The sequence below is a fragment of the Haloferula rosea genome, from assembly GCF_016595525.1.
GTDB lineage: Bacteria > Verrucomicrobiota > Verrucomicrobiia > Verrucomicrobiales > Akkermansiaceae > Haloferula > Haloferula rosea.
Genome location: NZ_JAENII010000006.1, coordinates 57,672 through 114,753 on the forward strand (window position 1 = coordinate 57,672; position 57,082 = coordinate 114,753).

Here is a 57,082-nt window from a genome sequence, read left to right on the forward strand (position 1 = left end):
AAGCTGAGGCCATGGTCGATGAGATCGATCGCCGGATGACCGGAGGGCTGCTGAAGCTGAAGTATCCCTACGATGAGTCGGATGACGAGGATCCGTTCAAGGACGGTATTACCGACCGTGCTCCCAATGCAGGTGATGGAGATCTTGAGAATGATCAGAATGACGGACGGAACCCGCGTGAGTGGATCATTCATGCAGTCGCCGACAGTTATGGCGACGGCGATACCGAGGCCGAGCGGCGGGATAAATTCCGGCTCGCACTTTACCTGATCTCCCAATCCCCTGAATTCCTGGTCAAGAAGTAAGCTGTTGATCGCACTTGCCGAGTTTCGAGTTTCAACCCAGCCATCGTATGAGAAAGAAGATTCAGTCGTTCAATATCCACAGCCCTACGGTGATGGGTCGCCGGCAGTTCATGATCCGGACCGGCGGCGCAGGCCTGGGACTCAGTGGACTTGCCTCAACCATCGCGAACATGACGATGATGGGAGAGGCCACCGCAGCGCCCGGAGGTGCAGGCATGTCCGACTACAAGGCGCTGATCTGCCTGTTCCTCAATGGGGGCTGCGATTCGAACAACCTGCTGATTCCGATCAATGATCACCCCGGACGCGCGAACTACGACGTGGATCGGCAGTTTGTAGCGGTGCCTGAGGCCGATATCAGCGCGGCAGGTACGGTTCTGAACGTCAAGGAGGTCAACGGCGACACCTACACGACGAACGTGTATGGCTTGCATCCGGAGTGCCAGTTCATGGCAAATCGGTTCAATGCGGGCCAATTGGCGATGATTGCCAACTGCGGAACTCTGGCCGTGCCGATCGCGCCCGGAGTTTCCCAGGACGAATACAAGAGTCTGACGAAACCGATCCAGTTGTTCTCTCACTCTGATCAGGTGAACGAGTGGTTCTCGTCGATTCCGCAGAATCCCTTCATCTCGGGATGGGCGGGCCGCATTGCCAACCTGTTTGAAAATGCACCGTATCCCGGGCAGGGAATCAATCAGGACGGGGTGAGTTCGATGCTGATGAGTGCAGCGGGGAATTCCGACCTGCTTGTGTCTCCCGGTGGTGGTGTGCCCCAGTATGCGGTGTCAACTTCGGGAGCGGTGTCGCTGGAGAGCTATGGGACGAATTACAGCTCCGCTCTGAGTGGAGGAGTCTACAGGACCAATGATACGGGACGACGCCTGAATGCGATCGAAGGGATCACGAATTTCGAACACGATCATGTGATCGAGCAGGGTCACAATGATGTGATGAAGAGTGCTCGTGACAACGAGGGGACCATCGGGGCTGCGACGGCGGAAGCGGATGCGATTGCGACGCCCGTTGGTGTCAATGCCCCGACGGGTCGCCATCTGGATGATATCTTCCTGAACGTCTACAATGACCGTGTTGGCACCAGTTTTGGTTCCACAAGCAGCCTGCCGAAGGATATCCGTGAGCTCCTCATGATCTGCAAGATGATTGCGGGTCGCAATTGTCTTGGGAACAACCGCCAGATCTTCTTCTTCAACAAGGGAGGCTTCGACAACCACTCGAACATCAATGACAATCTTCCGGGTTTGCTTCGGGATGTGGACATCATGGTGGAGGCATTCATGCAGTCGATGCAGGCGATCGCTGATGTGCAGGCTGACTTCGACGTGAACATGGCAACCTTGTTCGAGGGGTCGGATTTCAACCGGACCTGGACACCGAATAGTTCTGGCACGGACCATGCGTGGGGCACGCATGTATTCTGCTGCGGAGGCGCGGTGGAGGAGGCGGTTGCGCCGGGCGGGTCACCATCGAACCTGAAGATTCATGGGTATTTCCCCGAGCTCGCGGTCAATGGAGCGAACGATGTGCCGGGCAACAACAACCGGGGGCGCTGGGTGCCGCAGATCTCAACCGACCAGTACTACGGTCGACTTGCGAAGTGGTTTGGTGTTTCCAGTTCCGACCTGACGACGATCTTCCCGAACCTGAACCATGGTTTCGATGATCCACTCACCTTGGAGGAACTTGACTTTCTTTCGCTGACTTGAAGCGGAGACTGGTCATCGGAGTCGCGGTGGTTGGGGGTTTGATCGCAGTGGCACTGCGGAAATCGCCTGAGGCTGAATGGGTCGAATCACGCTCGATGGAACCGGAGAGGGTTGAGGCTCCTGCTATCGTTTCCACCAAGGTTTCAGGTTCGGATTCGGGAGTGGCACAGGGTCATCTTTCGGACACGGTGGTAGGTCGGATGCCCTATGATACGGGGATACGGAATGATCCCCGGGTGCAGTCGAGGGAGGACGGGAAGCGGGTGTTTGTGGAAGCTGTCGGGATTGCGAACGAGATGAATGATCCCGAGGGCGGTCCGGAGTTCGCGATGGAGAGGTTGGGAGAAGTCTTGTCGTTCTATCGAATGGTCTTCGACGAGAATCCGGTGGCTTCCGACAATCCATCGGTCATGGCTTCATTGATGGGGGACAATCCTCGTGGGTTGGTCTTTTTCCCGGAGAATCATCCGGCCTTGAATGCGGATGGCGAGCTGGTCGATCCATGGGGTGGGCCCTACTTCTTCCATGCTCTTTCGGGCAAGCAGATGGAAATCGTCTCGACCGGGCCGGATCGGATGCTTGGAAGCAATGATGATCTGATCCACACGCAAAGGGATGAGCAGGACTTCTTCAAAGGAATGACCGAGCCTGCCCCTGAACCGGAGGAGGAGTGAGCGTTTGCGGATTCAGGTGAAGCTGAGTGCGTCCATATCGAAAACGACGGTGACGTCCTCGGGCAGTGAGGTTTTGTCGAGTGCCTTCTGGACGTGGAGGGTCAGGGCGCGGGCAGAAGGTGCCCGGAGCATCAGTTGGAAGCGGAACTGACCATGGGCTTTGACGAGCGGGCTGGGCAGGGGTTCGCCCAACTCAAGGCCGGGAGGTGGTTCTTCAGAGAGTCGTCGATGCAAGGTTTGAAGGGTGAACTCGGCGCGGCGTTCGTGGCTGGAGCGACTTGTGAGGACGGCACAGCGACTGAAGGGCGGGAAGTGGAACTGCCTGCGCATTTCGAGTTCCTGCTCGGCAAAGCCATCGAAGTCGTGGTGGCGGGCATACTGGATGCTGGGGGAGTGGGGGGTGAAGGTCTGCACGATCACTTCGCCTTCGAGGTCTCCACGCCCCGCGCGCCCGGCGACCTGGGTGAGTAGTTGGAATACCCGCTCGCCTGCACGGAAGTCCGGGACGTGGAGGCCGATGTCGGCATTGAGGATGCCAACCAGGGTGACATTGGGGAAGTGAAGCCCCTTGGCGATCATCTGGGTGCCGATCAGCAGGTCGATCTTCTTGGCGCGAAAGGCATTGAGCATGTCGCGCAGGGCATGCTTCTTGCGTAGGGCATCGGCGTCGATCCGTGCGACCCGTGCCGAGGGGAAGACCTTGCGAAAGACATCCTCAACTTTCTGAGTGCCGAATCCCTGAAGGATGATGGAGCGGTCCGAGCACTCCGGGCATCGCTTGGGGACGATGGCCTGATGGCCGCAGATGTGGCAGACGAGTCGGTCGTCGGTGCGGTGATAGGTCAGCGCGAGTGCGCAGTGAGGGCAGGTGCAGACGTGTCCACAGGCGGGGCATTGGAGGGAACGTGCGAATCCGCGGCGGTTCAGGAAGAGAATGCTTTGCTCGCCCCGTTCGAGGCGTTGATCGATCGCGTTTCGCAGTCGATCGGAGAGGAAGGTGTCCCGACCCTTTTGTTTCTTCGACTCGAGCTTCATGTCGACCACCCGGATCAGCGGCAAGCCTTGGCCATCGGCGCGTTCGTTGAGTCGAAGCAACCGGTACTTTCCATCCTGAGTGTTCTGGAACGACTCGAGCGATGGCGTGGCGGATCCGAGGACCACGGTGGCTTTCTCAAAGTGCCCGCGTAGCACGGCGACGTCGCGCCCGTGGTACCTCGGCACTTGATCCTGCTTGTAGGAATTCTCGTGTTCCTCATCGACGATGATGAGCCCGAGATCGGGAAGCGGGGCGAAGACGGCGGAGCGGGCACCGATGACGATGCGTGCCTGGCCTTTTCGAATGCGGTGCCACTCATCGAAGCGTTCCCCTTGGGAGAGGTTCGAGTGGAGGACGGCGACCTGCTCCTGCACGTGGGCGAACCGTGCGCGGAAGCGACGAACCGTCTGGGGCGTGAGTGAGATTTCGGGAACCAGGATGAGGACCGTCTTCCCGAGGTCCAGTGACATTCGTGCGGCCTGAAGGTAGACCTCGGTCTTTCCCGAACCCGTGACTCCCAGGAGCAAGTGGGTGCGGATGCTTGCCTCGGGGTCCTTGATCGTTCCGACGATTGCATCCAGTGCCGACTGTTGTTCGGCATTCAGGGTGAGTTCCGAGTCGGGGAGGATTTCGTCCGTTCCGTCGGCTTCAGGGTCCCGCCTGACATCTTCGGTGACAATGGTGACCAGACCTTTGCCCTCCAGTGCCTTGACGGCGGATGAAGCGCCTTCGCCGAGATCGGTGAGGGCGAGCTTGTGGTCCGGGGAATGAGTGAGGAGACTGACGATGGCGAATTGCTTGGGAGCTCTCCGTTCGAGGGTGGCGAGGGTCTCGTCATCGGGTGGTGAGCTGAGGATGGCGGACTTGCGCTTTTTCGCGGAGTTCTGCTCGGTGCGGACGGATTCAGGAAGCAGGACGCGGATCACGCTCTCGATACTGCACCCGTAGTATTTGGCGATCCAATGGGCGAGCTCGAGGAGCTTCGGGGTGATCAGGGGTTCGGGGTCGGAGAGCGAATGAAGCGGGCGCAGCTTGAATTTCAGTCCGCTGGCGTCACTGACGGCAAGGACGGTTCCTGTGGCATCCCGGTTCCTCAAAGGTACCCGGACGCGGCATCCCGCCACCACGGGCAGTCCGTCGGGAATCGAATAGTCGAAGACGAGCTCGGAAGGCCCGTCGATGAGGACGCGCGCAGCGTTCATCGGGGAGATTGAACCGCCAACCTTCGATGGAGGCGAAGGTTTTTGTCAGAAAGCGCGCATTCCCGGGAGGTGGGATGCTTCAGGTCGATGCCACGAGGTTGCGGATCCTCTGATGCTGGTGTTTTGGGATACTCGACGAGAATCCGAACCTGCCATTGCCCTGCATCCAGAGGTGACCTTTTGAGATGCCCTCATCGACAAGAAGGTCGCTGATTTCCCGGAGCGTTGAAGAAGGCAAGCGCCCCTTGCGGCAGGTGAGTTTACGGTCGTGGAGCTCGATGACGAGGGGGCAGGTCAGCTTGAGCCACCAGATCATCCGTCACCCGATGTGATTCATGACTTTTTCCACGGCGGCCTCGGCGGTGAGACCGTGGAGTTCGCGGAGTCCATCGATCTTTCCGTGCTCGACGAACTCGTCGGGCCAGCCGATGCGCTCGACCGGAGTTTCGATGGCGGAGTCATTGAGGTGTTCGATGACGCCACATCCGAATCCATTCATCAGGACATGGTCCTCGAAGGTGCAGACCACTTTCGCGGCGCGTGCAACCTTCTCGAGAAGGTCGGCATCGAGTGGCTTGATGAAACGCGGGTTGACCAGTGCGACGGACAGGCCCTTTTCCTCAAGCATCGCCTTGGTTCGCACGGCCATTTCGAACATGGTTCCGAGTCCGATCAGGGCGACATCCGAGCCTTCGGAAATGAGCTCGCCTTTGCCAAGTTCGATATCGGCGCAGGGGCCGTCCACCGGGGTGCCTGCAATGGGCCCGCGCGGATAGCGGATGGCGGTAGGACCGTCATCGTAAGCGGCCATCCATTTCAGCATGGAAACAAATTCCGCCTCATCCTTTGGAGCCATGTGGATGATTCCTGGAACGGGTCGGAGGAATCCGATGTCGAACAGGCCGTGGTGGGTCGGTCCGTCGTCTCCGGATAGGCCACCGCGGTCCATGCAGAGGCGCACGGGCAGTTCCTGCAGGGCGATGTCATGAATGATCATGTCATAGGCCCGTTGCATGAAGGTCGAGTAGATTGCGAGGAAGGGGCGGATGCCCTGGGTGGCGAGACCACTGGCGAACAGAGCTGCGTGTTCTTCGGCGATTCCGACGTCGAAGTAGCGCTCGGGGAGTTCCTTCTTGAAGATGTCGAGTTTGGTGCCGCCCGGCATGGCGCCGGTGATGGCGACGATCTTCTCGTCCTCCTTGGCGAGATCGGTGATGGTGCGTCCGAAGATTTCGGATGCGGTCGGGGTCGCCGAGGTGTCTGTCGATCCGTCCTCGATCTTGTATTGACCGAGTCCGTGGAACTTGCCCGGGTTCTCGAGGGCGGGTTGGTAGCCGCGGCCCTTCTCGGTGATGATGTGGAGTACGACCGGCTCATCGAGATTCTTGAGATACTCGAAGGTCTTGATCAGCAGTGGAAGATCGTGGCCATCGATCGGACCGAAGTAACGAATGCCGAATTTTTCGAAGAGGACGTTCGGGAAAAGCAGGTTCTTGGCGCTTTGCTCGACCTTATGGGCGAGATTCCGGGTCGCCTTGCCGGCGATGCGCTCGACGAATTCGGCGGCGGTATTCCGAACCGACGAGTAGGTGGAGTGGGTCTGCAGCGCGTTGAAGTAGCGGGCGATGGCTCCGACGTTCTTGTCGATCGACCACTCGTTGTCGTTGAGGACGACGATGAACTTCTTGGTTGTTTCGGCGATGTTGTTGAGTGCCTCCAGGGTGGGGCCACAGGTGAAGGCCGCATCGCCAGCGAGTGCGACGACATGCGAGTCGTCCTTGTTCAGGTCCCTCGCTGCGGCCATGCCGAGGGCGGCGGAGAGGGCGGTGCCGGCGTGGCCTGCGCCGTAGGCGTCGTGTTCCGACTCCGAGCGCAGGAGGAAGCCATTGAGGCCCTTGTAGGTCCGAATGGTATCGATCTTGTCGGCGCGTCCGGTGAGCATCTTGTGGACGTAGCCTTGGTGGGCGACGTCGAATACGAACTGGTCCTTGGGGGTGGAGAAGATCCGGTGGAGAGCCACGGTGAGTTCAACCACGCCGAGGTTCGGTCCCAAGTGGCCGCCGGTCTTCGAAAGGTTGGTGATCAGGGCATGGCGGATTTCCTCCGTCAGCGCCGGGAGGTCCTCCTCGGGGATCGCCTTGACGTCATCGGGGCATTTGATGCCGGAGAGAAGGGGCCCGAGATGGGGAGGATTAGAAGAGGCGGATGTCATCGTCGTCGGAGGGGTCCGTGTGGTCGGACTCGTTCTTGGTCAAGGTGTTTTCAGTGCTCTTTCCCGTCTCCGGTTTGGCAGCGATCGTCTTCAGGCGTTTTTTTGCGGTATCGAGCACCGTTTGGCATCTGCTCAGGAGGCGGGTGCCCTTTTCGAAGCGGGACACGAGTTCTTCAAGAGGAAGTTCCTCCTCTTCCATCGCGGATACGATGTCCTCGAGTTCGGTGAGTGCCTCTTCGAAACTGGGTTCGGCCTCTTCGGGCGGGCTTGCTTTCTTGCGGGGCATCAATCGCGGAGGCTGGAGTCTTTGAGCTGGTTCTCGCTGTAGTAGATCATTTCCTGCCCGAGCAGCGGATTGCGGTAGGGGAAGCGGCGGTAGATCGAGGCGATGGTCGGCGCCTTGTCGTAGATGCTGAAACCCGGGCGGCTGGTGGTGGGGCCGGTGATGGAGGCCACGCGACCGTCGAGGACCAATGCGGCGAAATCGCCGTAGGTGCTTTGCACGACCTGGGCCGTGCCGGCGTCGCGTGATTCCGGGGTGATGAGGATTCCGGAGAAGCGGGTGCCCAAGTCGCTTGCCTTGGTGTCGAGCTTGGTGAAATCGTCCATGCTTCGAGGGAGCCACATGCTGTGGGTGTCGGCATACCACGCGACTGCCCATGGTTGGTCGGAAATGACGATTTCGGGCTGGAGTGGATCATTTTCCACCCAGTTGGGGAGACCGAGATTCAGCACGATGGGGTAGTAGGGTGGCCATTGCGGCCAGCCGCCCTTGTCCGAAACCATGAGGTAGTCCTTCACGTCTTTCGGCAGCGTCAGGAGCATGGGTGCGGCGGAGAGCGCGACGATCACGTAGTAGTGGGCATTGCGCAGGACGGGCAGCGAGGTGACGACGTCGAGCCGGCTCCAGAGGATGGAAAGGAAGGCCAGGCCGTAGGCGGCCATGATGGGAGCGAAGAGCAGGTGAATCTGATTCGGGTGGAGGCTTTCCTTACTGTCGATCCCGAAGATGGCCATGCCGAGGGCGGCGAAGAGCCACATCAGGGCAATGAGCCAGCGGAAGCTTGCGATCGGCTTGCGCTTGAAGGGGTGGAGCAGGGCCACGAAGAAGATCGGCGCGGCCAGAATGCCTCCGAGGAATGGGATCAGGCTGGTTGCCTGAACAAGTGTGGTACCGAGGATCTTCAGCAGGAGGCCGTCCAACACCAAGGGAGTGGAGCTGAGGTCGAGCGTCCGCATGATGGTCGACTCGGAACCGCTTGCGAGGCCGTTGTAGAAGACGAATCGGGCAAGGCCGAAGGGTTGGCCGGTGATGTCGGCCATCCGGTAAATCGGGAACACGACGGCGATGGCGAGAATGGCCAGCGACGACAGCGCGATGATGCCACGGGGGCGGAAGGCGAAGGCCGCGAAGATGAGGAAGCCGAAGAAGATCCAGGCGGTGATCCAGTGGGTGAGGACCATGAGGGAGAAGAACGCGGCTGCAATCAGCGGCTGGGCCATGGCACTGCGGCCTTCCTCCTGATCTTCGATCGTCCGGTAGGTGAAGTACAGGCCGCAGCTGAAGAGAAGGAGCAGCAGCATCTGGGGCAGGCCACTTTGGGAGAACGACCAGAACAGGTCACAAAGCAGCATCATGACTGCGGTGACCCCGGCGATCTTGGCGTCGAATATTCGGCTCACCAGCAGGTAGGTGACGCCCATGGCCATGAGGAAAAAGAGCGTCGAAACGAGTGCGACGACCCGATCCAGCTCGTAGATGAGCTCCTTCTTGCCCATCTCGAAGGCGTCGGGCTTATCGGCGCCGACCAGCTTGAACACAGCACCCAGCACCATGGGATTCAGCGGCGAATGGTAGGTGTCCCTCAGGCCGACCAGAGGAACGGTGGTTTCCTGATGGGTTTCCGCGAGGTGGTGCTCCAGCGGTTTGATCACTTTGGTGGTGAGCCCTTCTCCGCGTGAGACCTGGCGGGCGAGCTGGGCCTGTTCCATGGCCTGAGGGGTGCCGAGACCACGGAAGAGGACCATGAGGTGGATCCAGGTGAGTGCCAGCAGTACGACGAAAAACAGGGCCCGACGGATGAGGATGGTGCCGTCGAAGGTTTGATTGGGGTTGCTCATGGGATGGCTTTTCTGGGGGCGCTGCGGGAAAAGTGTTCAGCCGTCGATCTCCTTGAGCTTCCGCTGCAGGGTTCGGCGGCTGATTCCAAGGAGTTCGGCGGCATGGGTCCGATTTCCCCCCGATTGGTCGAGGGCAGCTCGAATGGTGCGAATTTCGAGCGCATGCAAGTTGAATTCCGGAGGCGCCGCAAGGTCGATTTTCCCGGCCCGCTCGGGCGTGGGCACCGCCGCTTCGCCTCGAACGCCTGCCGGGAGATGCTTCACGTCGATCACGGGTTCGTTCGACATGACGACGCCATGCTCGATGGCGGTGCGGAGTTCGCGGACATTGCCGGGCCACGAATGCTTGCGCAGGCAGGCCATGGCGGCATCGGAGAGCGGTTTGATCGGGCGCCCGTTTTCCTCGGCGAACTCGCGAAGGAAGCCACCGGCGAGGAGGACAACATCCTCGGCCCGTTCGCGCAGTGGGGGCATGACGACCCTTACGACATTGAGCCGGAAATAGAGGTCTTCGCGAAAATCCCCGGCTTCAACCATGGCGGCGAGGTCGCGATTGGTGGCGGCGAGCACGCGGACGTCGACCTTCACGGTGGTGTTCGAGCCGACGCGTTCGATGGTGCGCTCGGACAGGGCACGGAGGAGTTTGACCTGCGTGGTGGCATCGATTTCACCGATTTCGTCGAGGAAGAGGGTGCCTCCGTCGGCCTGCTCGAAGCGGCCGATCCGTCGCTGGGAGGCCCCGGTGAATGCTCCTTTTTCGTGGCCGAAGAGCTCGGATTCGAGGAGTTGGGGGGAAAGGGCGGCGCAGTGGACGATGACCATCTTGTCCTGTGGGCGACCGGAAAGTTGGTGGATGGCGTGGGCAACGACTTCCTTGCCGGTGCCGCTTTCGCCTTCGATCAGGACCGTGGCACGGGTCGGTGCGACCTGTTTGACGGTATCGATGACTTTCAGGATGCGCGGCGACTTGCCGGTCAGCCGACCGAGTCCGGCGGGGTCGGGGGCTTGTTCGCGAAGCTGCTTGTTCTCGGTCTCCAGTCGTCGGCTGCGGAGTGCGCGCTTGAGGAGGAGCTCGACGCCATCGAGGTTGAGCGGCTTGGTGACGAAATTCCATGCCCCGCGGCGCATGGCTTCCACGGCGGTATCCACGGAGCCGTAGGCGGTCATCATGATGGAGACTGGTGGCTCCGCGATGGAGAGGGCCTCGTCGAGGACCTCCATCCCCGAGTCGCCGCCAAGGCGGAGGTCGGTGAGGAGGAGTTCGGGCGCGTCGGCCTTCAGGATGGCCCGCGCTTCCTCGAGGTTGGAGGCGGTGGTGACGTCGAATTCTTCTTCGAGCGCAGCACGAAGGCCATCGCGGGTCGCGATTTCGTCGTCAACGATGAGTAGGGTGGGGAGCATGGGAGCTTTGAGCACGGAACGATCTACAGGGTCGATCGAAGTTCTGATGAAGTTTGTGCGAGAGAGGTTGGAATGGTTCGGCGTGCTGGGTGGACTGCCAAGGCCGAGGAATCAGTCGGAGATTCAGCGGGGAGGCCCGGCGTTCCGGGGCTGATGGCGGGGTTCCATGTTCAATCGATATCAATCACGCGGTCGGAGGACTCGAGAAGGCGAACGGGTTTGGGACCGCGGGGGAGGAGGATGAGGATGGTGGTGCCTGCGTCGGGTTCACTTTCGATCTCGATCTCGCCGCCGTGCTCGCGGACCACGCGGCGGACGATGAGCAGGCCGAGGCCGGTGCCGGATTGTTTGGTGGTCTGGTAGGGCTCGAAGAGCGATCCCATCTGTTCAGGGTCGATGCCCTTGCCGGTGTCCGCAATGGAGATACGGCATTCGTAGTCGTTGTAGCTGGTGGACACCTTGATGCGGCCGTCCCCCGATGGCATGGCCTGGTAGGCATTGCGGAGGAGGTTGTAGAAGACCTGTTGGAACTGGGTGGCATCGAGTTCCATCGCGGGGAAGCCGTCGGCGAGGTCGAGTTCCACGGCGATGTTGCGGGATGCGAGTTCGGGCTCGAGGAGCTTGAGGGTGTCCTGCAGGACCTGATGGAGTTCGCAGCGCTCGCGCTGGGGGCTCGTAGGGCGGATGGCTTCGAGGAACTGCCTCAGGATGGTGTCGAGGCGCTGGATTTCGCGTCGTGCGGTATCGAGGTGTTCGGTGAGGGGTTTCCGGTCGCCGGGGGGGAGCTTCCTGAGCTTGCGTTCGAGGAGTTGGAGGTGGATGTCGAGCGAGTTGAGCGGGTTGCCGATCTCATGGGCGACGCCGGCGGCGAGCAGGGTGAGGGCATTGAGCCGCTCGCTTTCCAGCTCGTTGGCGGCCTGTTCGCGGGAGCGGGTCTGGTCGCGGACGAGCATCACCCAGCCGAACGACTCACCTCCCAGATTCGAGGTGATGGGTGAGAGGTAGAAATTGAGGTATCGGTTGTCCGGGTAGAAGACTTCGAGATCGCGCGATACGGTTTTGCCGGGCTTGGCGATGGTTTCCCAATCGAGGCCGGGAATCCGCTGGGTGAGGCGTTCGCCGACGATTTCGTCTCCGAGACCGAAGAAGCGTTGGGCGGCTCCGTTGATGAAGGTGACGAGGCCTTCGGCATCGAGGACGATGACTCCTTCGTGCAGGGCCTCGAAGACCTGCTCCAGAAAGCCTTTCTCGCGGATGAGGCGGGAAAGGAGCTGCTGCGCCTCAGCCGGGTCGATGCGGTCGAGCCGGGCGAGGAGCTTTTCGAGGAATCCGGATTTCACGAGAGATGGTTGCGAGGTTCAGGTTTTCCGTGTTCAGAGTGAGGCATGAAAAACGAGGTGCTCGTGGTGTTATGTAGCTTTCCCAGTGAAAAGGAAGCGCGACAGATTGGCGCGGCTCTGGTCGAAAAGCAAGCGGCGGCCTGTGTGAATGTGATCCCGGGGGCGACGTCGATTTATCGCTGGGAGGGCAAGATCCACGAGGACTCTGAGGCGTTGGGTGTGATCAAGACCACGCGCGCGGCATACGATCGTCTCGAGGCGATGATTCTCGAGCTTCACCCGTATGAGGTCCCGGAGGTCATCGCTCTGCCCGTGGGGGCGGGGAGTGAGGGCTATCTGGGCTGGGTTCGGGGGCAGACGGAGTTGCCCGGGACAGATTGATCAGGGCAAGTAACGGCGGCATTCGCGCTGCAGGCGGTCGACGAGCTTGGGGTCCATGTAGGAATAGTGGTCGGGGATGCCGAGGACGACGACCCGCTTGTTGGCCAGCATGGAGCCGAAGCGCGACTGGAGTCGTTTGCGGTGGATGGGCTCCATGACGAGAATGAGGTCGGCCCACGCGACTTGGTCGGCCTCGAGGACGACATCGGCATCCGCGCTGAGGCCGGCGGAATCGGTTTCAATCCCCGGGTGATCGGCAAAGACGGCTTCCGCGGTGGGGCTTCGGAGCTTGTTTCTGGAACAGAGAAAAAGCCAGTTCACCCCAGCTAGCGCTCGATCGTGAAGCCCTTCACCCCATCGAGTGGTGGGATGTTGGTGACGTGCATGCCCTTGATGTTGTGGGCCACGGAGCTTTCTTCGGCGATCTCGTTGATGAAGGCTTCGACTTCGCCGGATTCGCCACCCACTTCCATTTCGACCGTGCCATCGGTCAGATTGCGCACGGTTCCCACGACCTCGAAGCCCTTGGCGAGATCCTTGCAGGTATAGCGGAAGCCGACCCCTTGGACCCGGCCTTCGAAGATGACACGTCGTGCGCTCACGAGGACAAGGATGCTTGGTAGACGGCCACTCCGTCGAGGAACATCTGAACGGCAACGAGGATAAGGATGAGCCCCATCAGTCGCTCAAGTGCCCTAGTCCCCTTAGCGCCAAGGAATCGCATCAGGAGGGGAGAAGCGATCAAAATGGCGGCGGAGACGGCCCATGCTGCGATCAGGGCCACTGCGATCATTGGCCATTGGTCCGGGTATTTGGTGGTGGTGAGGAGGACGAGGGCGATGGCGGAGGGTCCGGCGAACATGGGGATGGCCATCGGCACGATGAAGGGTTCGTCGTCCGAGGCCTCGGTCATCAGGGAGCGGGCGGGGAAAAGCATGCCCATCGCGATGAGAAACAGGATGATGCCCCCGGAGATGCTCAGGGTGGCAGGCTCGAGCTGGAGGAAGCCGAGGATGCGTTCGCCGCCGAACAGGAAGAGCATCATGATCGCCAGCGCGATGAGCATTTCGCGGATCAGGACACGGCGCCGGCGCTCCTCGGGCAGCCGGGACAGGATGCTGTGGAATACGGCGACGTTCCCGAATGGGTCGAAGACCAGAAAGAAGGTCGTGGCGAGGGCGAGGACATCCATTACTCGTCTCCGGGGCCGAGGTTCCGGAACTGAATGAGGGTGGGGCCGATCTGCTCGACCTGCATGCGTCGTCCGTCGGGGGTGGCGGTGAATTCGCCGGCGGCCGGGTCTTCGTCGAGCCCGGCGATCACGCCAATCATCGTCCGGGCGGCTTCGAGGATCCGGGTGGCGCTCGCTTCGTCGGCGAGCTGGACGTGCCAGAGGAGGTCGAGTTGGGTGTCACTGCGTGCCTGCAGGGTGAATCGGTCACCACGCCAGGCGGTCGCGAGATCGGCCCACTCGGGGTCGAGGGTGGCCAGCCAGAGTTGCAGCCCGAGCATGCCCAGGGATTCCTGCAGGACTTGCTCGCCTGCCTGCTCGGGGAGCACGGGCAGGGTGATTTCGAGGTCTTCCTGATCGGGGAAATAGGTGGCGGTGAGCACGGGTGGCTCATGCAGGGTGCCGAGCAATTCCTCCTGCTCCATCAGGCGGTTGGCACGTGGCAGCCCAAGCTGGGAAGGGAAGGTGGCAAGTCCGCGAATGAACACGGGGAGACTGGCGAGGAGCTCGCGGCTGGCTCCGCCGTCGTCCATGCTGCCCGTGAATCCACGGCCGAGGGCCTGACGGGCGAGGAAGCGGTTCTCGACGGCCATGGCGGCACCGTGATGCAGGGCAGTGCGGGCGCGGTCGGCATCGTCCCCGAGATATCCCGCAGGTGGTGGGTAGTGCTGGTGGAGGAGGATGCGTGCCAAGGCCCGGAGCAGGGCAGCCTGGTCCGGGATGCTGTTGGTGTCGAAGCGGTCGGTCACCCAGGCTTCGCCCGTCTGGTCATCGAACCATGAGCGGGCTCCGAGGCTCCGGGTCACGGCGAGCTGGGCGGCGTAGCGGTCGTTGGGGTTGAGCAGGCCGATGGCGGACCATGCTTGCTGCCGGTGGTCCAGGCTGTTCGGTGGGAAGCGGGATTCGATGGCCGCCGTGATGCGGTCGGCGAGTTCTTCGCCGGCGACCTGGTGGACCATCGGGCTACTGCGGAAATCCAGCCCGATCACGCTCTCGGCGAACTCGATCAGGGTCGGCGGGACGCTGAGTTCGCCTCCGCCCTGCGCGAGCGAACGAAGGCTCTCGTTTTCCCGTTCGAGAAGCTCGATTTCCTCGCGCAGCGTTTGCAGTTCCGCCGCCATTTCCTCGCTGCGACCGGTCGCCGCGGCGTTTTTCCACTGCAGACCCTGCAGGAGGCCGGCTGCGCCGAGCGCACCACCCAGCAGGATGGGGAGCAGAGCTTTCGGATTCATGGACTCAGCGCCCGACGGGGCGCGAATTCGGGTTGGCCGGATCCACTTCCTCAAGCTCGTTGAGATCGGGGATGACTTGGGAGTCGACTTTGCGGCCGAAGATTTCCTCCGCTGTCTTTCCCTTGATCAGGGTGATGCCGACGGGAAGCTGGGCGGTGCCGTCCGCGTTGTAGCGGTAAACGAACATATGGACGGGTTTCTCCTTCTTCGTGCCTGGGAAATAGCGCTTCACCCGGACGTCGTAGAGGAGTTCCTGCACGAGTTTTCCGAAAGTGGGTCCGGGGCGTTTGCTATAGCCGAAGCTGGTTTTGTAGAGCTTGTTGCCGAGGCCGTCGTAGATGTCGCACTTCAGCGGGTTCCCTTTGTCATCCATGCGGTAGATCGTCTTCATGGTGACATTGCCGGCCGCGGTGGTGGTCGTCTTCTCGAGCGTGCGTTTGTCGTTTCCGCGCTCGAACACGGTTCGGGTGCCGTCTTCGTTGCGCTTCACGCGGACGAAGGGTCCTTCGATGTCCACGCCGGGGATGCCCTGACAGTGGGCTGCAGGGATCATCGCGAGAGTCAGGATGAGTGCAAAAATCGGACGGATCATGGGCGGGCGGAGATTAGGACTTGGCTTGAGGGGGCGCAAGACGCCATTTCCGGGGTCCCGATGCGCTGGAAAACCCGTCAATCGTCCCACGATCTCAGCACCCGAGGCATGATCATGGGGATTCTCAATGTCACCCCGGATTCGTTTTCGGACGGGGGCAGGCACGCCGGTCCCGAGGCGGCGCAGGTCCAGGCGCAGCGGCTGATTGCCGAGGGGGCGGACATCATCGACGTGGGTGGCGAGTCGACCCGGCCCGGGGCGGAACCCGTCGGATTGGAGGCGGAGATCGGGCGGGTGGTGCCGGTGATCGAAGCGCTGCGGTCGGATTGGGATGGCTTGATTTCCATCGATACGATGAAGCCCGGAGTCGCCCGCGCGGCGCTGGAGGCCGGGGCGGATATCGTCAATGACGTCAGTGGTTTGCGGGATCCGGAGATGATCGGGGTGTGCGTGGACTCGGGATGCGGCGTGGTGGCCATGCACATGCAGGGCGAACCGCGAACCATGCAGATGGCTCCGGTTTACGAAGATGTGGTTGCCGAGCTTCGCGACTACTTTGCCGAGCGGCTTCAGTGTTTCCTGGAGGCAGGCATGGATCCGGAGTGCGTGGCATTTGATCCCGGGATTGGTTTCGGGAAATCACTCGAGCACAACCTGCAGTTGATCCGCGGGCTGGAGGGGTTGCAGGTCGGCGACCGTCCGCTTCTGATCGGCTTGTCGCGGAAGAGCTTCATCGGGAAGCTGTTGGAGAGTGACCGGATGGAGGACCGGGAGTGGCCGACCGTGGCGCTGACGGCGTGGACCCGTGAGAGCGGGGCGCGCATCCACCGCGTGCATGACGTGCGGCCGAACCGTGAGGCGCTGCGCATGGTCGAGGCCGTGATGCACGGCGTGGATGATTGAGGTGGCATGACGAAGCGGCTTGAATGACGCTGGCGTGCGAGGCCGGACGATCTCCGCCATCCATCGCCGCGAAAGTTCACCGCCGTCCTAGCGGTAGATAGGATTCAGCCCGTGATGTCCCTTCCTTTCATCGTACGACCCATGAAGCTCTGGCCGGTGTGGCTCGCCTGTGCGGGTAGTGCCGTGGCGGAGCCCTCTGGGCAGCATCATGGGCGTCAGATTTATCAGAAACTCTGCGTCGAGTGCCACGGGGCGAATGGTGAGGGGAACGACGAGGAGTTCGTGGACCCCCTGTACGGTGAGAAATCGGTCGAGGCACTGGCTCGTCGAATCCACCGCACGATGCCGGAGGATGAGGAGCATTTGTGCGTGGATGACGATGCGGCGGCGGTGGCGGCCTACATTCATCAGGCATTCTACTCGCCCCAGGCGAGGGCGGGCTTGAATCCGCCCCGCCGCGATCTGGTGCGGCTCACGGCCCCGCAGTTCAAGCAATCGGTGGCCGATGTGGTGGGTCGCTTCATGGGTGGACACGGCCGCCTGCTGCCCGAGAAACGTGGACTGAGCTTCAAGGCCAGTGGCCTGCATGAGGACAGTGCCGGGAAGAACAAGTTCACCAACGTGAAGCGGCACCAATTCGAACGCTCGGGTGAGGATCTGACCTTCAATGTCCGCGAGATGATCGGTGAGGAGCCGATCACCACCCGTTCCGACATCACGGTGAATCTTTCAGGTTCGATCCTGGCCGAAGAGACGGGCAGCTACGAGTTTGTCGTGCGCAGTGCCAATGGTTTCCGCCTGCGGGTCAACCAGGACCATTCCCAACTCGCGGTGCTCGACCGCTGGGTGGCGTCCGGGAAAGACATCCGCGAAGCAGGGGTCCGGGTGGAGTTGGTCGGCGGACGTCCCTATGCCTTGCACTTCGAGACGGTGGTTTCGCCCAAGGATCAGCACGCGACGACCGAGGTGCTGTGGAAGACGCCGCATGGCGCGCTCGAAAGGATTCCCAAGCGCTTCCTTTATTCGGTCTGGTCCCCGCCGGTGGCGGTGGTGACGACATCGTTTCCGGCCGACGATGCGAGCTATGGATACGAGCGTGGCAGCGGGATCTCGAAGGACTGGCTGCTGGCGGTGAATCGCGGGGCGATCGAAGCTGCGGATTTCGTCGAGGCCAACCTGAACCGATTGGCAAAAACCAAGGCGGGGGCCAAGGACCGCGACCGGAAGGTGCGCGAGTTTTTGGGACGCTTTGTCGAAGCCGCGCTGCGTCGACCGCTCGACTCGGACGAGCAGAAAAGCTTCCTCGAGGGGCCGATCAATCGTGCGGATGGTGTAATTCCTGCATTGCGGCCGGTGGTGGTGCGGGCACTGACCTCGCCGGAGTTCCTCTATCCCGAACTGCCGCAGGGCGAGGGCGGGGAGTCCAGGGAGACGGCGGCACGCTTGGCTTTGGTGTTGTGGGATTCCGTTCCCGACGAGGCTCTGGCGAAAGCGGCGGCCAAGCGGCAGCTTGATTCTCCGCAGGCGATCGAGCGACAGGCTCGGCGGATGCTCGACGACCCTCGTGCTCGACTGAAGGTGCGAGGCTTCTTCCACCATTGGTTGGAAATGGATCGGGCGGAGGATGTGTCGAAGGACCATGAGCGTTTTCCCGGCTTCGATGAGCAGTTGATGGCGGACCTGAGAATTTCGCTGGAGTTGTTTCTCGATGAGATCGTCTGGAGCGAGTCCTCCGATTTCCGCCAACTACTACTCGCGGATTACTTGATGCTCAATCCGCGGCTGGCCAAGGTCTACGGGGAACAGCCCACGCAGGGAGGGTTTCAGAAGGTGGCCTTTGATTCCCGGAAGCGCACCGGCGTGATCACCCATCCCTACCTTCTGGCTACCCTCGCATATCACGACAACACCTCGCCGATTCACCGGGGAGTCTTCCTGACCCGCAACATCGTCGGCCAGCAGCTCAAGCCTCCGCCCGAAGCGACTGCCTTCAAGGATGCCGACTTCGATCCAACCATGACGATGCGGGAGAAGGTCTCGGAGTTGACCCGCGACAAGTCGTGCATGGCCTGCCATTCGACGATCAACCCGTTGGGATTCAGCCTCGAGCACTACGATGCGATCGGCCGCTGGCGGGCGAAGGACGGAGGTCGGGCCATTGATGCGAGCAGTGATTTCCTGCCCGAAACCGGTGACCGGATCCGCCTCCGTGGAGCGCGCGATGTCGCCGAGTTCGCCGCTTCCAGTCCGATCGCCCACCGTGCCTTTGTTCGCCAGATGTTCCACCATTTGGTCAAGCACGGCATGGCGAGTTATGGTCGCGATGCCGACGAGCACCTTTATCGTAGGTTCCGGGACTCTGATTTCAATATCCGCGAGCTCTGCGTGGCCATCGCCAAGGTGGCGGCGCTCGGGAGCGGTGACTCCAGCTCCGCGCAGCATCCGGCCGATGCGACGAAATCCCTGCATGCGAATACCCAGTAATCTGCCATGAAATACTACGATCGACGTAATTTCCTTCGCGACCTCGGAGTCTCGGCGGCGCTGGCTCCCTTTGTCGGTGGTTTGCCGAGCCTGCTTGGAAAAGACTCCGGAGCGGCACCCGCGAAACAGCGTTTGATCGTGATGTTTTCGCCGAATGGCACGATTCCCGAGGAGTTCTGGCCTGAGATCTCCGAGGATTCCCTGAGCTTCAAACGGATCCTGGAGCCGCTCGAGGACTTTCGTGACCGCACCCTCGCGCTGCGCGGCATCGCCAACAAGATCCGTGGTGATGGTGATGGCCATATGCGCGGCATGAGCTGCCTGTTGACCGGCACCGAACTCCTGCCTGGAAACATCCAGGGGGGTGGCAATACTCCGGCCGGCTGGGCCGGAGGCATCTCGATCGATCAGGAGCTGAAAAACCGCCTGCAGAAGAACGAAGTCACCCGCACCCGTTTCGGCTCGATTGAGTTTGGCGTGGCGGTGCCGAACCGGGCCGACCCGTGGACGCGAATGTGCTATGCCGGGGCTGACAAGCCGCTGGCGCCGATCTCGGATCCTGAACAGATGTTGGCCAAACTGTATGGCGACGCGAAGGACAAGGAGACCCTGCTGGGCATCGTCGATGGCGTGAAGGACGACATCGGCCGGGTCGCCCGCAAGCTGAGCTCCGAAGATCGCGAGATGCTCGACCAGCACCTGACCTTGGTCCGCGAGATGGAGGTTGAACTTTCCCAGGCCGGACAGAAGGAGCTGATCCACCCGGTTCCCGAGATCGACCCGGCGGTCGAGCTGGTGAATGACAACACGCCGGAACTCAGCCGCATGCAGATCGATCTGCTGGTCAGCGCGATGGCGAATGACATGACGCGGATCGGCACTCTGCAGTTCATGCGCTCGGTGGGGCAGGCGCGGATGCACTGGCTCGACGTGCAGGAAGGTCACCACGGCTTGTCCCACGAACCGGACGGCAACAAGGACTCACGCGAAAAGCTGATCCGTATCAACCGCTGGTTTGCCGGCGAGCTGGCTTACCTTGTCCGGCGTCTCCACGACACCCCGGAACCCGGCGCCGATGGCAGCATGCTCGATCACACCCTGGTGATCTGGCTCAACGAACTCGGGAAAGGGAACAGCCACACGCTCAACGACATTCCCTTCCTGATGATTGGCGGGGCCCCCGGCATTCGGATGGGTCGCAGCCTCGATTTCGCCCAGACGCCCAAGCACGAAGGCAAGGCAAAGCAGGGGAACAAGCGGAACTTCGTTGCCCACAACCGGCTCTGGCTAACGGTCGCCGAAGCCATGGGCCAGCCGCTGGACAGCTTCGGGAACGCCGACCTGTGCGCCGGCGGAGCGCTGGACTTGGGCTGAGGGGGGAAGCGCCAGCTCGCGAAGGAGGCGTGCTTTTCCCTTCCGGTCCTCCTTGATTCCCATGGAGATGGTGGCATTAAGTTCGCTGCTGGTTCAATTCTCCTACCATGACTCCGCAAGCGATCGACATGCTGGTGACCTTCGCGGTGCTCGGGGCGGTCTTTCTGATTTTCATGCGTGAGTGGCTGCCGGTCGACATGGCGGCACTGGGTGGGATGTGTGTGCTGCTGGCCGTCGGCGTGCTCGATGAGAAGGATCTCGGAAAGGTCTTCAGCAATGCGGCTCCGATGACGATTGGAGCGATGTTTGTTTTGAGCGAAGCGCTGACTCGGACGGGTGCGATCGATTGGCTCGCGGGAAAGTTCGCCAAGTGGGCGGGTTCGTCCCTTTTGCGGGCGGTCTTGATCCTGGCGTTGATCGTGATGCCGCTCTCGGCCTTCCTCAACAACACGCCGGTGGTGGTGGTTTTCCTGCCGGTTCTGATGGCCTACTCACGGTCGACGGGAATTCGTGCGAGCAAGCTGCTCATCCCTCTTTCCTTCCTCAGCATCCTCGGCGGCACCACCACGCTGATCGGTACTTCGACCAACCTGCTGGTCGCGGGAGTCGCAAGCAACGTCGGCCAACCCGCCTTCAGCATCTTTGAGATCAGTGGACTGGGTCTGATCTATGCGGCGATCGGCTTCCTCTATCTCTACTTCATCGGTCATCGCCTGCTGCCGAATCGCGATACGGTGAGCAGTCTGCTCGATGCCGAGGACACGCGGCGATTCAGCAGCGCGGCAGAGATTGCAGCGGGCTCTGACCTGATCGGTCAGCGACTTCTCGATGTGGCGGCTTTCGCGGATCGGAAGAAGGTCGTGGTCTATCAGGTGAACCGTCGCGGCCAGCGGGTCGATGACATTCCCCTGGATGCGCTGGTGATCGAAGAGAGGGACGTGCTTTGGTTTCGGGCGACGTCGAAGGTCCTGGCGGAGATGAGGGCGACGGAGGGTCTGGTGCTGCTTCCCGAGAAGATCGGGGAGAAGGATGGTGGGACCGAGGTGATGACGGTGGAAGCAATCATCGGAAGCCACAGCAAGCTCATCGGGAAGACGGTCCGCGGTTCGAACATGCGGCGCAAGTATGGCGTCGTGGTGATGGCGGTGCATCGGAAGGGGGTGAACCTGAGCGAGGGATATCAGGATCTCAGTCTGGCCTTTGGGGATACGCTTCTTCTTGAAGGCCCGGTCCATGGGCTTTCCCAACTGCGTGCCGAGGATGACTTCCTGAGTCTCAATGAGAGCGTGGTGAAGACTCCGAGGAAGTCGAAGATTCTGGTGGCCATCGGTGCTTTGGGATTGGCGATCCTGCTGGCGGCCGTGGGAGCCATGTCGATCACCAGCGCCGCCTTGATCGCGGCGGTCACGGTGGTGCTGCTCGGTTGCGTCGAAGTGCGGGAGGCCTACCGCAGCATCGAGTGGAATATCCTTTTCCTGATCTACGGCATGCTGGGGATCGGTGTGGCGATGGAGAAAACCGGCGGCGCGGAATTGATCGCGAACCAGGTGGTGGCGATGAGCTCCGACCTGGGTCCTGTCTTCGTGCTGGCGGCGATCTACCTGCTCGCGTCATTGATGACCGAGATCGTCACCAACAACGCGGTGGCGATCATTCTGACACCCATCGTCATCTCGATCGCGGCATCGCTCAACGTCGATCCGCGACCCTTCATCGTCGCGGTGATGTTCGGAGCGAGCGCGAGTTTCATCACGCCGATCGGATACCAGACGAACACCTACGTGTACGGTGCGGGCGGCTACAAGTTCAGTGATTTCCTGAAAGTGGGTGTTCCGCTGAACCTGATCCTCTGGGCGACGGCGACGGTTCTGATCCCGAAGTTCTGGCCGTTCTAGCGGAGTGGACGGGGAAGAGCTTCAAGACTTTCCGCGTAGGGAGCCGGCATGATGAAGCGGCTTGGAAAGCCGCGCTCCTCAACTCAGCCCAGCGGCGCGAGGAGGGCGGAGAGGGTTTGTTGGTCGGGGGCGGCGGCCTTGGCGGCATCCGCGAGGAGGGCGTCGGCGAGCTCGGATTTCTTCTGCTGCAGCTGGTGGATCCTTTCCTCGACGGTGCCCTGGCAGATGAGCTTGTGGACGAAGACCGGGTTCTTCTGGCCGATGCGGTAGGCGCGGTCGGTGGCCTGGGCTTCGGCCGCGGGGTTCCACCAGGGGTCGTAGTGGATGACGGTGTCGGCGGCGGTCAGGTTGAGACCGGTGCCGCCGGCCTTCAGTGAGATGAGGAAGAGCGGGGTCTCGCCTTGCTGGAACTTCTCGACCAGCTCGCCCCGGTTCTTCGAGCCGCCGGTGAGCATCAGGTAGCGGATTTTCCGCTGCTTGAGGTGGGCGGCGATGATGTCGAGCATCGAGGTGAACTGCGAGAACAGCAGGATGCGCCGCCCTTCTTCGACGAGGGTGTCGAGCAGGTCGGCGAGGTAGTCGAGCTTGGCTGATCCGGCGGCGTCGGCCTCGATCTTCGATTCGTTCTCGAACTTGAGTAGCTTCGGCTCGCAGCAGATCTGGCGGAGCTTGAGCAGGGCCTCAAGGAAAAGCATGCGGGAGCCTTCGAGGCCTTTGATGGCGATGGCCTGGCGCACGCGTTTGTCCATCGTCGCCCGCACGGTTTCGTAGAGATCCTTCTGGCTGGTATTGAGGTCGATGGGGTGGACGAGGATGGTCTTCGGGGGAAGTTCCTTGGCGACCTGGTCCTTCGTTCGGCGCAGGATGAGCGGGGCCACGCGTTCCTTCAGCGCGAGCTGGCGATCCGTGTCGCCCTCGTCCTCGATGGGCTTGCGGAAGCGCCGCTTGAAATCCTCCTGGCCTCCGAGGAATCCGGGCATGAGGAAGCGCATCAGGCTCCAGAGCTCGCCGAGGTGGTTCTCCACCGGGGTGCCGGAAAGGCAGAGCCGGTGGCGGGCCTCGAGCTTGCAGGCGGCCTGGGCGACCTTGGCCGACGGGTTCTTGATGTACTGGGCCTCATCGAGGATGGCCAGGTGGTACGAATACTCTCGTAGTTTATCGATGTCCCGCTGAAGCAGCGCGAAGGAGGTCAGGATGACGTCGGCGTGGGGGATGGAGCGGAAGTATTTCTTCCGCTGGGGGCCGTCGAGAATGAGGACCGAGAGGGAGGGTGCGAAGCGCTTGATCTCGGCATACCAGTTCGGCACGACGGAGGTGGGGGCGATGACCAGGGCGGGACGTTTTTGCGAGCGTCCGGATTCCTTCTCGACCAGAATGTGGGTGATGGTCTGGAGGGTTTTTCCCAGCCCCATGTCGTCGGCGAGGATGCCGTGGAGCTCATGGCGGGCGAGGAACTGCATCCATTGAAATCCGATCTGCTGGTAGTCGCGCAGTTCGGCCTGCAGGCCTGCCGGCTCCTCGATTTCGTGATCTCCCTCCTTTTGTCCGGTGACGAGAGAATCGATGAGCTTGGTCAGCTTCTCCGGTGGTGAGAACTTTTCCGGGTCGGCCTGCACGAGTGTGGCGGCATCGAGTGGGTGGAGCTGGAGTTTCGACCCTTTGAAACGCCGCGGGTCGATCAGGGCGGAGAACTGCTTGAGGATGCGGCGGAGTCGGTCGGCGGGGAGCCGCATGGCCCGACCGTCGTCAAGATGGTGGAGGATGTCTCCCTCGGCGGGAAATTCGAGCGAGACCTCATCCGCGCCCTGATCGAGGAGTTGGGCGAGGATGGGGAGCAGGTCCAGTTGTTTGCCGGCGACATCGAAGCCCACGGACAGGTGAAACCAACTGCCGCTGCCGTCGTCGACCAGGGTGTATTTGAAGGCGTCGGGATCGACGTGAATCACTTCATGGCCGACGTCTTCATCGAACTCGAGGGTCCAGCCACTGGAGGCGAGTTGTCTTTCTCCGGTGGTCCGGAGCCACGGCCAGAAGTGTTCCAGCGGGCCGTGTCCGGGGTTCGGGAACCAGAGTGACTGGGGGTTGAGCGAGTCGGATTTCGTGTCCGCCGATTTTCCCTCGAGGGCGAGGAGGAATCGGAATTGGGCGTGGGATCCGAGTGATGCCAGTCCGATCTGCTGGAGTTGCATGATGGCATTCATCTCGGCGGCGCTGTCGCGTCGAATGATGACATCATCGGAGATCCGGTGCTCGGTGAGGCCCGGCTTGCCGCCAAGTGGGACCCGGTGTTTCCCGTAGATGGCGAATGGACGGGCGACAACCCACTCCCCCGAGTCGTGGATCTTCAGGGCCTGGAGCAGGAGGCGCACGACCTTGGAGTCGGTCGGTTCCCGGCAGACCTGGAGGTGGAAGCTGACGTCATGGACTTCCGGCTCGATGGGCGCGACTGATTCCGAGGCGGGGGCAACTCGGGCTTTCTCACTGAAGAGGTCGCGAAGCTTGGCGGGCTTGGAGGCGACGGTCAGCAGGGCGACGGCGTGCGGGCAGTAGGACTGCACTTCACAAGCGCAGGTGGACTCGAAGTCCCAGGTGCTACCATTTCTCCAGTAGGACACCTCGCAGGCCTCGCCATGGACATCGGCGCGGAGGCTCAGGTTGTCGTCATCGATGAGCTCGGCCTGCAGTGCCCGCACCTTGCCCTTGAGCTTGGTTCCCACGAGCAGCACCTCGTCCTCGAAGCGCTCGCTCCAGGCCTGGGTGCTCAGGTGGTCTTTGATGTCGTTGGTTTCCTCCACGGGCCGGAATGGCGGATGGGATTAGGGCGACCCGCTGCGGGTGGGAGGAAGATGGACTGAGGGGAGGGATGGAGTCAAACGAGGGATGGCCGGAGCGACGGAACTTCTGTCAGCGCGCCGTGGCGGGCTGAGCACGGCGGTGGGTTCGCGCCGGGTCAGGGAGCGACCGGTTTCAACTCGATGGTCGGGTCCTTCTTGTCCACCGGGTATTGAGCACCAGCGCCTTCGAGCTCCTTGGACATGGCCTGGATCATGCGGCCCAGCACCTCGGGCTGGGTCTTGGCCTTGTTGTCGGCTTCGGTCGGGTCCTTGGCGAGGTTGAAGAGTTCGCAGCGTTGGCCCGCCGGCTTGTTGTAGTGGTAGACGAGCTTCCAGTCACCCAGGCGGTAAACGGTGTAGTAGCTGCTGCGGTGGCTGTGGGGAAAGTGCATGAGGAAGTCGCGCTTGCCGTCAAACGTGCCGCCGTTGAGGGCGGGTGCCAGATTGTCTCCGTCGATCGGGGATTCGTAGTCGACGCCGACGAGTTCGAGCACGGTGGGAAAGATGTCGTGGATGGTCCCCATTTCGGTGGTGATGGTGCCACGGGTGATGGGCAGCTTTTTCTGGGATGGGTTGTCCGCATCCTGTTTGGCCCAGGCGGCGATGAACGGGACGCGCATGCCACCTTCGTAGTGGGTTCCCTTCTTGCCACGCAGCGGGGCGGAGCTGGCGATGGTGTGGGTCTTGCCGAGCGGGGCATCGCTTCCGTTGTCGCCGAGGAAAAGGACCAGCGTGTCCTCAGCCACGCCCAGGGTGTCGAGTTGCTTGAGGATTTCGCCCACGGAGGCGTCCATGCTTTCCACCATGGTGGCGAAGGCCTTGGCGTTCTTCGGGATGTCGGCGTCGGCGTAGTTCCCGGCGTAGCGCTCGTTCGGCATGAACGGGGCGTGCAGGCCGTAGTAGGCCATGTAGGCGAAGAAGGGCTCCTCGTCTTCCACGGCCTTCTTGATGGCGGCGTTCATTTCGAGGGTCAGGGCATCGGTGAGATAGATGTCCTTGCCGTGGTATTTCTCAAGGTGCGGCACGGCCCGGCTCTTGTTTCCCTTGATCCATCCGAAGCCATCCTGGCCGTAGTAGCTGCCGGGCTGGCCCCATGAACAACCACCGATGTTCACGTCGAATCCGAAGTTGTCGGGAAACTCGCCGTAGGCATCGTTCGGTCCGAAGTGGGCCTTGCCGGCGTAGATGGTGCGGTAGCCATCCTTTTGCAGAAGTCCGGCAAGCGTTTGCTGGCCCTCGGTGATGCCTTCCCACTTCCAGTCGGGTGGTCCCTGGGGACCACGGTTGTTTCCTTCCGACCGGATCCACTGGGTCGTGTGGTGGCGTGCCGAGCTCTGTCCGGTCATGATCGAGACGCGGGTCGGCGAACAGACGCTGTTGGCGTAGAAGGTCTCGAAGCGCATGCCGCGGCTGGCCAGATCCTCCATGTTCGGCGTGCGGTAGAGCTCGTTGAGCGGATGCTTCTCTGGCTGGCCCTTGGCATCGGTGAGGAAAGGCAGGGAGGTGTCCATGAGCCCCATGTCGTCGACGAGAAAGACGAGGATGTTCGGCTTGTCGGCAGCTTGGGCGGCGGTGACAGCCAGCGAGAGGGCAAGAAGGATGGGCGTGAAGTTCATGAAGTGCGTCGCGGTTACGCGCTGGTTGGGTCCGGCATTTCACCGGGGGTGGATCGAGGTGCTTTTCCATCGCCAGTGGGGAAGGCAGAGTACAGGTTCGCCGCCGCTTCAACCCCGTCGATTCCTTGAATCCTTCATCGCCCATCCACGAGCCGGACGTGCCTACCCTCGCCAGCGAGGGTAGGGCGACGATTCGTTTGGCCTTGCCGCTGATCGTCGGGCAGCTGGCGCAGATGCTGATGGGGGTGGTGGATACCTTGATGATCGGGCAGGTCGGGGTGACCGAACTGGCGGCGTCATCCTTTGCGAACACGCTGATTTACGTGCCGATGATGTTCGGCATCGGCATGGCGGTGGCCGTTTCCATCCGCGTCTCCCAGGCGCGCGGCGCGAAGAATCCGGAGGCGGCGCGCGCTGCGCTTCGGCACGGTCTTCAGATTACCACAACGATCGGCGTTCTGACCTTGCTGGCGGCTTGGTGGATCCTGCCGGCTTTGGGGATCTTCCGCCAGGATCCGGATGTGTTGGAGGCCATGCCGCGGTATTTCCTGCTGGTCGCCGCCTCGATGATCCCGGCGATGGCGAGCATGGCGGTGAAGAACCATGCCGATGCGATGAACCGACCGTGGCCGATGTTCTGGATCACCTTCGGCAGCGTCCTGTTGAATGCCCTGCTCAACTGGATTTTCATCTTCGGCCGATTCGGAGTCCCCGCCATGGGGCTGGAAGGTGCCGGGGTGGCCACCCTGCTGGCCCGAACGGTCGCGTTCGCGGCGATGATCCTGTGGTGTGTGAAGTCGCCGACCCTTCGCGAGTGGGTGCCGTATCATTGGTTCCGGCGCCCGGAACGGAAGGCTATCGTCGACCTGATTCGCATCGGGTTTCCGACCAGCATGCAGCTGCTTGCCGAGGTGAGCGCCTTCGTCTTTGCGGCCCTGATGATTGGCACCATGGGCGAGGCCGCGTTGGCTTCCCACCAGATCGCCATTTCGTGTGCCGCGACTTCCTTCATGATTCCGCTGGGCCTGTCCATGGCGCTCACGGTGAGAATGGGTGAGGCCTGGGGTTCGAAAGAGTTGTGGCGCCTCCGTCGCATCCTCGTAAGCGGCTGGATGATCGGGTTGGTGTTCGTCCTCTGCAGCGCTTCGGCCTTCCTCGTCTTCAACGATGTGATTGCCGGTTGGTTCGTGCAGGAAGTCGAAGCCCGGAAGCTGGCGGCAGCCCTGCTCGTGGTCGCCGCTGCATTTCAGTTCAGTGACTCGATGCAGGTGCTTTCCGCCGGGTCTCTGCGCGGGCTGGATGACGTCAAGATTCCAGCGTGGCTCGCCTTTGGTGCCTACTGGGTCATCGCCATCCCTTTGGGGTGGTTGCTTGCCTTCCGGCTGGACTGGGGCACCGTCGGGGTGTGGTGGGGAATCACCATCGGTCTCAGCCTCACAGCCATTGCGCTGGGGCTGCGGGTCTGGAGGAAGACCGGAGAGCAGGGGCTGGCCGGGAAGGCCTACTGAGCGAGGGCCTTTTCGATGGCCTCGACGACTTCCTTGCTGTCCGGCTTCTGGCGCGGCTCGAAGCGTGCGATCGCCTCGCCTTTCTTGTTGATCAGGAACTTGCCGAAGTTCCATTTCACGTTGCCGGGGAAAATGCCGCCATCACCGGTGAGTTTGGCGTAGAGTGGGTGCTGGTCCTTTCCCTTCACATGGAGCTTCGCCATGAGCGGGAAGCTGACGTCGAACTTCACTTTGCAGAACTCGGCGATTTCTTCGTGGCTTCCGGGTTCTTGGTTGCCGAAGTCGTTGCAGGGAAAGGCAAGGATGACCAATCCCTGATCCTTGTATTTGTCGAAGATCGTTTCGAGGGTTTCGTACTGTTTCGTCAGTCCGCACTTCGAGGCGGTGTTCACGATCAGTACGACCTTGCCCTTGTAGTCCGCGAGGGTCTGTTCCTTGCCCCCGATCGTCTTGAACGGGATCGTATCGAGATCCGCAGCAGGTGCCACGGCAAGATTGGCGGCGAACAGGGATGCGAGGAATTTCATGATGCTGACCCTAGAGGCCTTTGCTGATCCCGCAAGGGATGAAAACCGGGATCGGCAGGTCGCTACTGGGGCGGATCAGTACCACCAGGGATTGTAGGGGCCCCATGCACCCCAGCCATAGGCGGCCTCCATCTGCATCTCGGCGGCCACCCGCTGGTCCTTGGCGATCTGCTGCTGCGTGGCATAGGCTTGATACTTCTGATTTTCCTCGGGACCACCGATGTAGACCCGCCCTTCCTTGGGGTCCTTGTAGGCGTAGAGCATCTTCCCCTTGATCTCCTTGCTGTAGAGCTTGTAGGGCTCCATCTGGTCGTAGATCTGCTGCTGTTCCTGGTTCTGTGGCGTCTTTGGCCGGAAGCCGGACGCCGAGAGCAGGCGCTTGGTGTTTGACGAACCCATGCTCGCGCAGGAGGCGAGCAACAACACGGGAAGCAGGAGGGAGCAAAGGACCTTCATGGTTCCCCTACCCTAGCCAATCGTTCGGAGGGGGCAAGAAGTTGTCTGTGGGGGATGGCGTGTGAAAATTGGATGAATGATCTCTGAAGTCTTTCATCATCCGGTTGGGCGTGCTTGCTTGGAGAGGTGAATTTTCTCGTGGCAGCTGGGATGGGACTGACGGTGGCGGCAGCGGCACTCGTCGTGTTTTCCGATCGCGACATGGAGGCATCGAATGGAGTGACCACCGTTGCTTCATCCGAAGCTCCAAGGCCCGAGCGTCCGGGTCGCTCGGCGGACTTCGAGATCGTTCCTGGCCCCGGCTTCAATGGACGCCGGGCCCTGGGCAGTGTGTCGCTGGCCACCCGGGGTCAGCCGTCGCTGGCGAGCGTGACCGTGGTTGGATTCGTGCGGCGGCCCGGACGGGTATCCCTCGGCGAGGTGACCACCATCCGAGGGGCGATTGAGTTCGCGGGAGGGGCGACGGAGTTTGGAAGCCTGAAAAGGGTGAAGCTGGTCCGGGACGGCAGGGCTCACCAATTCGACCTAACGGCCAAGGAGGCCGATCTGGTGATGATTGGAACCAATGATATCATCGAGGTTCCCCAGAAGATGTTGCTGGGTCGTTAGAGTATCCTTCGACGCTCCAGCACTTGAGACCGAGCGCCAATCTTCCTGCGGATTCTCAGTCGATGGCATCGCTCGAGCGGCGCTCGAAGAACTCGCGGATGTCCACGCGGAAGCCGGCGGCGATGAGAAGCGAGAGGGTGGGGTAGTCGATGAAGCGTTTGCGCAGGGTGATGACCTCCTGCATCGTTTCGCTGAGCAGCTCAGCATTGTTCCCAGGGGAGGTCCCTTCCTTACTTGCCGAGATGGTGGCATCCACGAGAAGCTCCGCGACCATGGCGGGGAAGTAGGTGAAGTAGAACACGAACAGGTAGGCGGCGACTCCGGCTGCGACGAGGGCGATGGCCTTCATGGAGCGGCGTACCTGGGCGCGAGTGGTTTCCATCACCTCCGAGATGAGCGAGGCGACGGAGAAGCAGGCGATGGCGAGGAATGGCATGCTCTTGAGACCGCCCATCACCCAGATGACGAGGAAGACGAAGCCTGCGACGAGCGGGACGACGGCCCATTTGAGACCGGTCTTCTCGTCATCGGAGAGAGCGAGACGGCCTTTCCGTGATGAAGCCAGGGCCAGGTTGAACAGCGGCACGTAGCAGATCATCACCATGAACAGGAGCATCAGGAGACCCTGCACGCCCTTGCCGAGGAGGAGGGGGAGGGGATCCTCGAATTTCCGCAGGAAACGGCCGGTCATGGACGCGGCGAGGATGCCGGCGAGCAGGTAGTACCATGGCACCCGACCCATCCACAGGAGTCCGCGCATGAGCCAGCCTAACAGAGGATTTCCCATCTTCAGGCTTTCGGCGAGCCCGATGCGGGCATCTTCGTGGCCGGGGTCGATGCGCAGGGCTTCGATGAAATGTTGTTCGGCGGCCTGGGCGTCTCCTGCCAGTTGCTTCACCCAGCCCCGTGCGCAGTGGCTGGTCGCCTCATCGGGATCATCGGCGAGCAGGGTGTGGGCTTCGGCGTCGGCCTCTTCGTGACGTCCGACTTGCCCGAGGAGGATGCTCTTGTAGAAGCGGCAGCTGTCGTCGTCGGGGTCCAGCGCCAGCCCGGTCTCCGCGGACTGCAGGGCCTCGGTGGGCTTGTTGAGTTGGAAGAGGATACTGGCCTTGAGGCCGTGGTAGGTTGCGTCGTCGGGATCGCTTTCGATGGCGGTCCCGATGGCCTTGAGTGCCTCCTTGTGTCGACTCCGCTCGGACAGGCAGCGGGCGAGCATGAAATAGGCGTCGGTGAACTCCGGGGCCTGACCGATGATGTCACGGAAGACCTCTTCGGCCTGCTTCGGTTTGTTCTGGTCCAGCAGGGCGACACCGAGAAAGAACAGGATGCTCAGGTCTTCCGGATCCTTGGCGAGTAATCCGCGGGCAACCCGCTCGGCTTCCTCCGGGCGATTGCGGGAAAGAAGGAACTGAATGGATGAGAGGGACATGAGTGATCTAGGACTCGGATTTCCGCAGCGAGGGGATCATGCCGAGCCATGAGGTGCCGACCACGGCGAGGATGACGAAGGTCATGAGTTTGCCGCCTGTCGCGTTGAACACCGAGTCGGAACCCGGTGGTGCGAGTTGGAACTGGGAGGCGATGGCGCAGGTCACGACGGCCAGGGTCACGGCGATGAAGATCTTCTGACCGAGCGCGGAAACTTCACCGAAGATGAGGCTGGCCGGAATGGCGGCCCCCATCAACGCCATGCCGAGGAAGGTCACATGGAGTGGGAAGAACAACGCGCCCACCACCAGAACGGCCAGTCCACCGAAGAAAAAACCACCGACCGTGAGGCCGTCGAGTTTCTCACGCTGGTTGAGTGTGAGTCGGGCGAGGGGGTCCTTGAGTAGCAGGAAGTTTCCCAGACCGCTGGCCAGCCAACCGCCGAACGCAAAGAGGAGGTAGCCGGCTATCAGGGGCACGGCAGCGAGCGGGTGCAGGGTTTGCAGAAGCACGACGCCGAAGCGGTAGCCCAGATAGATGCCGATGATGATCAGCCACTGGTTCTTTTCGCTGTAGCGCTGGAGAAAGAAGCACCACTTGAGGAACAGGCGGTAAACGGGGGAGCGGGCCTTGTAGGCCTCCCGCAGTCCGAGTCGGGCGTGCTCCATCTCGGGGTTCAGACGAAGCGCTTCGCGGAAGAGTTCCTGGGCCTTGTCCTGGTCGCCGCGGTTCAACGCGGTCCACCCGGCGGTGGCGAAGGTCCACGGGTCCTCGGGGTCGCGTTCGAGGTGCCGCGAGATGTTGACCTCCGCTTCATCAAAGCGCTGCTGCATGCGCAGGATCATCGACAGCAGGTTCGAAGCGCTCTGGAGATCGGGGTCGAGTTCGAGTGCCTTGTTCGCGGACTCCTCGGCATCGGTTAGAAGACGGAGTCCGCATTGTGCATTGCCGCGGTAGAACCATGCGGGCGCGAACTCGGGATCGAGGGCGATCGCCTTGTCGGCGGCGGCGAGGGCGTCTTTGAAACGGTCAAGACCGTGCAGAATGCCGGAGCGGATGGCGTGGAGACCGGGGTGGATCGGATTGAGCGAGATGGCGCGGTCGATGGCATCGAGCGCATCCTGCAGGGATCCACTCTGTTCATAGTAGCAAAGCGCCAGCTCCAGGTAGCCCTGATAGTCGTCGGGCTGCTGGGACAGATACTGACGGGCTGCGGCGATCGCTTCCTCGTAGCGTCGCCGTTCGCGCAGGATGCGCGCGTGATCGAGGCCGCTGCTCATTTCTTGAGCCCGAGGTAGGTCAGGACGTCGTCGTAGAAGCCGCTCTGGTTGGCATAGAGGGCGTAGTTCTTGGCGCTCTCGAACCACTTCCGGGTTGATGGTTTCACCTGCTTGGCGGCCTTTTCGAGCATCTTGCCGGTGATGGGCACGACGGAGCCCTTCTTCATGGCTTCATTCAGGGCCGCCTCGGTGGCCTGATCGAAGACAGCGCGGAGGTCGGCACCTGAGAACCCCTCGGTGCGCTTGGCGATCGAGGCGGGGTCAAAGCCGACCAGGGGCTTCTCCCGCCCATGGATGCCTGCGATTTCAGCGCGCGCCTCGCGGTCCGGCGGCGGCACGAAGATCAGTCGGTCAAAGCGTCCGGGACGCATGAAGGCACCGTCGACGTGCCAGGGTGCGTTGGTGGCACCAAGGACGAGCACGCCGTCATTCTCGGCCTGGGCGCCATCGAGTTCGGCGAGGAATTGGTTGATGATGCCGCGGCCGGCGGATTGGCGCATGTCGCGCCGATCAGCGGCGAGGGCATCGATCTCATCAAAGAACAGGACCGAGGGTGCGGCTTTGCGCGCGAGTTCGAAGATCTTGTGCAGCTTCGACTCGCTCTCGCCGATGTACATGTCGAGCACCTGGTGGAGACCGACGCTGAAAAACGATGCGTTGATTTCTCCGGCAGTGGCCCGGGCGAGCAGGGTCTTGCCGCATCCGGGCGGGCCGTAGAGCAGCACGCCGCCGCCCGCTTTCTTGCCATAGGAAGCGAAGAGCTCGGGGTTCTTCAGCGGGTGGATGATCTTCATGCGGATGTCGTCCTTCACCGCTTCCATGCCGCCGACGTCGTCGAAGCGGACGTCCGATTTGACACGGAATTCCAGGTCCAGTTCGCGTGCCGCGACGGCATCCATGCCTTCGAACAGGTCTTCGTCCTCGTCGTCCAGTTCGACCGGACCGTGGGAGGTCATGGCGGTCTTTTTCTGTCCTCCCTTGGCGAGGATTCCGTTGAGGAGCTCCTGATCAGCGAGACCGGGGTTGAGTTCGATCGCGCGATCGTAGTGTTTGCGGGCGGATGGCCCGTCGCCTTCCTCGAGCACCAGCCGGGCAAGCAGCAGCCATGCTTCGGCAAGATCGGGTTGGCTGTCACACAGGGCTTCGAGGCGAACGATGGCTTGGGAACTTTCGCCACTCAGGTCGAGCAGGCGGGCCATGCCGACTTGTGCCGCTCCATGATCGGGTTCGAGCGCGAGCACGCGTTCGAGGTAGCCCTTCGCGTCTTCGAGCTCGAACTGGTCCTCGTGGCCTTGGGCGACCATGAGGAGCAGCGGGATGTTGTCGGGCGATGCCTCGAGGGCGATCTTCAAGGCATTCAGATCCATGGCTGGTAGGAAAGCGCCTTGCGCGGGTCAATCAAGCCCGGACGCCGCGACCGGGTGGATTTCCGCGAGATGCCCGTCTGTGAGCTCAGTTCTGCAGTCCCTGACTGCGTGCCCATGAGAGGTAGTCGCTGACGGCTTCCTCCAGTTCCTTGAGTCCCTTGGCGGCGTGTTCCTTTTCGATCTTTTCGAGTGCGGCACGGCGCTCGTCCTCGTTCTCGATCTGCCTGGCCTTCATTTGCTTCTCGTGCAAATCCCGGTCCCATCCGTGGCTCGCGAAGCGGAGGTCGTAGCGATTGATCACGGCGATGAAGTCGTGCTCACCGTTCTTACGCTCTTCCAGTGCCTTCATTTCCTCGAGGGAGATGCGCTCATCGCCCTCCTCCGACTGGATCTCATCGAGGATCAGGGCGAGCGTTTCGGCCTTCCCTCGCACGCTCTTCCTGGCCATCGCTTCATCGATGGCCTTGGTGCGTTTTCCCTCGGGATCCATCCTTTTCAGCTGCCCGGCCAACCTTTCGAGTTGGGCGGAGCAGGCAGCGGGGTCCTGCGCCTCTTGTTTGATCAGATTCTTGATTTCCGCTTCGCCGAGCTTCGGGGTGCTCCAATCGATGATGGCATCTCGGCGGTCGAGGCTTTCCCAATCGCCCCAGACGTAGCCGACGCGGGCGCCCGGGTCGTAGCCGGAGGTGGTGAATACGACGTCGCCCTTTCGGTACTGCTCGCCTTGCTTCAGTTCGTATCCGGCTTCGCGGAAGACGCGCTCGATGACCTGACGGGCCAGGTCTTCGGAGATGTATGACGGCATGCCGGTGCCAAAGGGACTGGAACGGTAGGGTAGTCCGTTCTTTGCGATCGTCAGTGGGTTCTCGAGGCCATTTGCCTCGGGTGGCTCGGCGCCGACCCATGAGCAGAGCAGGGACGAAGCGCCAAAGGTGGTGACCCATGTGCGGAAGCGCGACGAAAAGGGGTAGGGGTGCGCCAGCAGGACGGCGGGATCGAAGTCCTCGCTGGTCGGGTAGCCGGGCCGGCGATAGCGCCGGACGGGTTCAACTTTCAGTGGTGGCTGCGTGCGTGGTTCGCTCATGGTCCCTTTGGGTTCGTTCTTCGATGACGAGGTTCTCGACGAAATCGAGCACCGGGTAGCTCGGGTTGTAGTGGCGGTGGATGAAGTGCGCATTGCGCTTCTTGAACAATTCCGTGGCGATCCGGTCGGCGATCGGGATCAGCATTTGTTCGTAGTGGCAGAGGGCCGGGCTGGCGAGGTCGAGTCGGCCGGTGCTGGTCCAGTTGATGCAGGCGCACCATTTGCTGCAGCGTCCGGACAACGAACAATCGCCGCATTCGGACTTGTCGCCTTTTGCCTGTTGGTGAAGCGAGAGGCGGGAGGTTTCATCGAACCCTGTGAGGATGTCGCCGATCCGGTATTGCGAGTCGCCGACGTCGTCGCCAACGAACTGAACGCAGGGATACAAGCGGCCTGAAGGGGCGATGGAGAATTCCCGAAGACCGAAGGAGCAGGCGCACTGCGTCTCATTCGAACGGATATGCGATTGAATGCGGGAGTCGAAGCAACTGACGAAGACCTTGCGTCCGTCGCGATGCCAGCGGACGTAGGTTTCCGCCAGGCGGTTCAGGGATTTTTCCAGCCGGGCCATCGATGCTGCGGACCAGTCTGCCGAGAAGTCGAGAGCGATGGAGATGTAGGAAAATCCCTGGCGGACGAGCCAACCGACCGATTGATCCAAGCGGTCGGCCACCGCCGGGGTCACAACGGTGGTGACATTCATGCACGGGTTCCACTCCAGCCACTCGGGGATCATCTGTGCGAGTTGGTCCGCGTAAGGGCGGCCATTGGGCGTCGGTCGCTGCTGCTCCTGGGTTGCGGGATCGCCATCGAGGCTGACGGAGACATACACCTTGCGCTTCGCCAGGGCGCGCCGGGTCGTTTCGTTGAGCAGAAGCCCGTTGGTGCTCAGTTTGAAGGAAAGTCGGAGACCTTCGGCGCGCTCGAGAAACTGGTCGGCGACATCGCACAGCTGCTGGAGCCGCATCAAGGGCTCGCCGCCGAAGAAGACGATCTCGAGATGATCGGCTTGCTGGTGGCGTGCTTCTGCGAGTGAAAAGTCGACCGCCTTGGTGGCGACCTCGTCGGTCATGTGCCGTCCGACCTTGGCGCCTGTGTAGCAATACGGGCAGCGCAGGTTGCAATCGTGGGTCAGATGGAAGGTGACCGAGAGTTTTCGCGAAGAGGACATCGGGAGATCTCACATGGTGCGCAAGCCGCGGCATGCTGGCGATGCATTTTGTGTGAAGAACACATCGGGAACGGACCGGCCGCCCGATTCCTGAGGCTTCATTCTGACAAAACCGCCACCCCCTCGATTTGTCGGACGCGGAATCAGGGCTGCAGCGCCGTAAAATCGAGGTCCCACTTGGCGAGATACTTCTTCAGGCGATCGGCGTCGTTGGTGACCTTGCGCTTCTTGCGCGTGGCGGCGAACAGCTCGCGCCCTGCTTCGGACAGCGACTTGGAGCGCTGGCAGACGGCGACGACGTGGGCGAGTTGGACGCGGTCAAAGGGGTCGATCTCCTCGAGTTGGGCGGCGCCGATGAACCGCGCGAGGTCGGCCTGCTCCGAGTGCTGGGGCGTGCTGGGGCGGTACCAACTTTCACGCAGCCGGATCACTTCTTCGTCGACGTCCTCACGGCGGATTCGCCCCCGTGGAGCGAGGGTGGCCATGCGGGTGACGGCGGCGTTCAGATCACGGAAATTTCCGAGCCACGGGGTGTCGGGAGCTTCGGCGAACTTGAGGAAATGCTCGCGGGCCTCCTTGTTGAACGAGATCGCCCTGTTGTCGCTTTCGGTGAAGCGGCGCAGTTCGTAGTCAAGATTGGGCGCGATGTCCTCGCGGCGCTCCTTCAGGGCTGGAAGAGAGAAGGTCCACAGGTGGATCCTCGCCAGCAGGTCTTCGCGGAAGCGTCCCTCGGCGACTTCGTCGCGCAGATCCCGGTTGGTGCCGGCGATGAGTTGGAAGTTGCTCTTCACCGGAGCATCCGCGCCGACGGGGAGGAAGGTCTTCTCTTCCAGCGCGTGGAGCAGTTTGGCTTGCTCGTCGAGTCCCAGCTCTCCGATTTCATCGAGGAAAAGCAGTCCCTTGTGGGCTTGTCGGAGGAGCCCGGGGCGGTCGGATTGGGCTCCGGTGAAGGCACCCCGCCGGTGGCCGAACAAGGCGGATGCCGCCGTATCTCCGGTCAGGGTGGCACAGTTCACCTCGACGAATTCCCCGTCGAGTCCGCCGCGTTGGTGCCTGAGTTGATAGATGCGTCGTGCAAGGTGGCTCTTGCCCGCGCCCGTGGGCCCGGTCAGGAGCATCGGAGCCTTCGAGCGCAGGGCGACCTGCTCGATTCGTTCGATCAGGCGGTTGAAGTTCGCGGAGCGCGTGGCGATGCCGCTCTTCAGAAAATCGGTGGTTTCCTCAAGGTCCCGGGCAAAGCGGGTACTAAGGTCGTCGTATTTCGAGAGATCGAGGTCGATCAGCGAGTAGCGCCCGGGAGCTCCCAAATCCTTGCGACGCTGCCCACGTGGGGGTGCGGTCTGAATCAGGCGACCCGGTAGGAACCCCGCTTCATTCAGAAGGAAGAGGGAGATCTGTGCGATGTGTGTGCCTGTGGTGATGTGGATGAGGTAGTCGACCTTCTCGCGGTCGAACTCGTAGCCCCGGGCCCAATCGTGGAGCGCCCCATAGACGTCGGCCAGATCCCACGGGTCGCGGCCGAAACGGACTTCATGGGTGTGGACTTCGGTCTCCGGTGACACCAGGCGGATGTCCTCCACCACCTTCTGAGCCAAAGCATGGGAAGAGGGGTCGTGGAGCAGTTCGAAGCGATCGATGAGGAGATCCTCGTGCTGAAAGAGCGATACGCTGGGGCGCCACTTGTCCCACCGCTCCGCCGAGCTCCCGCGGTCGAGAGTGGTCCCCAGAAGGCCAATGGCGGTGCGTTTCATCTGCTGCGTCGATGGGATTTGGGGCTTCCCTATGCCATGGCATGGGATTCCTGGGCGAGCTGAAGCTCGCGGTCCGATTGAAGTTGAATGAAGGATAAAAAACTATTCAAAAAGATAAATACCTCAGTTTTACGGATCTGTATTGTCGTGGTTTGGTGAATTCTGGTTTGTTGTAAGTGACTCTTTATCAGTGGAAAGTGGTGTATTTGATTCATCAGAAGAGGGTCTTGGCACGGAGCTTGCCATAAGGGGATTCGTCCGACGAGACCAGCGGACACCCCAATCATGGCAAACAAGAACCTCTTCCGATCCCTCCGTGGGGCGCTCGCTCCTCAAGCGACGACCCGCAACCGTGCCGGTGGTCCCGCTTATTCGCTTTCGGACCGGGCGACTCTGGCTCGGGTGGCAGCGACGGGATGCCTGACTCCCACTTTCTACGCCTCGGCGGAGAACCAGCTCGATCGGGTGCTCGAGCTGGCCGCCCGGGTGGACGTCGATTTCGTCGCCAAGACGGCGCTCTATGCACGTCGGCGCGGTCACATGAAGGACATGCCGGCGCTGCTTTGCGCGGTTCTGGCAGGTCGTGACCTCGAGCGCTTTGCCGAGGTCTTTCCCCAGGTCATCGACAACGGACGCATGCTCCGGACCTTCGTCCAGATTCTGCGTTCCGGGGTCACCGGGCGGAAGTCCCTCGGCTCGGCGCCCAAGCGTCAGGTCCGCCGCTGGCTCGAACGGGCCAGCGACCGGAAGCTGCTGCAGGCGTCGATCGGCAATGCCCCTTCGCTGGCTGACATCGTCAAGATGGTTCATCCGCGTCCGGACAGTGCCACCCGGGAAGCCTTCTATGGATGGCTCCTGGGGCGTCCATACGATGCGGCTGCCCTGCCCGGCTTGGTGCGTGAGTTCGAAGCATGGAAGAAGGACCAGACGGGAGAAGTCCCCGAGGTTCCCTTCCAGATGCTGACCGCTATGGATCTGCAGCCACGGGAATGGACCGCGATCGCCGGTGCCGCGAGCTGGCAGCAGACGCGGATGAACCTGAACGCCTTCGCTCGTCACGGCGTCTTCCGTTTCGGCGGGATGGCCGACATGATCGCCGATCGTCTTCGTCATCCCGAGTTGATCCGTCGGTCGCGGGTCCTTCCCTACCAGTTGATGGTTGCCTATCTGAATGCTTCGGATCAGGTGCCGGAGAAGGTGCGGGAGGCTCTGCAGGACGCGATGGAGATCGCTCTCCAGAATGTGCCGAAGATCGATGGTTCAGTAGTCGTGTGTCCGGACGTGTCCGGGTCCATGCAATGGCCGGTCACCGGGTGGCAAAGGAGCGCGAGCTCGGCAGTCCGCTGTGTGGATGTCGCCGGTCTTGTGGCTGCCGCGCTGCTTCGCGACAACCGATCTGCCCGGGTTCTGCCCTTCGAGTTCGATGTCGTGGACGCCCGCTTGAACCCGCGTGACTCGGTCATGACGAATGCCCACAAGCTCACGCAGGTGGGTGGCGGGGGAACCAACTGTTCGGCACCCTTGCGGCAACTCAACCGCGAAGGCGCTGCGCCGGACCTCGTCATCTACGTCTCGGACAACGAGTCCTGGGTCGACGCCCAGCGAGGTGGTCGGGCAACCGCCGTCATGGCCGAATGGGAGAAGCTCAAGCAGCGGAACCCGCGGGCCAGGATGGTCTGCATCGACATCGTGCCGAACGCGACCACCCAGGCTCCCGACCGAGCGGACATCCTCAACGTTGGCGGCTTCAGTGACGCGGTCTTCGAGATCATCGGTTCCTTTGCGAAGGGTGGCAACGCCACGGACCACTGGATCCGGGAGATCGATCAGGAAACCCTCAACCCACGAATCAAAATCGCATGAAAAGATCGGCCAGCACTGCGGATGCAGAGCCTGACTACATCGTCTATGGAACGCCCATGTCAGGTCCAACTTCTTGCCGCGGTGCTGGCCACCCTTGCCGAATGCAGGTGGGACTCCACTTGATTCCGGAGACGGAGTGGAATCACTCGCCGGAGAGCACGTCTCATCGCCCAACTTGTCGGCACTCTATATCTCAACCCGCGAATGCAGACAGGATTCCATTCGGATCGCAGGATCCCCGGTTCGAGTCCGGCACCTCATCGAGGTGAATGCCCTTGGGTGAGGGCAAATCCACATCTTGTCGACTCCCTTGTCGCGGACTTCTCATCCTAACCCACTTTCGCGGCGAATGCCGATGGAACTACATCATTACTAATGACCAGGTCGCCGGTTCGAATCCGGCTCGGGCCACCATCGACGGCCCGGTAGCTCAGTGGTAGAGCGGGAAACTTGTTTCATCACCTTTGTCGCCGCGATCCTTTTCCTTACTTCAATCATCACTTCTTATCCTCACCATGAACACCATCCACAAAACTGACGAAGCTGTCGGATTCATCCCGCTCCCCGGAGACAAGGGAAAGCCCATCACCGTGATCGGGAATGACTACATCCGTAGTACGTTCGACGAGATGTGCCTGCAGCAGGTCGTGAACTCGCGCATGGCTCCCGGGGTCACCGACGCCATTCTCAACCCCGACGGACACGTCGGATACGGCGCACCAATCGGATGCGTGATGGTGTCGCCGACGCACATCTATCCCGGCCCTGTCGGGGTCGATATCAAGTGCTCGATGTCCCTCCTCCAGATGGATATCCCCGAGGATGTGATCGAGGATAAGCGAACCCGCCGTGCCCTGATCAACGCCATCACCGAGCGGACTCCGACCGGTGCGGGACGTGGACAGCGCAGCGTGCCCAAGGGACGCCGCGTCGATCAGAAGCTCGGAGCCCGGGCGGTCACCGAAGGAGTTTCGGAGGCTGTCTGTGAAGCGCTCGGAATTCCGCCCGAATGGGCGGAGTGCTGCGAGGACTCGGCCCACGTCGGTCACGACGGAAGCCGGGATGCCCTCGAGTCGCGACTCGAGTGGATTCTTGAAACCAAGCGGATCCGGAATTTCGGCGACAAGATGGGTCAACTCGGATCCTACGGAGGGGGCAACCACTTCGGAGAGTGCGAGATCACCCGCGTCCAGGACCGTCCATCGATGCGTGAGACCTCGAAGTCATTCGGCTTGAAGGACGGTCACGTGTCGTTTCTGAGCCACTGCGGATCGCGAGGGTTTGGAAACCTGTTGGCACAGCATCAGTTCAAGGATCTCGAGCGCAAGTTCGAGACCTGGAGCACGCCGTACCCTGCAGGTGACAAGAAGCTCGTCTACGCGCCGCTTGGAACTCCCGAGGCCAATGCCTATTTGGATGACATGGCGCTGGGTGCGAACTTCGCGACCGTCAACCACATGCTGATCAATGCTTTGGTCCTCGAGGCCTTCCAGGAGGTCCTCCCCGGCACAACGGGAGAGCTCGTGTATTTCATTTCCCATAACATCGCCCGTGAGGAGATCGTCGATGGGAAGAAATCATGGGTTCACCGGAAGGGCGCGACGCGTGCCGTGCCCGCCGGGCACTTCTCGCTGGCTGGAACCCGCTTCGCAGAAACGGGGCATCCCATCCTGCTCCCTGGAAACCCTCGTGACGGCTCGGTCGTCATGGTGGCCCGGGGTGGGGCCGAGCGCACGGCGTGGTCGGTCAATCACGGAGCCGGTCGACAGCTTGGACGTCGAAACGCGTTCCGAACCCTCGACCAAAAGGCGGTGGACGCGGAGTTCGATACTTCGGACATCCTCTTCAACGGGCGGAAGTATCCGCTCGACGAAGCGCCCGATGCCTACAAGAACTTCCCTGAAGTTCTCCACAGTGTCGAAGCTGCCGGCCTGGCCGAAACCGTGGCGAAGCTGCAGGCGCGCTTCGTCGTCAAGGACTCGGCGGAGGCGGATGACTGAAGCTCGCCCTCCAACATTCGTGAATTCGAACGGGACATCGTCATTCATTGGCGGTGACGATGTCCTCAGACTCTTTCCAACATGGCAAAATTGATTCAACTCGATGGAGGTTCCGGCGGTGGCCAGATGCTGCGCACAGCGCTGAGTCTGTCCATGGTGACGGGGCAGCCGTTCCGCATGACCGGGATCCGGGGCAAGCGCCGCAAGCCGGGGTTGATGCGCCAGCATCTCACTTGTGTGCGGGCGGCCTGTGAGATTTCAGGTGGCACCGCAGACGGTGCGGAAATCGGTTCGACCGAACTGGTCTTCCGTGCTGGTGAGGTGAAGCCGGGTTCCTATCAGTTCGCCGTTGGCACGGCGGGGAGCACTTCCCTGCTGCTGCAGACCTTGTTGCCCGCGCTGTGGTCGTGTGGTGGCGAGAGTTCGCTCAGGTTGGAGGGGGGAACACTCAATCCAATGGCGCCTCCGTTCGAGTATCTCGACGCGGTCTTCCTCCCTGCAATGGCGAGGATGGGGGCGGTTGCGGAGGTGAGGCTGGTGGAAACCGGCTTTGCTCCTGCGGGGGGTGGGATGATCGAGTGCAATGTGAAGCCTTGCAGTGGCTTCACTGAGATCGATTGGTCCGACCGGGGCGAGCTCGTCTCGAAATCGATCCGGGTACCGGTGCGCGAGCTTCCCTTATCGATCGCGGGGCGGATCCTCGATTCCGCCCTGGCGGCCTATCCCTGTGAGGATGCGGTGGTCGAGTCGCGGGAACCCGGACCGGGTCGTGGTGTCGCTTGCCTGGTATCGGCGGAATTCGAGAAAGCGTGCGAGATGGGAGTCTCGTTTGGTCAACATGGGATCAGCGCCGAGCGGGTCGGCAAGCAGGCTGCCAAGCTGATGAACAATTTCATCGGCAGTGGGGTGGCGGTGGGTCTCCACCTCGCAGACCAATTGCTTCTGCCCATGGCGCTCGCGGGCTGCGGACGATTCACGACGATCCGGCCCGACTCCCATGTGCCGACGAATATCTCGGTGATCGAGAAATTCCTGCCGGTGAAGTTCGGGTTGTCCGAGGAGGACAAACGCTGGGAGATCGCCGTCACTTCGGGGTGACGGCGGCGGGCGATCCCGCGATGGCTCAGTGCTCGAGCGGGTTCTCGCCGGAGGCATCGCCTAGGTGGGCGAGGGCGGCGGGCAGGAACTTCTTGAAGCGGGTTTTGTCGATCGCCTTCATGTAGGCTTCCTGCGGGGAAATCATGCCTTCCTGGAGTTTGCTCCAGATGGACTCATCCATGAACTGCATGCCTTCGCCCTTACCGCCGGTGATGACGTCGTAGAGCTTCTGGGTGGCACCTTCCCGGATGATGGCCTGGACGGCTGGGGTGGCGAACATGATCTCGTGCACGGCGACCCGGCCGGGGCGGTCGGTGCGTTTGCACAGAAGCTGGGCGAGCACGCCGCGAAGCGAGGCCGCGAGCATGGTGCGGACCTGCGACTGCTGGTCGGCGGGGAACACGTCGATGATCCGGTCAACGGTTTTGCGCGCGTTGTTCGTGTGCAGGGTGCCGAAGACGAGCAGGCCGGTTTCGGCGGCGGTGAGGGCGAGCGAGATGGTCTCGAGGTCACGCATCTCACCGACGAGGACGATGTCGGCATCCTCACGGAGGGCGGCGCGCAGGCCGTCGGCGAAGGATGGCGTCTGGATCGGCACCTCACGCTGGGTGATGATGGATTGTTTGTTCCGGTGCACGAACTCGATGGGCTCTTCCACGGTGATGATGTGGCGGCTGTAGTTCGTGTTGATGTAGTCGAGCAGGGCGGCGAGGGTCGTCGACTTGCCGGAGCCGGTCGGCCCGGTGACCAGGATGAGGCCGGAGCGGATGTGGCCGAAGCGCTTGACCACTTCCGGCACGCCGAGGGACTCGAGCGACATGATCTCGGTGGGGATCAGCCGGAACACGGCGGCGAGGCCGTTCTTCTGTTTGAGGTAGTTGCAGCGGAAGCGCGACTCCTCGTCCATCTCGTAGGCGAAGTCGAGGTCACCGGTTTCGAGGTAGATCTCGAAGGCCTTCGGATCACAGATCTCCTCGAGCATCCGGCGGATGGTGTCGTGATCGAGAACCGGTTCGTCCGGGATGGCGGTGACGGCACCGTGGACGCGGGTCTTCGGTGGCTCGGTTTCGGCGAGGTGGAGGTCGGAGCCCCCGCTTTCGACGAGGTATTGGAAAAGGCGGTCGATTTCGGCCATGACGCTGGAAGTGGGTTTGTTGAGGAGCGATCAGGATTGGAAGAAGGTCTGCATCTGGACCTTGTCTTCAGCGCGATAGAGGGCTTCCTCCTGAGTGATTTGCCCCTGGATGTAGAGCGTTCGAAGCGACTCATCCATGGTGATCATGCCGACGTTCTTACCGGTCTGCATGACGCCCGGGAGCATGAAGGTCTTGCCTTCCCGAATGCAGTTGGACACGGCGGCGGTATTGACGAGCAGTTCGAGGGCGAGGATGCGGCCGTTGCCGTCGGCCTTGGGGACGAGCTGCTGGGAAATCACACCGCGCAGTGATTCGGAGACCATGATGCGGATCTGGTCGCGCTGGTCGGTCGGGAACACGTCGAGAATCCGGTCGAGCGTCCGCGGCGCGTTGCCGGTGTGCAGGGTGCCGAGAACCAAGTGGCCGGTTTCCGCTGCGGTGAGGGCGAGCTGGATGGTCTCAAGGTCGCGCATTTCCCCGACCATGATGACATCGGGGTCTTCCCGCAGGGCTCCGCGAAGGGCCTTGGCGAAGGACTCGGTGTGGAGGTGGACCTCACGCTGGTTGACGTGGCAGCCTTGAGAGTCGAACACGTACTCGATCGGGTCTTCCAGGGTGAGGATGTGGTCCTCACGGTCCTTGTTGATGAAGTCGATGAGGGAGGCCAGGGTGGTGGACTTGCCCGAGCCGACGGCCCCGGTCACGAGGATGAGTCCGTTGTGGTAGCGGGTCAGCGGGACGAGGGAATCGATGGGCAGGTTGATCTGCTCCATCGTCTTGATCTCGGTGCTGATGATCCGGAAGACCATGTCGTAGCCGAGGCGCTGTTTGACGACCGAGGCACGGAATCGGCCCTCTTCGTTGGCGTAGGCGAAGTCGACATCCCCTTTTTCCTGGAGGCGGTTCCATTCACGATCTTCGAGGAATGAGCGGGCGAGCTTCTCGGTTTCATCCGCGGTCAGTGGTTCGTGATCATCCCAGATGGGCTGGAGTTGGCCGAACCGACGCCATGCGGGCGGGAAGGCTGTGGCGAGGTGAACGTCGGAACATTCATACTCCCGACCGAGTCGGAGATACTGGTCGACGTGATCTAGAACTTTGTGCTCAGCCATAGGGTTTCTCTTTATAGAGCCCGGAAATCACTTCTTGGGAAGAGGCAATCTTGCCTGTTTTGAATCGGCATGGTCCATGAAGCGCCGTTGTAATTCGCTTGTAATCACGCGGGTGAGGGTGGGCTTCAGGAAGGTGACCGCGGCGGTGAACAGCAATCCGAAGAGCTTCCCCTTCTTTTTCGTTTTCCTGGGTCGCCGGAACAGGCGGCTGGCGACCAGTCCGGCGCCGAGTGAGCCTCCGAACCAGAGCCATGGCTTGCCCATCACCGCTCCCTTGATGCGGGCGGGCACGTCGAGCTTGTGGCGGAGTTCGACGATGTGATCGCCGAGACCGTCTCTGGATGCCTCGAGCCGGCGGATCAGGGCTTCGACTTCGGCGGAGTGTTTTTCAGGCGCTGGAGCCATTCGCGGTCTTTGGCTAGTTCGTTGCGGGTCAGAGGAAAGCTGGAAGGGCCGGGTTGCCGGAGGCGCAGGATGGCCGCGACGGCGACCAGCAGGTGGGCCAGGGCGGCGAGCAGGGTGAGCCCGTACCATGGGATGGCGTCCTGGACATTTGCGATCAGTCCGATCAGTCCGGTGAGCAGGAGAATCCACGTGAGGCCGGCTCCTACCGCGATGATGGCGACGAGGACACCACGCTGGGCGGCATCCCGACCTGCCGCCTGAGCTTCCAGGCGGAAGAGTTCGAGCCGGGAGTCCACGAATTCGGCGGCCATTGCTTGCCACGTATCCGGCGATTTTTTCGCAGGTTCGGGTGGCGGATCAAAAGGGTCGCTCATCGTATCAGGGGACAAGGATACCGGGAGGTGGGATCACCTCCTTGCGTCGGGCAGGGTGCCGTTCGGTCACCAGCGCCATCAACGGCGGGCAATCAGGCCGATGAGGAAGCCGACCCCAAGTGCGCCAAGCACGGTCTTGGTAGGGTTCTGGCGAACGTAGTCCTCAGCGGTGATGTGGAGTTCCTTGGCCTTGTCGCGGGTCTGGTGCCACTGTTCGTCGGCTGCGCCGCGGATCTGGGTAGCGCGGACGGTGGCCACTTCCTTGAGGGCGATGGCCTTCTCGGTGGCTGCGTCGCGGAACTGTTGGGCACTTTCGACGGCGCGCTCCTTGGCGGCCTTGGCTTGCTCGGCGGTCTGGTTGGCCAGGTCTTTGGCCTTCTCTCCAGCGGCGTGGCGCAGGTCGTTGGCTGCCTGGGACACCGATGGGGAATCGGAGAATCCGGTTGCAGGATCGAGGGAGTCGGCTTTGGCAAAATCTTCAGACATGATCGTGTGGAGTTAGGTGTTGAGGAACAGAGCTTGGTAGCAGGAAAGTGACACTGAATGATGGGCGGTGCAAGGCATCACTCGGGGGAAACGGAGCTGTTTTTTGTAAGCTCATCGATTCCTCGGGGAAATCCTCGATCGATTGGATGATGGAGCTGCAGTGCCCTTGGGGGCGGGCGCTCGCCTCTCCGGCACGGCCCGGGCTTTCGGTGGTGTCAGCAGTTTTTCTTCCTGCGCAGGAGGGGGGGAGGTGAACATCACGTTCTGCCACTCCGGCTTCGACAGCGGACCCGTCCCACGGAACTGGAACAGCCCGTAGAAGGGCCTGAGTGGCAGGGTGATGATGCCAAGGAAGCCGCGCGCATTCATGCGGATGGTCATGTCGATTTCCTGCTCGGGGAGATCGGCCTTGCCGTCGCCCGTGAAGATGAGGGAGGGCGTGGTGGTGACGAAGTCTTCGGTCGAAACCACCCCGTTCTTGATGTCCATGCTGAAGAAGGCGGACTGCGCCTCCTGGAACCCTGCTTTCCGGTTGCCCAGCACGGCGGCAATCGCGGGTGACAGCGGCCCGAAGACAGGCACATCGAACAACTCGGATTCTTCAAGGGCAAGGTGACCCTGACCATTGAGGCCGGCGACGCCCCCTTGCAGGCTGAACTCGAGTCGGCCGGTGACCTTGCCGCTCGGTGTGCTGTCGAATTCGTAGGTCCGGCTGATCTCGGGCAGTGCGAGGTGGGTCCAGTCGATTTCGCCGCTGACTTTCTTGGAGCCATCGGTCGGCGCGGTGAGGTCGAGACGGACGAGGCCGCCGAATGCTCCCACGCTGGTGTCGCTGATCCTGATGCTCCCGGGAAGGATCCGGACCCGGCCTTCCGGAGCGGTCAGGGTCAGCTCACGATCGAGGAACTCATAGTCGATCGGGGCGGTGGAGTTGAAGCGGATGAGGAGATCCTGTTTCGGTTGCCCTTCCTTGATGCCGATCAGGCCCGCGGCGGAAAGGGTCGGAGTACTATGGAAGCCGTAGTCCTCGACCGAGTCGGCCACCGTGGGTGCGAAGGTGCGGAGGATCGGGGCGGGCCAGGCGGTTCCCTCGAGGTTCTCGATGGCGATGGTACTGGCGGGTCGGTCGTAGCGGATGAGCCCGACCTCGATCCGGCCGCTGTCCGGCCCGTCGTGACGTTTCCTCAGGGGGTAGTCCTTGTAGTCGAATTCGACTTCGCCCTGGCTGAAGTCGAGGCGGTCCCGGGTGAGATCCAGGTCGACGCGGGCGAACTTCGCCGGCACGCCGCGGTAGCTGATTTCCCGTGCCTCGAAGTTCCCCATGAATTCCCAGTCCGTTTTGTCCTTCGGGTTGGCGCGGCCCGAGAAGGTTCCCTGGACTTCGGTCTGCTCGGTTGAGGAGAAGTCCGCGAGGATCCGGGCGAGCGGTTTCAGCTTGGAGATGCTCTTCTGGACGAAGGGGACGGAAAGGTTGCCGCTTCCCTGATAGAGCACGGATTCGGGGGTGATGAATGCTCGTCCGGTCACACTCCGCGGGCCTTCAAACAGGGTGAAGTCCTCGAGCAGAAGGCGCGGGCCGTCCCAGGAAAACGAGGTTTTCACGCGATCGGCCGAGTAGTTGAGAAGGGAGGGTTCATGGAGGTCGACGAGGCCCATCATCTGGATTTCCCAGCCGTCCGGTCCATCGCCGAAGTTTCCCTTCACATCGACCACGGGGGGGCGCCCGAAGGTGGGCATGACGTCGGGGAGTGGCAGCCGGAGCTTGGTCAGGATTTCGGTCAGATCGAGGTTCGAGTGCAGCTCGAAATCGCCCTGCATCTCGGCGAGGTCCATCTCGGCCTTGCCGTTCAGGCGGCCATCGGTGGCGTCGATGTCGGCGCGGTGGATGACGAGCGTGCGGTTGCGCATTTCCGCCTGGATCTCGAGCCTTTTGATTTCCAGTTCGCGGCTGCGGATGTCGTTGGCGCTCATCGTCGCGCTGGCGCGGAAGCTGCCGGGATTCTCGAAGTCGCCGGAGATGTCGGCGCGGATGCGGGGGGCTGACTTGGGGTCGAGCTCGAAGCTGTCGAGGGTATCGACGATGCTGCTGAGGATGCGGCGGCGTTCGGCGCGTGCCTGCTGGGCTGCCTCGGGGTCGTAGTCCGAGCCACCCCGGTAGAGAAGAAGGTTGCCATTGATGGCCAGTCGGAGCCCGCCCACTGAGCCGCTGGCGCCGGTGATGGTCAGCCGGCGGTTGGCGGAGAATTCCATCCGGCCCTTGAGCTCGGTGATGTCGAGGGTCTTGGTTTCCGGGTCGGTGGCGTCGACGGGAAGCGACACGCTGGCTCCGGACAGGTCGAGTCGGTCGATCCGGAATTCGCCGCGGGTGAGCTTGGTGCGGTCGACGTCGAGCAGCAGCGAGTGGAAACGCCCGAGGATCCGCTCACGGGACTCATCGGTGAAGACGGTGACCTCTCCGGCTTCGATGCCGCGGAGTGGGAGGTAGCGCAGGCTGGCCACGTCGGCGTGCACGCCTTGGCGCGACAGGGCCTGCTCGATGCCGTTGCGCCAGCTGTTGGGCAGGCCGGTATGATTGGCCCACCACAGGGTGACCGCGGCGGCCACTGCGAGGAGGAAACCCAGCAGGGCGAAGGCGGTGCGAACTCGGTGGATGACGCGGATTCTCCTCACGCTCGTGACATCATGCCGCAGCGAGCCCGGCAATCAATCCGGAAGGTGCAGGAGGGGTCGGGGCCAGCTCACGGCACGGTCGATTCGACCGGCACGGCCATGACATTCAGCACGATGGAAATGATGATGAGCAGAAGGCCGATGCCGGCGGAGAGGTTGACCCAGAGTTTGGCGGAATTCGATGCCGCGCGGGCGGCGGCGAGGTCTCCTGATTGCTTCAGGCCGTCGACCTTCGCGGCGTATACGATGGCGACGATGCCGAAGGGAAGGCAGCAGAGCAGGGTGGTGACGATGGATTGCCACATGTAGGTCGGCAGCGCCTTGTCCGGAGTGGGGTCCGCGGTGGTGCTGACGGAGCTTCCGGGGGACTGGTAGGGCGAGGGGGCCGCTGGCTGGGGCGGAGCGGATGCCGGAGCGGGTGCTGACGCAGGGGCCTCGGTGGCCACCGCTTCGGCCGGCGCGGCGGCGGTGGGCTCGACCGGGGCGAACGCGCTGATGCTGGATATCGGCTGCCAATCGTTCATGCCCTCGTGCCAGGCGAGTTCGCTGGTCTTGACGAGGCCGCTGCCGATCTTGGCCTTGAGTTCGCTTTCGGAAATCGGGCCCTCTTGTTTGCCGTTGTTCGAGTAAAACCACTCCATGTCACCGGGGGGAATAGCGTGTTCCAACAGAAGTGTCACTGGAATTGGTCCGCGACTTGGCGGGGCGCCGGGTGTCCGGGTGATTCGAAGGATTGGGCATTGAGGACCGGCCGGAGGCGGACGATGGTGGCGCGGATGAGCGAGGTGATTCTTGGAATTGATTTGGGCACGACGCATTCGGCGGTCGGCGTGGTGGAATCCGGATTTCCGATCCTGCTCGCCAATGAATCGGGCAAGCGGATCATGCCGAGTGCGGTGTGGTTCGGTGAGGATGAGGTCGAGGTGGGGGAGAAGGCGCTTCGTCGGCGTGGCGTGGATCCGGTGGTGACCAGCGTGAAGCGGCTGATGGGTCGCAAGCTCCACGAGGTGGAGGACTTTCCGCTCGAATGCACGCGGGGTGAAGGGGGAGGAGTGCGTGTGCTGGGCCGCAGCCCGGAGGAGGTGAGCGCCGAGATCCTGCGTGAGCTGAAACGGATTGCCGAGTGGCGGCTCGAAACCGAGGTGCATAAGGCGGTGATTACGGTGCCGGCGTATTTCAATGAGGGGCAGCGGGCGGCAACGAAGCGGGCGGGCGAGCTGGCGGGGCTGGAAGTGGTGAGGATCATCAATGAGCCGACCGCTGCAGCACTGGCCTACGGGCTGGACCGGCTCGACGACCGGTCGCGGGTGGCGGTGTATGATTTCGGCGGCGGGACCTTCGATCTCTCGATCCTCGAGATGCAGGACGGGGTGTTCCAGGTGCTGTCGACGCATGGGGACACCCGACTGGGCGGCGATGACCTCGATGTGGCCCTGTGGCAGTGGGTGGCTGAGAAGTGTGGGCTTCCAGCCGAGCCGGGACCGCGGGAGCTGGCTGAGGCCGAGCGGGTGAAGCGGGCGCTGTCGGATCGCTCCGAGGAGGTGTTTCGCCTGCCCTTTGCCGAATCCGGCAATGTCGAACTGGCGGTGAGCCGTGAGGATTTCGAACGGATTGCGGCGCCGATCCTGGAGCGCACGATGGCTTGCTGCAAGCGGGCGCTGTCGGATGCGGATCTGACGGTGGAGGAACTGGACGCGGTGGTGCTGGTCGGAGGGAGCACCCGGATTCCGGCGGTGCGTGACCGGGTGGAGCGTTTGTTCGGTCGGTCACCGGATCTTTCGCAGCATCCGGACGAGGCGATCGCACTGGGTGCGACGATCCAGGCGGGTGTCATGAGTGGTGCGATGCGCCAGGTGGTGCTGTTGGATGTCACGCCGCTGAGCCTTGGCATCGAGACTTTTGGTGGACTGATGAACGTCCTGATCCCGCGCAACACGACCATTCCCTGCAAGGCGGGCGAGATGTTCACCAACGCGGTGGCAGGTCAGCGGTCGATGAAGATCCGCGTGCTGCAGGGGGAGCGGGAGATGGCTCGGGACAATTGGCCGCTGGGGGACTTCGAGGTGGCTTTCGAGACCGCGGAAAAGGGCAGGGCCCGGGTGGGGGTGCAGTTCCGGATCGATGAAAGCGGCCTGCTCGAGGTGCTGGCCCGTGACGTGGCGACCGGCGTGGATACGGTGGTCGAGATCGACAGTGCGGCGGTCGATGTGGACGACGACCGGGTCGAGCAAATGGTGAGTGAGTCCGTGGAGCATGCCTTCGACGACATGGCGGAGCGGATTTTCACCGAAGCCCGCCTCAAGGCTGAGGAACTGCTCAAGGCGGTGGATGCGGTCATGGCGCAGGGGGATGGACTGGTGACGGACGAGGAGGCGGCGGAGATTCGGCGGCTGTCTGCGTCGGTCGAGGAGGCGATGGAGAAGGGGGAGCCCAACCCGCTCAAGGCGGCGGTGCAGGCCCTCGACCAGGCGACGGAGGGGGTCGCGGCCCGCTTGGTGGAAAAGGCGATGGAGGAGTCGCTGATGAAGAAGCTCGGGGATTGAGGCGGCGGTGTGGGACTGGGGGGCGTACGGGCTGCAGCCCTTGTAGATTGGTCGGATTTCGTGGGATTGCCGCGGATTTTGGCCGTCTTCCGGGTGAATCTCTTTTTCGGATTTCCTTGCAACTGCTGGTCAGTGCTATAGGCGGCTGTTTCGGTTCGCGCGTTGACAGGGTCATGGCGTGGAAGGCTGCCGGGGAGTTTTCAAACTTCGCGGGGGTCTGAAACCCGATTCCCGGGTACGGCCAAGGCTCATGCTGCGAACCACCAGAAAAGATATGAAAATGTATGTAGGAAACCTCTCGTGGGATTCGACGAGTGAAGATCTCAAGGAATTGTTTTCGCAGTATGGAGAAGTGAGTGACGTGTACGTTCCCACCGATCGTGACTCCGGTCGTCCACGTGGCTTTGCCTTCGTGACGATGGGTTCGAAGGAAGCCATGGAAGCTGCAGTCAAGGGTGTGGATGGAACGGAATTCCAAGGCCGCGACCTGCGGGTGAACGAAGCCCGTCCTCGTGAAGACCGCGGTGGCGGTGGCGGATACCGCAACTGATCGCCAGCGATTCAGAAACTTTTTCCAAGGCGGCACCCGGTTTCGGGAGCCGCCTTTTTCGTGTCCCTGCCTGAGCCGGCTGGAGATCCGGGCACGAAAAAGCGCGCCGGGCATGAAGCCGGGCGCGCTTGGGAAATGGTCGACCTGACGGGATCAGGCGGAGGCTGGGATGCGTGCGCGGCGGATCTCGGCGAGGTGGGCGAGGATCTCACGGGTTTCGCTGCTCCAGCGCTCGAGGGCTTTGCGGGAAAGCTCCACGCGGTCGGCGATGGCGGTTTCCAGCTCTCCGTAGCTGGTGGAAAGACGGTCCAGCAGTTCCTGCAGGGCCTCGGTGGCCGATTCGCGCCATGCGTGGTCTTCGGACTCCGCCACGCGTGCCAGCTCGGCTTCGGTGCGGCGGCGTGCCTCGGTGATTTCCGCGAGGAGAACCTTGCTGTTCGGGACGCGGCGGAGGTTGCTTGCGAGGCCCACCTTGGAAAGGCACCAGATGGTCCACTTGGTGGGATCCCAGTTCCACGCCTTCACGCCGTTGCGGTAGTCGTGTTGGAACTCGTGGTGGTAGTTGTGGTAGCCCTCACCAAAGGTGAAGAGGGACATCAGGAAGCTGTCACGAGCGCTGCAGCGGGTCGAGTAGGGCTGGCGGCCGATCGTGTGGCAGAGCGAGTTGATGAAGAAGGTGCACTGCTGGACGCAGAAGACACGCAGGGCGCCAACGATGAGGAAACCTCCGAGGGCTCCGACCGGGCCGTTCCAGAGGTAGCCGAGCGCGGTGGGAAGGATCAGGCCGACGAGCACGGCGATCAGCTTGTCCCAGCGGTGTTGCCACATGACCAGCTTGTCCTTTCGGAGGTCGGCGACGTTGTCGAGCGGTGGCTCGGGCAGCGTCTTGAAGAGGATCCAACCGATGTGGGCCCAGAAGAATCCCTTCGAGATGTCGTAAGGGTCGTCGTCGTGGTCCGTGTGCTTGTGGTGGCGGCGGTGATCCGAGCACCAGTTCAGCGCGGAGTTCTCAAAGGCGCAGGCGCCAAAAATCAGGGTGAAGAAGCGAACGGGCCACTTGGCCTTGAAGGACAGGTGGGAGAAGAGGCGGTGGTAGCCGAGCGTGATGCTCATGCCTGTGGAGATCGCGTAGAAGGCGAAAAGGCCGGCAAGAAACGGGTCGAAGCCGTTTTTCCAGATGTAAATGGGGGCCGCGATGACTGCTGTCAGGCTGATGACAAGCAGGAAGACCGTGTTGACCCAATCGACGCGATTAGTGGGGAAAGGAACTTTCATAGGTTTGAACCGCGAGATGCCTAGTCGCTCCCGCTCTTGTGGTCAACCTTAGTCCGACTTGTTCGAGGAGGACAGAGCCAAGACGGAATTGTGCCGGAAAACCGTAAAAACTCACTCATTCCCCGGTGCCATGCCTTTTCGGCGCATCTCCTCGAGGGTGTCGCTCCTGTCCGCCAGGCCTTCCCAGACTTCGGGAACCACGTAGATCGGAGCACCCACCCGGACGGCCAGCGCGATGCAATCGGATGGCCGCGCGTCCAGCTCGACGATTTTCCGGTCCATGATCTCGTTCTCCGCCTCCAAAATCAGGCGGGCATAGTAGATTTCGTCATCGACCTCGTGGATGACCGCCCGCGAAACCTTGGCGCCAAAACCCTCGAGGGTATGAACAAACAGGTCATGTGTCAGCGGGCGTGGCGGAGTCTGGCCGGCCAGCGCGGCATTGATGGAGGTGCCGATGGCCAGATCGATGTAGAAGACGATGGCCTTCTTTCCGTCACCGAGGAACACGGCGCAGCCTGCCGGGGTGGGCATCAGGGCGATGGGTTCGACTCGGACGAGATCAGACATGCCTTCAAGTTCGTATGAACCTGCCTCCCGCTCAAGGAGAGAGTTCCTGCCCACGTGGTCCGATGGCGTGTTTGGTGCTTGCATGGAGTTCCGGGCATGAGTGCTTGTGCCGGGCTTGAACTGGTCGATAGAGTCGCTGGACGAATGCAAGCCGGTGACCGACAATGGATCCTCAGAGGCGAGCCTTTTCATGCAGATGGAGAGAGCTCGGCCGCTGGATTTCCGGCGATCCTCGGTCATCTCATCGAGCAGCGTGGGTTGCCATCGGGGGATGACCTTGAAGGGTTCCTGCGGCCTCGCTTGAGAGACCTCGGCGATCCGTTCGAGATTGGCGAAATGGATCGGGCCGTGGAGCGGATTTTCAAGGCGATCGACGCGGGCGAGGAGGTCTGCATTTTCGGCGACTACGACGTGGATGGGGTGAGTTCGGTGGCGGTCATGCGCCGGATCCTCGAGGCCTACGGGCTGAATCCGCGGCACTTCATCCCGCGGCGGAGCAGTGAGGGATACGGGCTCAGCGATGCCGCGCTCAAGCGGGCGATGTCGGAAGGGCCCAAGCCGGATCTGATCATCACGGTGGACTGTGGGACGGTTTCGGTGGACGAGATCGCCGGGTTGCGCCAACGCGGGATCGACGTCGTGGTGGTGGATCACCATGAGCCCGGACCTGCCGGGCGCCCGGATGTGGCGGCGCTGGTGAATCCCAAGTTCGGAGGTGGTCCGGACTACCTGTGTGCCGCCGGGGTGTGCTTCAAGCTCGCCCATGCGCTGCTCAAGACGCGCCGCCTCGAGAACTTTGAGCTGAAGAGTCTGTTGGAGTTGGTCACGTTGGCGACCGTGGCGGACATCGTTCCGATGGTGGGGGAAAACCGCCTGATGGTCCGGCATGGGCTGAAACTCCTTCCCAATACCCTGAATCCCGGCCTGAAGGCGCTCCAGAAGGTGGCTGGCATGAATGGTCGGGTGAGTTCGATGGACATCGGTTTCCGCATCGGCCCGCGACTGAATGCAGCGGGTCGGATGGATGTGCCGGAGGACGCGCTGGGCATCCTGCTCACCAACTGTCGTCGTCGTGCGGATGAATTCGCCGGCAAGCTGGAGGATTACAACCGCCAGCGGCAGGCCCACGAGGCACAGATCCGGAAGGAGGCGCTCGAGATGTTGGACAAGGACTTCGATCTGGAGACGGATCCGGTGATCGTCCTCGGCTCGCGCGATTGGCATCCCGGCGTGGTCGGAATCGTGGCCTCGCGTTTGATGCGCCAGTATCACAAGCCGACCTTCATCGTGGCGATCGATGAGGACGGGATCGGCAAGGGGAGCGGCCGCAGCATCGAGGGGGTGTCACTGGTTGAGGCCATCCATGCTTCCAGTGATTTCCTTGAGGCAGGGGGTGGCCACGACATGGCTGCAGGGATTTCGGTGCGAGAGGACCAGATGGACGCTTTTCGCGATGCCTTCCGCCGCTACGTGCTCGAGCACTCGGACGAGTCGACGCGTCATCCGCGGATGTTCCTTGATGCCGAGATCGAACTGGACAGCCTGTCGCTCGAGTTCCTCCGCGACTACGAGCTGTTGCAGCCTTTCGGCAACGGGAACCCCCAACCGGTGTTTCTGGCCACGAAGGTGCATCTATGCCGACCGCCGATGCGCCTGAAGAACAACCATCTTCGGTTGCAACTGCGGCAAGGGTATCAGGAACACGACGCCGTGTTCTTCGGAGGCGGGGAGAATGACCTGCCCGACCCGCCGTGGGATGTGGCGTTCACCATCGACCGCAATCACTTCCGCGGGCGCACCTCCCTGCAGATCATCGTGCAAGACGTGAGGGCGGCTGAGTAGGCGGGAGGAAAGGTCCTCCCGCGCGACTCGTTTGATCTCGGGAGAGTTTGGTTTCTCAACCAAATACCGTTGCGATGCGTTGGCAAACTTCCTCGACCTTCTCGCGGGAATTGAAGGCGGAGATGCGGAAGTAGCCTTCGCCGGCGGCGCCGAAGCCGGCACCCGGGGTGATCACCACCTGGGCTTGGTTGAGCATCTTGTCGAACATGCCCCACGAATCCGTTCCTTCCGGGCAGGCGACCCAGACGTAGGGGGCGTTCTCGCCACCGAAGACGGTCAGACCGGCCGTGGTGCAGGCTTCGCGCAAGAGGGCGGCGTTGCCCATGTAGTGTTCGATCAGGGCGGCGACCTGGGCCTTGCCTTCGGCGGAGAAGACCGCCGCGGCACCCTTCTGGACGGGGTAGGAAGCGCCGTTGAATTTGGTCGAGTGGCGGCGGCCCCAGAGTTGATGGAGTGGCACGCGTGAACCGTCGGCAGCGGCACCGGTGACGGTCTTGGGGATCACCGTGTAGGCACAGCGCACGCCGGTGAAGCCGCCATTCTTCGAGAAGGAGCGGAATTCGATGCAGCAGTCCTTGGCGCCTTCGATCTCGAAGATGGAGTGGGGGATTTCCGGATCCTGGATGAAGGCCTCATAGGCGGCATCAAAGAGGATGATGGAGTCGTTGGCCTTGGCGTAGTCGACCCATGCCTTGAGCTGTTCGCGGGTGGCGACGGTGCCAGTCGGGTTGTTCGGGAAGCAGAGGTAGATGAGGTCGACCTTTTCGCTTGGAAGATCCGCCACGAATCCATTTTCGGCCGTGCAGGGGAGATACAGGAGGCCCTCGTAGGAGCCGTTCGCATCGGCTTCGCCCGTGTTGCCGGCCATCACGTTGGTGTCGACATAGACGGGGTAGACAGGGTCGGTCACCGCGATGCGGTTGCCGGGACCGAAGATGTCGAGGATGTTGCCGGAGTCGCACTTGGAACCATCGGACACGAACACCTCGTCGGCGCTGATGCCGAGGTCGGCATACTGGTTCTCGACGATGGCTTCGCGGAGGAATCCGTAGCCTTGTTCCGGGCCGTAGCCCTTGAAGGTTTCGCGGTTGCCCTGCTCATCGACGCCGTCATGCATCGCCTTGCGGACGGCTTCCGGGAGGGGTTCGGTCACATCGCCGATGCCGCAGCGGATGAGCTTGGCGGCATCGGACGGGTTGGCCTCAGTGAAGGCATTCACCCGGCGTGCAATTTCAGGGAAAAGGTAACCGGCTTTGAGTTTGAGGAAGTTCGAGTTGATCGATGCCATGGCGCGGGGTGTTTAGCTCCGCGGACCGATGGCTGCAAGCCTTCGAGGGTGCGTTCGATCATGCCGCCCACGATGACGGTGGGATCTCATGACCGGGCAGTGGGTTCGCGGAGTGAAGCTCGGTAGGCG

The 57,082-nt window shown here is 62.0% G+C and carries 49 protein-coding genes (2 of these 49 only partly in view); 16 read left to right on the forward strand and 33 right to left on the reverse strand.

Translation table 11 applies throughout. From position 1 onward, the window contains the following. The 3 genes in view from JIN81_RS09410 to JIN81_RS09420 are tightly spaced (at most 47 nt apart) and all read left to right on the forward strand, a layout consistent with a single transcriptional unit that may run on beyond the window. On the forward strand, positions 1-305 hold the 3' portion of the coding sequence (locus JIN81_RS09410; RefSeq protein ID WP_200278689.1) for a DUF1800 family protein. 4,651 nt of this gene lie to the left of the window's left edge; only the last 305 of its 4,956 coding nucleotides appear in the window; the start codon falls outside the window, past its left edge; its stop codon occupies positions 303-305. A 47-nt stretch (positions 306-352) separates the two neighbouring features. After that, positions 353-2,032, forward strand: coding sequence for a DUF1501 domain-containing protein (locus JIN81_RS09415; RefSeq protein WP_200278690.1), 1,680 nt, complete (start codon positions 353-355; stop codon positions 2,030-2,032). Continuing rightward, on the forward strand, positions 2,029-2,706 hold the full coding sequence (locus JIN81_RS09420) for a hypothetical protein (RefSeq protein ID WP_200278691.1): 678 nt from the start codon (positions 2,029-2,031) through the stop codon (positions 2,704-2,706). The genes JIN81_RS09415 and JIN81_RS09420 overlap by 4 nt, the downstream gene beginning before the upstream one ends. A gap of 12 nt (positions 2,707-2,718) precedes the next feature. On the opposite strand, the gene priA is transcribed toward JIN81_RS09420, so the two are convergent. From priA to JIN81_RS09455, 7 genes are all read right to left on the reverse strand, one after another. Next, the gene (gene priA, locus JIN81_RS09425) at positions 2,719-4,944 is read right to left on the reverse strand and encodes a replication restart helicase PriA (RefSeq protein WP_200278692.1); all 2,226 of its coding nucleotides are present in this window, start codon (positions 4,942-4,944) and stop codon (positions 2,719-2,721) included. Positions 4,945-5,023: 79 nt separating this feature from the next. After that, a complete protein-coding gene (locus tag JIN81_RS09430) occupies positions 5,024-5,260 on the reverse strand; it encodes a DUF3634 family protein (RefSeq protein ID WP_200278693.1) in 237 nt (78 codons plus the stop codon). A 3-nt stretch (positions 5,261-5,263) separates the two neighbouring features. Further along, positions 5,264-7,156: a 1-deoxy-D-xylulose-5-phosphate synthase gene (gene dxs, locus JIN81_RS09435; protein ID WP_200278694.1), complete on the reverse strand. Its 1,893-nt coding sequence runs from the start codon at positions 7,154-7,156 to the stop codon at positions 5,264-5,266. After that, positions 7,137-7,442, reverse strand: a complete 306-nt coding sequence (gene xseB, locus JIN81_RS09440; RefSeq protein WP_200278695.1) for an exodeoxyribonuclease VII small subunit — start codon at positions 7,440-7,442, stop codon at positions 7,137-7,139. The genes dxs and xseB overlap by 20 nt, the downstream gene beginning before the upstream one ends. Next, the gene (locus JIN81_RS09445; RefSeq protein WP_200278696.1) at positions 7,442-9,277 is read right to left on the reverse strand and encodes a glycosyltransferase family 39 protein; all 1,836 of its coding nucleotides are present in this window, start codon (positions 9,275-9,277) and stop codon (positions 7,442-7,444) included. The genes xseB and JIN81_RS09445 overlap by 1 nt, the downstream gene beginning before the upstream one ends. Before the next feature lie 36 nt (positions 9,278-9,313). Beyond that, complete coding sequence (locus JIN81_RS09450; protein ID WP_200278697.1) at positions 9,314-10,678, reverse strand: sigma-54-dependent transcriptional regulator; 1,365 nt, start codon at positions 10,676-10,678, stop codon at positions 9,314-9,316. Positions 10,679-10,848: 170 nt separating this feature from the next. Further along, entirely contained in the window at positions 10,849-12,018 is a 1,170-nt protein-coding gene (locus JIN81_RS09455; protein ID WP_200278698.1) for an ATP-binding protein, read from the reverse strand. A gap of 45 nt (positions 12,019-12,063) precedes the next feature. On the opposite strand from JIN81_RS09455, the gene cutA reads away from it, so the two are divergent. Beyond that, complete coding sequence (cutA, locus tag JIN81_RS09460; RefSeq protein ID WP_200278699.1) at positions 12,064-12,399, forward strand: divalent-cation tolerance protein CutA; 336 nt, start codon at positions 12,064-12,066, stop codon at positions 12,397-12,399. Here cutA and JIN81_RS09465 read toward each other — a convergent pair whose 3' ends face one another. Genes JIN81_RS09465 through JIN81_RS09485 form a run of 5 tightly spaced genes read right to left on the reverse strand, consistent with a single transcriptional unit; the run spans position 12,400 to position 15,454 of the window. Further along, positions 12,400-12,720, reverse strand: a complete 321-nt coding sequence (locus JIN81_RS09465; protein ID WP_200278700.1) for a low molecular weight protein tyrosine phosphatase family protein — start codon at positions 12,718-12,720, stop codon at positions 12,400-12,402. Between the two features lie 5 nt (positions 12,721-12,725). Continuing rightward, complete coding sequence (locus JIN81_RS09470) at positions 12,726-13,001, reverse strand: acylphosphatase (protein WP_200278701.1); 276 nt, start codon at positions 12,999-13,001, stop codon at positions 12,726-12,728. Beyond that, on the reverse strand, positions 12,998-13,591 hold the full coding sequence (locus tag JIN81_RS09475; RefSeq protein ID WP_200278702.1) for a YhgN family NAAT transporter: 594 nt from the start codon (positions 13,589-13,591) through the stop codon (positions 12,998-13,000). The genes JIN81_RS09470 and JIN81_RS09475 overlap by 4 nt, the downstream gene beginning before the upstream one ends. Then, complete coding sequence (locus JIN81_RS09480; protein ID WP_200278703.1) at positions 13,591-14,862, reverse strand: hypothetical protein; 1,272 nt, start codon at positions 14,860-14,862, stop codon at positions 13,591-13,593. Before JIN81_RS09480 ends, JIN81_RS09475 begins: the two co-directional genes overlap by 1 nt. A 4-nt stretch (positions 14,863-14,866) precedes the next feature. Continuing rightward, complete coding sequence (locus tag JIN81_RS09485) at positions 14,867-15,454, reverse strand: hypothetical protein (RefSeq protein ID WP_200278704.1); 588 nt, start codon at positions 15,452-15,454, stop codon at positions 14,867-14,869. 114 nt (positions 15,455-15,568) lie between these two features. On the opposite strand from JIN81_RS09485, the gene folP reads away from it, so the two are divergent. The 4 genes from folP to JIN81_RS09505 all read left to right on the forward strand — a co-directional run bounded on the left by folP (position 15,569) and on the right by JIN81_RS09505 (position 22,110). Next, positions 15,569-16,357, forward strand: coding sequence for a dihydropteroate synthase (gene folP, locus JIN81_RS09490; RefSeq protein ID WP_234044643.1), 789 nt, complete (start codon positions 15,569-15,571; stop codon positions 16,355-16,357). Between the two features lie 141 nt (positions 16,358-16,498). Continuing rightward, positions 16,499-18,841, forward strand: coding sequence for a DUF1592 domain-containing protein (locus JIN81_RS09495; protein ID WP_200278706.1), 2,343 nt, complete (start codon positions 16,499-16,501; stop codon positions 18,839-18,841). A gap of 6 nt (positions 18,842-18,847) precedes the next feature. After that, positions 18,848-20,215 carry a DUF1552 domain-containing protein gene (locus tag JIN81_RS09500; RefSeq protein ID WP_200278707.1) on the forward strand — a complete coding sequence of 456 codons (1,368 nt, stop codon included), beginning with the start codon at positions 18,848-18,850 and terminating at the stop codon, positions 20,213-20,215. A gap of 107 nt (positions 20,216-20,322) precedes the next feature. Beyond that, positions 20,323-22,110: an SLC13 family permease gene (locus JIN81_RS09505; protein ID WP_200278708.1), complete on the forward strand. Its 1,788-nt coding sequence runs from the start codon at positions 20,323-20,325 to the stop codon at positions 22,108-22,110. An 83-nt stretch (positions 22,111-22,193) separates the two neighbouring features. Here JIN81_RS09505 and JIN81_RS19455 read toward each other — a convergent pair whose 3' ends face one another. Both JIN81_RS19455 and JIN81_RS09515 read right to left on the reverse strand, forming a co-directional pair. Beyond that, the gene (locus JIN81_RS19455; RefSeq protein WP_200278709.1) at positions 22,194-24,905 is read right to left on the reverse strand and encodes a DEAD/DEAH box helicase; all 2,712 of its coding nucleotides are present in this window, start codon (positions 24,903-24,905) and stop codon (positions 22,194-22,196) included. 155 nt (positions 24,906-25,060) lie between these two features. Continuing rightward, positions 25,061-26,560: a sulfatase gene (locus JIN81_RS09515; RefSeq protein WP_200278710.1), complete on the reverse strand. Its 1,500-nt coding sequence runs from the start codon at positions 26,558-26,560 to the stop codon at positions 25,061-25,063. Positions 26,561-26,685: 125 nt separating this feature from the next. Here JIN81_RS09515 and JIN81_RS09520 point away from each other — a divergent pair, with 125 nt between their 5' ends. Beyond that, positions 26,686-28,068: an MATE family efflux transporter gene (locus JIN81_RS09520; protein ID WP_200278711.1), complete on the forward strand. Its 1,383-nt coding sequence runs from the start codon at positions 26,686-26,688 to the stop codon at positions 28,066-28,068. Here the strand turns inward: JIN81_RS09520 and JIN81_RS09525 are convergent. Continuing rightward, positions 28,062-28,595, reverse strand: coding sequence for a glutathione peroxidase (locus JIN81_RS09525; protein ID WP_200278712.1), 534 nt, complete (start codon positions 28,593-28,595; stop codon positions 28,062-28,064). The genes JIN81_RS09520 and JIN81_RS09525 overlap by 7 nt on opposite strands. A 75-nt stretch (positions 28,596-28,670) precedes the next feature. Then, a complete protein-coding gene (locus JIN81_RS09530; RefSeq protein ID WP_200278713.1) occupies positions 28,671-29,051 on the reverse strand; it encodes a hypothetical protein in 381 nt (126 codons plus the stop codon). Between the two features lie 126 nt (positions 29,052-29,177). Between JIN81_RS09530 and JIN81_RS09535 the strand changes: the two genes are divergently transcribed. Continuing rightward, positions 29,178-29,660: an SLBB domain-containing protein gene (locus JIN81_RS09535; RefSeq protein WP_325100867.1), complete on the forward strand. Its 483-nt coding sequence runs from the start codon at positions 29,178-29,180 to the stop codon at positions 29,658-29,660. A gap of 55 nt (positions 29,661-29,715) precedes the next feature. On the opposite strand, the gene JIN81_RS09540 is transcribed toward JIN81_RS09535, so the two are convergent. The 6 genes from JIN81_RS09540 to rtcR form a co-directional block, all read right to left on the reverse strand. After that, the gene (locus JIN81_RS09540; protein WP_200278715.1) at positions 29,716-31,089 is read right to left on the reverse strand and encodes a tetratricopeptide repeat protein; all 1,374 of its coding nucleotides are present in this window, start codon (positions 31,087-31,089) and stop codon (positions 29,716-29,718) included. A 7-nt stretch (positions 31,090-31,096) separates the two neighbouring features. Further along, positions 31,097-32,368: a tetratricopeptide repeat protein gene (locus JIN81_RS09545; RefSeq protein WP_200278716.1), complete on the reverse strand. Its 1,272-nt coding sequence runs from the start codon at positions 32,366-32,368 to the stop codon at positions 31,097-31,099. After that, the gene (locus tag JIN81_RS09550) at positions 32,365-33,735 is read right to left on the reverse strand and encodes an ATP-binding protein (protein WP_200278717.1); all 1,371 of its coding nucleotides are present in this window, start codon (positions 33,733-33,735) and stop codon (positions 32,365-32,367) included. The genes JIN81_RS09545 and JIN81_RS09550 overlap by 4 nt, the downstream gene beginning before the upstream one ends. A gap of 85 nt (positions 33,736-33,820) precedes the next feature. Continuing rightward, positions 33,821-34,819: a hypothetical protein gene (locus JIN81_RS09555; protein ID WP_200278718.1), complete on the reverse strand. Its 999-nt coding sequence runs from the start codon at positions 34,817-34,819 to the stop codon at positions 33,821-33,823. Then, positions 34,782-35,990 carry a radical SAM/SPASM domain-containing protein gene (locus JIN81_RS09560; protein WP_200278719.1) on the reverse strand — a complete coding sequence of 403 codons (1,209 nt, stop codon included), beginning with the start codon at positions 35,988-35,990 and terminating at the stop codon, positions 34,782-34,784. Before JIN81_RS09560 ends, JIN81_RS09555 begins: the two co-directional genes overlap by 38 nt. Positions 35,991-36,133: 143 nt before the next feature. Continuing rightward, positions 36,134-37,741 carry an RNA repair transcriptional activator RtcR gene (gene rtcR / locus JIN81_RS09565; RefSeq protein ID WP_200278720.1) on the reverse strand — a complete coding sequence of 536 codons (1,608 nt, stop codon included), beginning with the start codon at positions 37,739-37,741 and terminating at the stop codon, positions 36,134-36,136. A 285-nt stretch (positions 37,742-38,026) separates the two neighbouring features. On the opposite strand from rtcR, the gene JIN81_RS09570 reads away from it, so the two are divergent. The 3 genes from JIN81_RS09570 (at position 38,027) to rtcA (ending at position 42,702) form a co-directional block, all read left to right on the forward strand. Further along, the gene (locus tag JIN81_RS09570; protein WP_200278721.1) at positions 38,027-39,604 is read left to right on the forward strand and encodes a vWA domain-containing protein; all 1,578 of its coding nucleotides are present in this window, start codon (positions 38,027-38,029) and stop codon (positions 39,602-39,604) included. Between the two features lie 515 nt (positions 39,605-40,119). Further along, positions 40,120-41,604: an RtcB family protein gene (locus tag JIN81_RS09575; RefSeq protein ID WP_200278722.1), complete on the forward strand. Its 1,485-nt coding sequence runs from the start codon at positions 40,120-40,122 to the stop codon at positions 41,602-41,604. A gap of 81 nt (positions 41,605-41,685) precedes the next feature. After that, positions 41,686-42,702 carry an RNA 3'-terminal phosphate cyclase gene (gene rtcA / locus JIN81_RS09580; protein ID WP_200278723.1) on the forward strand — a complete coding sequence of 339 codons (1,017 nt, stop codon included), beginning with the start codon at positions 41,686-41,688 and terminating at the stop codon, positions 42,700-42,702. A gap of 25 nt (positions 42,703-42,727) precedes the next feature. Here rtcA and JIN81_RS09585 read toward each other — a convergent pair whose 3' ends face one another. The 7 genes from JIN81_RS09585 to JIN81_RS09615 form a co-directional block, all read right to left on the reverse strand. Further along, positions 42,728-43,837, reverse strand: a complete 1,110-nt coding sequence (locus JIN81_RS09585; protein ID WP_200278724.1) for a type IV pilus twitching motility protein PilT — start codon at positions 43,835-43,837, stop codon at positions 42,728-42,730. A gap of 30 nt (positions 43,838-43,867) precedes the next feature. After that, complete coding sequence (locus tag JIN81_RS09590; RefSeq protein ID WP_200278725.1) at positions 43,868-44,950, reverse strand: type IV pilus twitching motility protein PilT; 1,083 nt, start codon at positions 44,948-44,950, stop codon at positions 43,868-43,870. Positions 44,951-44,977: 27 nt separating this feature from the next. Then, positions 44,978-45,355: a hypothetical protein gene (locus JIN81_RS09595; RefSeq protein WP_200278726.1), complete on the reverse strand. Its 378-nt coding sequence runs from the start codon at positions 45,353-45,355 to the stop codon at positions 44,978-44,980. Next, the gene (locus tag JIN81_RS09600) at positions 45,310-45,666 is read right to left on the reverse strand and encodes a phage holin family protein (RefSeq protein ID WP_200278727.1); all 357 of its coding nucleotides are present in this window, start codon (positions 45,664-45,666) and stop codon (positions 45,310-45,312) included. The genes JIN81_RS09595 and JIN81_RS09600 overlap by 46 nt, the downstream gene beginning before the upstream one ends. Before the next feature lie 141 nt (positions 45,667-45,807). Next, positions 45,808-46,215, reverse strand: a complete 408-nt coding sequence (locus JIN81_RS09605; protein ID WP_200278728.1) for an ElaB/YgaM/YqjD family protein — start codon at positions 46,213-46,215, stop codon at positions 45,808-45,810. Between the two features lie 111 nt (positions 46,216-46,326). After that, positions 46,327-48,885, reverse strand: a complete 2,559-nt coding sequence (locus JIN81_RS19460) for an AsmA-like C-terminal region-containing protein (RefSeq protein WP_200278729.1) — start codon at positions 48,883-48,885, stop codon at positions 46,327-46,329. 68 nt (positions 48,886-48,953) lie between these two features. After that, positions 48,954-49,526 (reverse strand): CD225/dispanin family protein, encoded by a 573-nt coding sequence (locus tag JIN81_RS09615; protein ID WP_200278730.1) that lies wholly within the window; start codon positions 49,524-49,526, stop codon positions 48,954-48,956. Between the two features lie 135 nt (positions 49,527-49,661). Here JIN81_RS09615 and JIN81_RS09620 point away from each other — a divergent pair, with 135 nt between their 5' ends. Beyond that, positions 49,662-51,428, forward strand: a complete 1,767-nt coding sequence (locus tag JIN81_RS09620; RefSeq protein ID WP_200278731.1) for an Hsp70 family protein — start codon at positions 49,662-49,664, stop codon at positions 51,426-51,428. 274 nt (positions 51,429-51,702) lie between these two features. Beyond that, positions 51,703-51,978 carry an RNA recognition motif domain-containing protein gene (locus JIN81_RS09625; RefSeq protein WP_234044644.1) on the forward strand — a complete coding sequence of 92 codons (276 nt, stop codon included), beginning with the start codon at positions 51,703-51,705 and terminating at the stop codon, positions 51,976-51,978. A gap of 153 nt (positions 51,979-52,131) precedes the next feature. Here JIN81_RS09625 and JIN81_RS09630 read toward each other — a convergent pair whose 3' ends face one another. Both JIN81_RS09630 and JIN81_RS09635 read right to left on the reverse strand, forming a co-directional pair. After that, positions 52,132-53,253, reverse strand: coding sequence for an acyl-CoA desaturase (locus tag JIN81_RS09630; RefSeq protein ID WP_200278733.1), 1,122 nt, complete (start codon positions 53,251-53,253; stop codon positions 52,132-52,134). 111 nt (positions 53,254-53,364) lie between these two features. Further along, positions 53,365-53,823: a bifunctional nuclease family protein gene (locus tag JIN81_RS09635; protein WP_200278734.1), complete on the reverse strand. Its 459-nt coding sequence runs from the start codon at positions 53,821-53,823 to the stop codon at positions 53,365-53,367. Positions 53,824-53,967: 144 nt separating this feature from the next. On the opposite strand from JIN81_RS09635, the gene recJ reads away from it, so the two are divergent. Next, the gene (gene recJ, locus JIN81_RS09640; protein WP_200278820.1) at positions 53,968-55,665 is read left to right on the forward strand and encodes a single-stranded-DNA-specific exonuclease RecJ; all 1,698 of its coding nucleotides are present in this window, start codon (positions 53,968-53,970) and stop codon (positions 55,663-55,665) included. Positions 55,666-55,720: 55 nt separating this feature from the next. Here recJ and JIN81_RS09645 read toward each other — a convergent pair whose 3' ends face one another. Both JIN81_RS09645 and JIN81_RS09650 read right to left on the reverse strand, forming a co-directional pair. Beyond that, on the reverse strand, positions 55,721-56,953 hold the full coding sequence (locus JIN81_RS09645) for an LL-diaminopimelate aminotransferase (RefSeq protein WP_200278735.1): 1,233 nt from the start codon (positions 56,951-56,953) through the stop codon (positions 55,721-55,723). An 86-nt stretch (positions 56,954-57,039) separates the two neighbouring features. Continuing rightward, positions 57,040-57,082, reverse strand: partial view of a substrate-binding domain-containing protein gene (locus JIN81_RS09650; protein WP_234044645.1) — the end only. 1,166 nt of this gene lie beyond the right edge of the window; 43 of the gene's 1,209 nt are visible here — the last part of the coding sequence; its start codon lies beyond the right edge, outside the window — the gene reads right to left on this strand; its stop codon occupies positions 57,040-57,042.

What these genes read in the sequence shown, in the direction of transcription:
- JIN81_RS09530 (WP_200278713.1), bottom strand. Translation starts at nt 29,051, where the DNA reads ATGAAGGTCCTTTGCTCCCTCCTGCTTCCCGTGTTGTTGCTCGCCTCC.
- rtcA (WP_200278723.1), top strand. Translation starts at nt 41,686, where the DNA reads ATGGCAAAATTGATTCAACTCGATGGAGGTTCCGGCGGTGGCCAGATG.
- JIN81_RS09600 (WP_200278727.1), bottom strand. Translation starts at nt 45,666, where the DNA reads ATGGCCGCCGAATTCGTGGACTCCCGGCTCGAACTCTTCCGCCTGGAA.
- JIN81_RS09430 (WP_200278693.1), bottom strand. Translation starts at nt 5,260, where the DNA reads ATGATCTGGTGGCTCAAGCTGACCTGCCCCCTCGTCATCGAGCTCCAC.
- dxs (WP_200278694.1), bottom strand. Translation starts at nt 7,156, where the DNA reads ATGACATCCGCCTCTTCTAATCCTCCCCATCTCGGGCCCCTTCTCTCC.
- JIN81_RS09645 (WP_200278735.1), bottom strand. Translation starts at nt 56,953, where the DNA reads ATGGCATCGATCAACTCGAACTTCCTCAAACTCAAAGCCGGTTACCTT.
- JIN81_RS09500 (WP_200278707.1), top strand. Translation starts at nt 18,848, where the DNA reads ATGAAATACTACGATCGACGTAATTTCCTTCGCGACCTCGGAGTCTCG.
- JIN81_RS09445 (WP_200278696.1), bottom strand. Translation starts at nt 9,277, where the DNA reads ATGAGCAACCCCAATCAAACCTTCGACGGCACCATCCTCATCCGTCGG.
- JIN81_RS09635 (WP_200278734.1), bottom strand. Translation starts at nt 53,823, where the DNA reads ATGTCTGATCTCGTCCGAGTCGAACCCATCGCCCTGATGCCCACCCCG.
- priA (WP_200278692.1), bottom strand. Translation starts at nt 4,944, where the DNA reads ATGAACGCTGCGCGCGTCCTCATCGACGGGCCTTCCGAGCTCGTCTTC.
- JIN81_RS09550 (WP_200278717.1), bottom strand. Translation starts at nt 33,735, where the DNA reads ATGGATCTGAATGCCTTGAAGATCGCCCTCGAGGCATCGCCCGACAAC.
- JIN81_RS09540 (WP_200278715.1), bottom strand. Translation starts at nt 31,089, where the DNA reads ATGTCCCTCTCATCCATTCAGTTCCTTCTTTCCCGCAATCGCCCGGAG.
- JIN81_RS09505 (WP_200278708.1), top strand. Translation starts at nt 20,323, where the DNA reads ATGACTCCGCAAGCGATCGACATGCTGGTGACCTTCGCGGTGCTCGGG.
- recJ (WP_200278820.1), top strand. Translation starts at nt 53,968, where the DNA reads ATGCAAGCCGGTGACCGACAATGGATCCTCAGAGGCGAGCCTTTTCAT.
- JIN81_RS09590 (WP_200278725.1), bottom strand. Translation starts at nt 44,950, where the DNA reads ATGGCTGAGCACAAAGTTCTAGATCACGTCGACCAGTATCTCCGACTC.
- JIN81_RS09595 (WP_200278726.1), bottom strand. Translation starts at nt 45,355, where the DNA reads ATGGCTCCAGCGCCTGAAAAACACTCCGCCGAAGTCGAAGCCCTGATC.
- JIN81_RS09495 (WP_200278706.1), top strand. Translation starts at nt 16,499, where the DNA reads ATGAAGCTCTGGCCGGTGTGGCTCGCCTGTGCGGGTAGTGCCGTGGCG.
- JIN81_RS09525 (WP_200278712.1), bottom strand. Translation starts at nt 28,595, where the DNA reads ATGAAATTCCTCGCATCCCTGTTCGCCGCCAATCTTGCCGTGGCACCT.
- JIN81_RS09630 (WP_200278733.1), bottom strand. Translation starts at nt 53,253, where the DNA reads ATGAAAGTTCCTTTCCCCACTAATCGCGTCGATTGGGTCAACACGGTC.
- JIN81_RS09605 (WP_200278728.1), bottom strand. Translation starts at nt 46,215, where the DNA reads ATGTCTGAAGATTTTGCCAAAGCCGACTCCCTCGATCCTGCAACCGGA.
- JIN81_RS09480 (WP_200278703.1), bottom strand. Translation starts at nt 14,862, where the DNA reads ATGAATCCGAAAGCTCTGCTCCCCATCCTGCTGGGTGGTGCGCTCGGC.
- JIN81_RS09450 (WP_200278697.1), bottom strand. Translation starts at nt 10,678, where the DNA reads ATGCTCCCCACCCTACTCATCGTTGACGACGAAATCGCGACCCGCGAT.
- xseB (WP_200278695.1), bottom strand. Translation starts at nt 7,442, where the DNA reads ATGCCCCGCAAGAAAGCAAGCCCGCCCGAAGAGGCCGAACCCAGTTTC.
- JIN81_RS09575 (WP_200278722.1), top strand. Translation starts at nt 40,120, where the DNA reads ATGAACACCATCCACAAAACTGACGAAGCTGTCGGATTCATCCCGCTC.
- rtcR (WP_200278720.1), bottom strand. Translation starts at nt 37,741, where the DNA reads ATGAAACGCACCGCCATTGGCCTTCTGGGGACCACTCTCGACCGCGGG.
- JIN81_RS09475 (WP_200278702.1), bottom strand. Translation starts at nt 13,591, where the DNA reads ATGGATGTCCTCGCCCTCGCCACGACCTTCTTTCTGGTCTTCGACCCA.
- JIN81_RS09555 (WP_200278718.1), bottom strand. Translation starts at nt 34,819, where the DNA reads ATGAGCGAACCACGCACGCAGCCACCACTGAAAGTTGAACCCGTCCGG.
- cutA (WP_200278699.1), top strand. Translation starts at nt 12,064, where the DNA reads ATGAAAAACGAGGTGCTCGTGGTGTTATGTAGCTTTCCCAGTGAAAAG.
- JIN81_RS09615 (WP_200278730.1), bottom strand. Translation starts at nt 49,526, where the DNA reads ATGGAGTGGTTTTACTCGAACAACGGCAAACAAGAGGGCCCGATTTCC.
- JIN81_RS09415 (WP_200278690.1), top strand. Translation starts at nt 353, where the DNA reads ATGAGAAAGAAGATTCAGTCGTTCAATATCCACAGCCCTACGGTGATG.
- JIN81_RS09625 (WP_234044644.1), top strand. Translation starts at nt 51,703, where the DNA reads ATGAAAATGTATGTAGGAAACCTCTCGTGGGATTCGACGAGTGAAGAT.
- JIN81_RS09585 (WP_200278724.1), bottom strand. Translation starts at nt 43,837, where the DNA reads ATGGCCGAAATCGACCGCCTTTTCCAATACCTCGTCGAAAGCGGGGGC.
- folP (WP_234044643.1), top strand. Translation starts at nt 15,569, where the DNA reads ATGGGGATTCTCAATGTCACCCCGGATTCGTTTTCGGACGGGGGCAGG.
- JIN81_RS09570 (WP_200278721.1), top strand. Translation starts at nt 38,027, where the DNA reads ATGGCAAACAAGAACCTCTTCCGATCCCTCCGTGGGGCGCTCGCTCCT.
- JIN81_RS09485 (WP_200278704.1), bottom strand. Translation starts at nt 15,454, where the DNA reads ATGATCCGTCCGATTTTTGCACTCATCCTGACTCTCGCGATGATCCCT.
- JIN81_RS09620 (WP_200278731.1), top strand. Translation starts at nt 49,662, where the DNA reads ATGAGCGAGGTGATTCTTGGAATTGATTTGGGCACGACGCATTCGGCG.
- JIN81_RS09515 (WP_200278710.1), bottom strand. Translation starts at nt 26,560, where the DNA reads ATGAACTTCACGCCCATCCTTCTTGCCCTCTCGCTGGCTGTCACCGCC.
- JIN81_RS09560 (WP_200278719.1), bottom strand. Translation starts at nt 35,990, where the DNA reads ATGTCCTCTTCGCGAAAACTCTCGGTCACCTTCCATCTGACCCACGAT.
- JIN81_RS09545 (WP_200278716.1), bottom strand. Translation starts at nt 32,368, where the DNA reads ATGAGCAGCGGCCTCGATCACGCGCGCATCCTGCGCGAACGGCGACGC.